The sequence below is a fragment of the Photobacterium aquimaris genome, from assembly GCF_002954455.1.
Classification (GTDB): Bacteria; Pseudomonadota; Gammaproteobacteria; order Enterobacterales; family Vibrionaceae; genus Photobacterium; species Photobacterium aquimaris.
The window spans coordinates 43573-84078 of the sequence record NZ_MSCC01000005.1; the positions used below are offsets into that span (position 1 = coordinate 43573).

The 40506-nt window shown below is 41.5% G+C and carries 36 protein-coding genes and 1 pseudogene; 8 read left to right on the top strand and 29 right to left on the bottom strand.

What is annotated here, in order from left to right; all coding sequences use genetic code 11:
• The 12 genes from BTN98_RS20550 to acs form a co-directional block, all read right to left on the bottom strand.
• Nucleotides 1-248: hypothetical protein (locus BTN98_RS20550; protein ID WP_205853521.1), on the bottom strand; the 248-nt coding region annotated here is incomplete at its 3' end.
• A 193-nt stretch (nucleotides 249-441) separates the two neighbouring features.
• Nucleotides 442-663, bottom strand: a complete 222-nt coding sequence (locus BTN98_RS18985) for a helix-turn-helix transcriptional regulator (protein ID WP_060998654.1) — start codon at nucleotides 661-663, stop codon at nucleotides 442-444.
• Nucleotides 656-883 carry a helix-turn-helix transcriptional regulator gene (locus BTN98_RS18990; protein ID WP_060998655.1) on the bottom strand — a complete coding sequence of 76 codons (228 nt, stop codon included), beginning with the start codon at nucleotides 881-883 and terminating at the stop codon, nucleotides 656-658. The genes BTN98_RS18985 and BTN98_RS18990 overlap by 8 nt, the downstream gene beginning before the upstream one ends.
• A gap of 259 nt (nucleotides 884-1142) precedes the next feature.
• Nucleotides 1143-1439, bottom strand: coding sequence for a DNA-binding transcriptional regulator Fis (fis, locus tag BTN98_RS18995; RefSeq protein WP_005372656.1), 297 nt, complete (start codon nucleotides 1437-1439; stop codon nucleotides 1143-1145).
• A 23-nt stretch (nucleotides 1440-1462) separates the two neighbouring features.
• Entirely contained in the window at nucleotides 1463-2428 is a 966-nt protein-coding gene (gene dusB, locus BTN98_RS19000; RefSeq protein ID WP_060998727.1) for a tRNA dihydrouridine synthase DusB, read from the bottom strand.
• A gap of 176 nt (nucleotides 2429-2604) precedes the next feature.
• Complete coding sequence (gene prmA / locus BTN98_RS19005; RefSeq protein WP_060998656.1) at nucleotides 2605-3489, bottom strand: 50S ribosomal protein L11 methyltransferase; 885 nt, start codon at nucleotides 3487-3489, stop codon at nucleotides 2605-2607.
• 153 nt (nucleotides 3490-3642) lie between these two features.
• Complete coding sequence (panF, locus tag BTN98_RS19010) at nucleotides 3643-5100, bottom strand: sodium/pantothenate symporter (protein ID WP_060998657.1); 1458 nt, start codon at nucleotides 5098-5100, stop codon at nucleotides 3643-3645.
• A complete protein-coding gene (locus BTN98_RS19015) occupies nucleotides 5093-5374 on the bottom strand; it encodes a YhdT family protein (protein WP_036788894.1) in 282 nt (93 codons plus the stop codon). The genes panF and BTN98_RS19015 overlap by 8 nt, the downstream gene beginning before the upstream one ends.
• 192 nt (nucleotides 5375-5566) lie before the next feature.
• Nucleotides 5567-6910: an acetyl-CoA carboxylase biotin carboxylase subunit gene (gene accC / locus BTN98_RS19020; RefSeq protein WP_060998658.1), complete on the bottom strand. Its 1344-nt coding sequence runs from the start codon at nucleotides 6908-6910 to the stop codon at nucleotides 5567-5569.
• 15 nt (nucleotides 6911-6925) lie between these two features.
• A complete protein-coding gene (gene accB / locus BTN98_RS19025) occupies nucleotides 6926-7399 on the bottom strand; it encodes an acetyl-CoA carboxylase biotin carboxyl carrier protein (protein ID WP_060998659.1) in 474 nt (157 codons plus the stop codon).
• A gap of 26 nt (nucleotides 7400-7425) precedes the next feature.
• On the bottom strand, nucleotides 7426-7878 hold the full coding sequence (gene aroQ / locus BTN98_RS19030) for a type II 3-dehydroquinate dehydratase (RefSeq protein ID WP_060998660.1): 453 nt from the start codon (nucleotides 7876-7878) through the stop codon (nucleotides 7426-7428).
• 514 nt (nucleotides 7879-8392) lie between these two features.
• Entirely contained in the window at nucleotides 8393-10342 is a 1950-nt protein-coding gene (gene acs, locus BTN98_RS19035; RefSeq protein WP_060998661.1) for an acetate--CoA ligase, read from the bottom strand.
• A gap of 362 nt (nucleotides 10343-10704) precedes the next feature.
• Here acs and BTN98_RS19040 point away from each other — a divergent pair, with 362 nt between their 5' ends.
• Together BTN98_RS19040 and BTN98_RS19045 are read left to right on the top strand one after the other, a co-directional pair.
• Entirely contained in the window at nucleotides 10705-11877 is a 1173-nt protein-coding gene (locus BTN98_RS19040) for a 3-phenylpropionate MFS transporter (RefSeq protein WP_060998662.1), read from the top strand.
• Nucleotides 11878-12108: 231 nt separating this feature from the next.
• Complete coding sequence (locus BTN98_RS19045) at nucleotides 12109-15561, top strand: hybrid sensor histidine kinase/response regulator (RefSeq protein WP_060998663.1); 3453 nt, start codon at nucleotides 12109-12111, stop codon at nucleotides 15559-15561.
• Between the two features lie 55 nt (nucleotides 15562-15616).
• On the opposite strand, the gene BTN98_RS19050 is transcribed toward BTN98_RS19045, so the two are convergent.
• The 6 genes and pseudogenes from BTN98_RS19050 to aspA form a co-directional block, all read right to left on the bottom strand.
• Complete coding sequence (locus tag BTN98_RS19050; RefSeq protein ID WP_060998664.1) at nucleotides 15617-17320, bottom strand: sodium:solute symporter family protein; 1704 nt, start codon at nucleotides 17318-17320, stop codon at nucleotides 15617-15619.
• Nucleotides 17321-17331: 11 nt separating this feature from the next.
• Nucleotides 17332-17597, bottom strand: a pseudogene (locus tag BTN98_RS19055) (DUF4212 domain-containing protein).
• Between the two features lie 213 nt (nucleotides 17598-17810).
• Nucleotides 17811-18440, bottom strand: a complete 630-nt coding sequence (locus tag BTN98_RS19060; protein ID WP_060998666.1) for a response regulator — start codon at nucleotides 18438-18440, stop codon at nucleotides 17811-17813.
• A 123-nt stretch (nucleotides 18441-18563) separates the two neighbouring features.
• Complete coding sequence (locus BTN98_RS19065) at nucleotides 18564-19013, bottom strand: thioredoxin fold domain-containing protein (protein WP_162271149.1); 450 nt, start codon at nucleotides 19011-19013, stop codon at nucleotides 18564-18566.
• Between the two features lie 192 nt (nucleotides 19014-19205).
• Nucleotides 19206-20513: an anaerobic C4-dicarboxylate transporter gene (locus BTN98_RS19070; protein WP_060998668.1), complete on the bottom strand. Its 1308-nt coding sequence runs from the start codon at nucleotides 20511-20513 to the stop codon at nucleotides 19206-19208.
• A 115-nt stretch (nucleotides 20514-20628) separates the two neighbouring features.
• A complete protein-coding gene (gene aspA / locus BTN98_RS19075; RefSeq protein WP_082732174.1) occupies nucleotides 20629-22089 on the bottom strand; it encodes an aspartate ammonia-lyase in 1461 nt (486 codons plus the stop codon).
• Nucleotides 22090-22537: 448 nt separating this feature from the next.
• On the opposite strand from aspA, the gene BTN98_RS19080 reads away from it, so the two are divergent.
• Nucleotides 22538-23032 (top strand): FxsA family protein, encoded by a 495-nt coding sequence (locus tag BTN98_RS19080; protein ID WP_060998669.1) that lies wholly within the window; start codon nucleotides 22538-22540, stop codon nucleotides 23030-23032.
• Between the two features lie 72 nt (nucleotides 23033-23104).
• Here BTN98_RS19080 and BTN98_RS19085 read toward each other — a convergent pair whose 3' ends face one another.
• The gene (locus tag BTN98_RS19085; RefSeq protein ID WP_060998670.1) at nucleotides 23105-24469 is read right to left on the bottom strand and encodes an MATE family efflux transporter; all 1365 of its coding nucleotides are present in this window, start codon (nucleotides 24467-24469) and stop codon (nucleotides 23105-23107) included.
• A gap of 207 nt (nucleotides 24470-24676) precedes the next feature.
• Here BTN98_RS19085 and BTN98_RS19090 point away from each other — a divergent pair, with 207 nt between their 5' ends.
• Nucleotides 24677-24967 carry a co-chaperone GroES gene (locus tag BTN98_RS19090; protein ID WP_036788874.1) on the top strand — a complete coding sequence of 97 codons (291 nt, stop codon included), beginning with the start codon at nucleotides 24677-24679 and terminating at the stop codon, nucleotides 24965-24967.
• Nucleotides 24968-25009: 42 nt separating this feature from the next.
• Complete coding sequence (gene groL / locus BTN98_RS19095; RefSeq protein ID WP_060998671.1) at nucleotides 25010-26653, top strand: chaperonin GroEL; 1644 nt, start codon at nucleotides 25010-25012, stop codon at nucleotides 26651-26653.
• Nucleotides 26654-27533: 880 nt separating this feature from the next.
• Here the strand turns inward: groL and BTN98_RS19100 are convergent.
• From BTN98_RS19100 to epmB, 3 genes are all read right to left on the bottom strand, one after another.
• The gene (locus BTN98_RS19100) at nucleotides 27534-27992 is read right to left on the bottom strand and encodes a hypothetical protein (RefSeq protein ID WP_060998672.1); all 459 of its coding nucleotides are present in this window, start codon (nucleotides 27990-27992) and stop codon (nucleotides 27534-27536) included.
• Between the two features lie 418 nt (nucleotides 27993-28410).
• Nucleotides 28411-29316 carry a 30S ribosomal protein S6--L-glutamate ligase gene (rimK, locus tag BTN98_RS19105; protein ID WP_060998673.1) on the bottom strand — a complete coding sequence of 302 codons (906 nt, stop codon included), beginning with the start codon at nucleotides 29314-29316 and terminating at the stop codon, nucleotides 28411-28413.
• A 447-nt stretch (nucleotides 29317-29763) separates the two neighbouring features.
• Nucleotides 29764-30786 (bottom strand): EF-P beta-lysylation protein EpmB, encoded by a 1023-nt coding sequence (gene epmB, locus BTN98_RS19110; protein ID WP_060998674.1) that lies wholly within the window; start codon nucleotides 30784-30786, stop codon nucleotides 29764-29766.
• A gap of 33 nt (nucleotides 30787-30819) precedes the next feature.
• Between epmB and efp the strand changes: the two genes are divergently transcribed.
• A complete protein-coding gene (gene efp, locus BTN98_RS19115; protein ID WP_045038111.1) occupies nucleotides 30820-31386 on the top strand; it encodes an elongation factor P in 567 nt (188 codons plus the stop codon).
• Nucleotides 31387-31531: 145 nt separating this feature from the next.
• On the opposite strand, the gene frdD is transcribed toward efp, so the two are convergent.
• Genes frdD through frdA form a run of 4 tightly spaced genes read right to left on the bottom strand, consistent with a single transcriptional unit; the run spans nucleotide 31532 to nucleotide 34839 of the window.
• A complete protein-coding gene (frdD, locus tag BTN98_RS19120; RefSeq protein ID WP_060998675.1) occupies nucleotides 31532-31894 on the bottom strand; it encodes a fumarate reductase subunit FrdD in 363 nt (120 codons plus the stop codon).
• Between the two features lie 10 nt (nucleotides 31895-31904).
• Nucleotides 31905-32288 carry a fumarate reductase subunit FrdC gene (frdC, locus tag BTN98_RS19125; RefSeq protein ID WP_060998676.1) on the bottom strand — a complete coding sequence of 128 codons (384 nt, stop codon included), beginning with the start codon at nucleotides 32286-32288 and terminating at the stop codon, nucleotides 31905-31907.
• A gap of 2 nt (nucleotides 32289-32290) precedes the next feature.
• Entirely contained in the window at nucleotides 32291-33031 is a 741-nt protein-coding gene (locus BTN98_RS19130; protein WP_060998677.1) for a succinate dehydrogenase/fumarate reductase iron-sulfur subunit, read from the bottom strand.
• Nucleotides 33031-34839, bottom strand: a complete 1809-nt coding sequence (frdA, locus tag BTN98_RS19135; protein ID WP_060998678.1) for a fumarate reductase (quinol) flavoprotein subunit — start codon at nucleotides 34837-34839, stop codon at nucleotides 33031-33033. Before frdA ends, BTN98_RS19130 begins: the two co-directional genes overlap by 1 nt.
• A 555-nt stretch (nucleotides 34840-35394) precedes the next feature.
• Between frdA and epmA the strand changes: the two genes are divergently transcribed.
• Complete coding sequence (epmA, locus tag BTN98_RS19140; RefSeq protein ID WP_060998679.1) at nucleotides 35395-36366, top strand: elongation factor P--(R)-beta-lysine ligase; 972 nt, start codon at nucleotides 35395-35397, stop codon at nucleotides 36364-36366.
• A gap of 263 nt (nucleotides 36367-36629) precedes the next feature.
• Here epmA and BTN98_RS19145 read toward each other — a convergent pair whose 3' ends face one another.
• The 3 genes from BTN98_RS19145 to rsgA form a co-directional block, all read right to left on the bottom strand.
• Complete coding sequence (locus tag BTN98_RS19145; protein WP_087821864.1) at nucleotides 36630-37355, bottom strand: carbonic anhydrase; 726 nt, start codon at nucleotides 37353-37355, stop codon at nucleotides 36630-36632.
• 264 nt (nucleotides 37356-37619) lie between these two features.
• The gene (asd, locus tag BTN98_RS19150) at nucleotides 37620-38486 is read right to left on the bottom strand and encodes an archaetidylserine decarboxylase (RefSeq protein ID WP_060998729.1); all 867 of its coding nucleotides are present in this window, start codon (nucleotides 38484-38486) and stop codon (nucleotides 37620-37622) included.
• A 226-nt stretch (nucleotides 38487-38712) separates the two neighbouring features.
• The gene (gene rsgA / locus BTN98_RS19155) at nucleotides 38713-39765 is read right to left on the bottom strand and encodes a small ribosomal subunit biogenesis GTPase RsgA (RefSeq protein ID WP_060998681.1); all 1053 of its coding nucleotides are present in this window, start codon (nucleotides 39763-39765) and stop codon (nucleotides 38713-38715) included.
• A gap of 72 nt (nucleotides 39766-39837) precedes the next feature.
• On the opposite strand from rsgA, the gene orn reads away from it, so the two are divergent.
• Entirely contained in the window at nucleotides 39838-40383 is a 546-nt protein-coding gene (orn, locus tag BTN98_RS19160) for an oligoribonuclease (protein ID WP_060998682.1), read from the top strand.
• The last annotated feature ends 123 nt before the right edge of the window (nucleotides 40384-40506 follow it).

Here is a 40506-nt window from a genome sequence, read left to right on the forward strand (position 1 = left end):
CTGAAGAAATCGCTAATAATTTGGTTATTATATGGAATCTTATGAGGAAACAATATGAATTGGCAAGTCAGTACTTCAGCATAGTAACTATGCATAACATCGAATCTATCAATAATTGTGCGCATTATTTTCTTATCATGCCCACCAGCACTGTTTAATAATCGCCATACTTTGTTCTTATAAACAAAAGGTATTGATTTAGGAATGTGTTCCAATATTGAGTCATAAGTATCTTGCTGCGCAGCCATATAATATAAATTACCTGATTTTTAATTTTATTTTCATGTGATTAACTTGTTGTAATTTCTATTTTTAATCGTCAAAAACGAATGGAAATTATTAAAGAAAAGCCACATTAAAGTTGTGGATTGTTGCAAACGGTTATCGGGATAATAAAAAAAGGGGTAGAGCATAAGCCCTACCCCTTGATTAGAATGGTAATTATTGTTGAGCCTGTAACCACGCTTCATATTGATGTCTAAACCAACCAATGGTTCTTCCATTTATAGTCCACGGTCTAGGAAACTTTCCACTGTGCCACCAGCGCCATATAGTTGAACGATCTTTACCTAGGCGTAGGCACATTTCGGCAAGCGGAATAATATCAATAGGCGCACCAGAAGCTGTTGTTATGTCTTTGCTTATATCTTGACGATTACTCATTGGTAGCTGCCTCATTTGAGGTTTTTTCCAGAGAGTTCATCCAGCAAAGAACTTCTGATAACAGCCACATTACCTTTCTTTCACCAACTCTGCGTTTCGATGGAAAATTGTTCTGCTTCTCCATTTCCCATCGAGTCGTACGGCATAAGCCAGTCATTTGTGCACATTCTTTTTCTGATATCAGTCTATCAGGGAAGTCTGTGACATTTTGTTTACTCATTTGTGCATCCTTTTTAATAGGAGCGCAGATGAGATTTAGGGTTGAAATAGATTAAAGGTTTATTGAAGTTTGAACAAGGTTGTTTGCGTTTAAATTGACTCAATAAACGGAAAGTAATTAAGCAGATATAAAAAGGCAGGAGGATAAATGTATCAAGGTATGAATTGTTATTAGTGTATCAATCTGTGTATCAAATACAAAAAAGCCTATTCCAAATCAAAAGAATAGGCTTTTAAAACATTAACTTAGACTTTTTGGTCTAGTTCATGCCGTATTTCTTTAGTTTCTTACGTAGCGTACCACGGTTGATACCCATCATGGTTGCAGCGCGAGTTTGGTTACCGCGAGTGTACTGCATGATAGTGTCTAGTAGTGGTTGTTCAACTTCTGCAAGCACAAGCTCGTACAGATCGTCGACTTCCTGACCATTTAATTGAGCAAGGTAGTTTTTAAGGGATGCCTTCACTGAATCACGTAATGGTTTCTGTGTGATTTGGTCTTGTGAAGTTACAGTTGTTACTGTTAACGCTTCGGAAGTCAGATTTTGTTCGAACATAATTCTGTAAGCTCTTCTAGTATTTATGCAACGTTTTCGAAGTAGCCTTGCAGCGCATCGATTTGCTGTTGAGCATCCTCGAGTGCGTTGAAGGTCCGGCGGAAATCACCAGCTGGTGCATGTTCTTTCAAATACCAAGACACGTGTTTACGTGCAATGCGTAATCCTAGGTAATCACCATAAAATTGGTGAAGTGCCTTAACATGTCCCAACATAATTTCACTGATTTCGTCAATTGACGGTGCAGCGAGGTGTTCACCGGTTGTTAAGTAATGGTGGATTTCTCTAAAAATCCACGGCTTTCCTTGTGCAGGTCGGCCAATCATTAGAGCGTCGGCACCGGTATAATCCAATACAAAGCGTGCTTTCTCCGGGCTATCGATATCACCGTTAGCGATAACTGGGATTGAGATGGCTTGTTTCACCGCTCTAATGTAGTCATATTCCGCTTCACCTTTGTACATGCAAGCCTTGGTACGTCCATGAAGGGCGAGGGCCTGTATGCCACATTGTTCGGCGAGTTTGGCTATGTTGACACAATTCCTGTTGTCCAGATCCCAGCCTGTACGGGTTTTAAGCGTAACAGGCACATCTACTGCGTCCACCACTGTACGAAGAATCTCTTCGATCAGATTGGGATACTGCAATAGAGCAGAACCGGCTAATCGTTTATTTACTTTCTTAGCTGGGCATCCCATGTTGATATCGATGATTTGCGCACCGTTTTCAACACTGAATTGCGCCGCTTCGGCCATCAATTTTGGATCAGCACCTGCTATCTGAACCGAACGAATCCCCGATTCACCTTCGTGAACCATGCGATTGAGCGATTTAGACGTCTTCCAGAGATCTGGATTTGACGACATCATCTCGCTAACAGCCATGCCTGCACCGTAGCGAAGGCATAATTCACGAAATGGCCGATCGGTCACACCCGCCATTGGCGCGACTATCAGTTGGTTTTTAAGTTGATATGGACCGATATGCAAAATGTCTCTACCTGACTGTGCCAGTAAGGGCGCGCATTTTACGCATTTTTTACGCTGCTGAAAAGGCCAATAATTGAGCATGATGATTTTGTTTGTCAAAACAGCATGATTTTCAATCAATTGACCCATTAAATTAATTAAAAATAATCAACAGCAGCAACCAATTACCGTAAATTTTATGCTTTATGACCCGAGATACGACACCACTCTTCGCGTGCCATTACTGGATCTAATGTGATTTCATCGCTGTAGTAAGTTGCAACATCTTCTGCTTGGCTTTCAAGTACACCAGAGATTGCTAAGTCACCACCCTTTTTCACTAGGCTCTTAATCACTGGTGATAATTCACGCAGTGGGCCGGCTAGAATGTTAGCAACAACCACGTCAGCTTGAATGCCTTGTGGCTGATCTTGGGGTAGATATAGCTCGAGATTGTCTGAAACGCCATTGCGCTCAGCATTATCACGAGAAGCTAAAATAGCCTGTGGATCGATATCAATACCAATTACTTTTGCTGCGCCTAATTTAAGTGCAGCAATGGCTAAAATACCTGAACCACATCCAAAATCGATAATCGTTTTACCAGTAAGATCTTGACCGTCTAGCCACTCAAGACACAGTGATGTGGTTGGGTGCGTACCAGTACCAAATGCCAAACCTGGGTCTAGCAATACATTAACGGCATCAGGTTCTGGTGCTTCACGCCAGCTTGGGCAGATCCATAAACGGCGACCAAAACGCATTGGGTGGAAGTTATCCATCCACTCACGTTCCCAGTCTTTATCTTCTAATTGCTCGATTTTATAAGCAAAATCATCAGCAATTAGCGGGCTGTTTTTAAGCATGTTCAGCACGAAATCCATGTCGGCTTCAGCATCATACAAACCAATAACATCAGTATCACCCCATAAACGGGTTTCACCTGGCATAGGCTCGAAAACTGGCGTGTCTTGTGCATCAAGGAAAGTGGCGGATAGAGCACCAGTCTCTTCCATTAGCATGTCGCCAATTGCTTCTGCGTTCTCTGCAGTAGCGTTCAGTTTAATTTGAATCCAAGGCATGGTTTATTCGCTTATTTTGTGACTACTTGAACATAGGGGGCGCAGTTTAGCATGAAATTTCACCAATCCCCATTAGCAGATGCTAAACAATAGATAAAAAAAGAGCGTATCGATAGACACGCTCTTGGTTGTGTTAGTGTAATTAACAATTAATTATTTGTTAGCTGCGGCGATTTTTGATTGGTTAGGACGTGCATAACTACCAATAATAAAGGCAATTAAACCAATGACTAATGTCGGTACAATCGCGTGCATACCACCCATGTCAGGTTTACCTAATGACAGTCCTAAATAGGTGGTTAGGCCAACAATCATTGAGGCAAATGCGCCTGTCGCTGAGGCTTTTTCCCAATATAACCCTAATACTAATGGCCATAGGAATACTGCTTGTAAGCTACCAAAGGCTAATAAATTAAGCCAAATAATCATATTGGGTGGGTTCATTGCCGCCACAAATACCAGTGCTGAAAAAATACCTGTTACCCATAGGGATAGCTTCGGCAATTTTGTTTCAGCTGCGTCACCTTCGGCGATTTTAGGATTAATATAATTGATATATAAATCTTTCAATAAGGTTGCAGATGCTTGAATTAATTGAGAATCAATGGTCGACATAATAGCTGCCATTGGGCCGGCTAAGAAGATTCCAGCAACAGCAGGTGGTAATACTGTCACCATTAAGGTTGGCATGATTTGGTCAGGGCTGGCGATATTCGGCACGATAGCGCGGCCTAATGCACCCGCTAAATGCATTCCAAACATCAGTAGCGCCACCATAATGGTGCTAATTACCATGCCTTTATGTAATGAACGGCTGTCTTTATATGACATACAGCGTACTGCGGCATGAGGTAAACCAATGACGCCAAAACACACCAGAATCCAAAAGCTGAGCATAAAAGGTTGGCTTAAAAAGTGGTTGGGACCATAGGGTGAAACCAAAGCCGGATCAATATCATGAAGTTTGGTTACCAGCGCACCAATACTGCCACCGGTATGTACAATCCCAACTAATAGGGCGATCGTGCCAATGATCATCATGATCCCTTGAATGGTATCAGTCATGACGACTGCACGAAAGCCACCAATAGTGGTATACAGTCCAACAGTGATCGCAAACAACATCAGCCCATGAGTATAAGACAGACCTGTGACGGTTTGCAGTAGGCGTGCACCGCCGACAAATTGCACCACCATAGTGCCAAAGAAGGCTAATAGTAGTGATAGAGAAGCAAAGATCACCACGCCTTTGTGTTGGTAGCGAGCATATAAAATATCATTGAGGGTTAATGCATTATGACGGCGAGATTCAATCGCAAACTTTTTTCCGAGCACGCCTAATGTTAACCATGCTGCGGGCAGTTGAATCATGGCGAGCAATACCCAGCCCAACCCCATCTTATAAGCAGCACCTGGGCCGCCAATAAAGGTGCTGGCACTGGCATAAGTCGCAGCAAGGGTCATGGCGAGTACAAAGCCACCCATACTACGACCACCGACAAGGTATTCAGTTAAGAAATTACCCTTACCCTGAAAACGGCGAGTATAGAGTGCGACGCCAAAAACGGCGGCTAAATAGAGCACCAAAGGAATGATAAGTTGGCTATTCATGTGGTTTATCGTCTGTTATTTCAAGAGGGAGATCGTGGTAAATAAATTTGACCATAAGGGCGCAAAGTATTGTAAAAACAATTGGGCCAATAATGCATGACAGCAAAAACCATAATGGGAAACCAAAATAGAGGGTTGGCATACTGAGGTCATTAATAGCGGGGGCAAACCCATAGGCGGAAACATACCACCAAAGAAAATAAGCTAACGCGAGTCCTATCGCCCAGCGCGCTTCTTTATGTGCTTGGCGGTAGCGGGCAGAAAGCGTTTTCATGCGGTTTCTCCAGTTGTTATTGGTCAGAGGCTTATCAGATAATTGAGAAAATCACTGATAGCGGTTAAAAAAGAGGGCTATTGTGGCAAAAGATAGACGTTTATGCCATGTCTCGTATTCAGATAAGATTTGTTGTCGCTAATAATAAAAAAGGCCACCTTTAGGCAGCCTTTTTAACGTTAGATAACGTTATTACTGTAAACCAAGCTTCTTTTCAAGGTAGTGAATATTAGCACCACCTTTTTGAAAGTTTTCATCAGCCATAATTTGTTGCTGAAGCGGAATATTGGTTTTAATACCGTCAATGATCATTTCACTTAATGCATTACGCATACGTGAGATGGCAACATCACGGTTTTCACCGTAAGCAATCAACTTACCAATCATTGAATCATAGTAAGGCGGTACAGTGTAGCCTGTGTAGATATGCGATTCCCAACGAATACCCATGCCACCTGGTGAGTGGAAACGGGTGATCGTGCCTGGACACGGAAGGAAACGCTCAGGATCTTCAGCATTAATACGACATTCAACCGCGTGGCCACGAATTTGAATATCTTTTTGGCTAAATGATAATGGTTGACCTGCAGCAATACGTAATTGCTCTTTAATTAAGTCAACGCCAGTAACCATTTCTGTTACTGGGTGCTCAACCTGAATACGGGTATTCATTTCAATGAAGTAGAATTCGCCGTTTTCATAAAGGAACTCAAAAGTACCTGCGCCACGGTAATTGATTTCTAAACATGCACGCGTACAACGCTCACCGATGTATTTACGCATTTCTTCAGTAATACCAGGTGCTGGCGCTTCTTCTACCACTTTTTGGTGGCGACGTTGCATTGAACAATCACGCTCACCTAAATGAATTGCACCACCTTGACCATCAGCAAGTACTTGTACTTCGATGTGACGTGGGTTTTCAAGGTATTTCTCCATGTAAACCATGTCATTATCAAAGCAAGATTTTGCTTCCGCACGGGTCATCGCGATCGCTTCAGTCAATTCTTTTTCTGAGCGAACAACACGCATACCACGACCACCGCCGCCACCAGAGGCTTTAATGATAACTGGGTAACCAATACGCTTAGCAAAAGATTTATTTTTTGCTTCATCGTCATCAAGTGGGCCATCAGAGCCAGGAACACAAGGAACACCAGCTTTTTTCATAGCACTGATTGCAGAAACTTTATCGCCCATTAGACGAATTGTTTCAGCTTTAGGGCCTACAAAAATAAAGCCAGAACGCTCTACTTGCTCAGCAAAATCAGCATTTTCAGATAGGAAACCGTAGCCAGGGTGAATTGCTACAGCGCCAGTGATCTCTGCTGCACTGATGATACGAGGAATATTAAGGTAACTATCGATACCGCGCGCGGGGCCAATACAAACTGATTCATCAGCCAATAATACGTGCTTAAGATCGCGGTCAGCTGTTGAGTGAACAGCTACCGTTTTAATGCCTAATTCTTTACATGCGCGAAGAATTCGAAGTGCAATTTCACCTCGGTTCGCAATTACTAATTTATCTAACATAGCCAGGAGCCTCGATTACTCGATGATTACAAGCGGTTGGTCGAATTCAATTGCGTCGCCATCAACTGCAAGAATCGCAACGATCTTACCGGCTTTGTCTGCTTGAATTTGGTTCATCATTTTCATTGCTTCAACGATACATAGAGTATCGCCAATGTTGACTGATTGACCTACTTCAGCAAAGTTCTTTGCTTCAGGGCTTGGCGCACGGTAGAAAGTACCTACCATTGGTGAAAGAACTTGATGACCAGCAGCAACAACAGGTGCTTCTGGTGCTTGGAATGATGTTGCTTCTGTTGCTGGTGCTGCTTGAACAGGTGCTGCTTGAACAGGTGCCATCATAGGAGCAGCAGCATATTGTTGTGGCATCGCTGTTGCGGGTACATTACGACTGATTCGAACTGACTCTTCACCTTCAGAAATTTCTAGCTCTGCAATACCAGATTCTTCAACCAGTTCAATTAGCTTCTTAATTTTACGAATGTCCATTATTTTTCTCTTTATATATTGTTCAGTTAGCTATCTGCATGCAGGCGATTAACCGCTGCCTGTAGGGCGAATTCATAACCGTCAGGGCCTAGACCACAAATCACTCCTACCGCTTTATCCGATAAGTAAGAGTGATGACGAAAAGGTTCACGTGCGTGAACGTTAGATAAATGTACTTCAATAAACGGAATAGCAACACCAAGCAAGGCATCGCGAATAGCAACACTCGTGTGAGTGAAGGCTGCTGGGTTTATTATAATGAAATCCACCTTAGTATGGGCTTGGTGAATTGCATCAATTAACTCATGCTCCGCATTTGATTGAATATGTTCTAATACCACCCCTAAATCGACGGCTGTAGTCGTTAATTTTTGAACCAGTTGCGTAAGTGTTTGCTGGCCATAATGATCAGGCTCACGCAAACCCAGTAAATTTAGGTTAGGTCCATTAATCAGTAAAATTCGTTTAACGGTCGGCATCTTGACGTCTCATCACTTGTTTATGAGGGTAAACTCGCACAACTTGTGGTTATCTACAAGTTGACTTCCATGTGTCCGTTTTTTTACTACCAAACATTAATTGTGAACCAATTATAGAGAATTCAACGCAAATCGCAGCAAAATACTGGTCTAATCACCACATTTTGTGCGAACAGCTGTAAGCTGTTGTAAGAATGTTAGTAGATGTGAATACGTTCATCTTACGTCAATGTAACGTAACTAAGTGCAAGAATTTAGTAATAAATATAGTTTTTTGTCGGTTATTACTAAGCAGTGATAATTGCGCTTAAAAAAGATGTTTTAAAGGCATATTTAATAATGCTATTTCAATAAATATGTTCAATATTAAACAGGTTAACGCGACATTTTAGTATTAGGTAGCTTATCCTAAGCTGAATTAGTTCTAAATTACCATTAATAATTGGATAAAAAAAGACCACATTTAGTGGTCTTTTGAGGTTCGGTTAATTAATTTTTTCGTTATGAGTGAGAGTTAAAGTAATTGCTGTTTTTCTGCAATCAGTTTCTCAACCACACTTGGATCTGCTAGCGTTGAAGTATCACCAAGAGATTCAGTATCACCGGTGGCAATTTTACGTAAAATGCGCCGCATAATTTTGCCTGAACGGGTTTTAGGTAATGCATTCGTCCAGTGCAGAAAATCTGGGGTAGCAATCGGACCTATTTCTTTACGTACCCAATCTTTGACCTGCTTATGTAACTCGGCGCTAGGGTACTCACCATCATTAAGGGTGATATAAGCATAAATAGCTTGGCCTTTAATCGCATGCGGTACACCAACAATTGCTGCTTCTGCTATTTTATCAAAAGCCACCAGTGCCGATTCAATTTCTGCTGTTCCCATACGGTGACCTGAAATATTTAACACGTCATCGACTCGACCTGTGATCCAGTAGTAACCATCTTCATCACGACGAGCACCATCACCAGTGAAGTACATACCTTTAAAGGTCGAGAAGTAGGTTTGCTCAAAACGTTCGTGATCACCCCAAAGCGTACGCATCTGACCTGGCCATGAATCTGTCATGACTAAGTTACCGTCAGTTGCACCTTCTAAAATATTACCCACATTATCAACTAGTGCCGGTTGAACACCAAAAAATGGTCGCGTTGCAGACCCCGGTTTGAGTGCAGTCGCACCTGGAAGTGGCGTAATTAAAATACCACCGGTTTCTGTTTGCCACCATGTATCGACGATTGGACAGCGACTATCACCAATAGTGCGGTGGTACCATTGCCATGCTTCTGGGTTAATTGGTTCACCGACTGAGCCCATGATCCGTAATGATGAACGGTTAGTACCAGCAATGGCTTCTTCGCCTTTGGCCATTAAAGCACGAATAGCGGTTGGCGCAGTATAAAGGATATTAACCTGGTGCTTATCAACCACTTCACTCATGCGGCTGGTTGATGGATAGTTAGGTACACCTTCAAAGAGTACTGTGGTCGCGCCATTAGCTAACGGTCCGTAGACTAAATAGCTGTGACCTGTGATCCAGCCGACATCAGCAGTACACCAATAGACATCACCCGCTTGATAATCAAATACATATTTAAAAGTCATCGCGGCATAAACAAGATAACCGCCGGTGGTATGTAAGACGCCCTTAGGCTTACCTGTAGAGCCAGATGTGTAGAGAATAAACAGTGGATCTTCTGCATTCATTGGCTCTGGTGCGCAATGGTTAGAAGCGACTGCGGTTAATTGATGCCACCACACATCACGTTCACTATGCCATTCAACATTGCCACCTGTACGCTGAAATACCACCACTTTTTCAACACTAGTCACCTGCGGATTAGCTAACGCATCATCAACGTTTTGTTTTAAAGGAACGGTACGGCCACCACGAACACCTTCATCTGCTGTGATCACGACTTTAGCGTTAGAATCAATAATTCGTCCAGCAAGGGCTTCAGGGGAGAAACCACCAAACACAATTGTATGTACAGCGCCGATGCGAGTACATGCCAGCATTGCTATTGCAGCCTCCGCGACCATTGGCATGTAAAGACATACCACATCTCCTTTACGTACCCCTTGGCTTTTAAGTGCATTAGCAAATTGACACACTTGTTGATAAAGATCGTTATAGGTTAAGGTTGCATCATCATTGGGATCATCTCCCTCCCAAATGATTGCTGCTTGATCGCCACGATCCGCAAGGTGGCGGTCAATACAATTTGCTGAGACATTGAGCTCACCGTCTTCAAACCACTTAATACTGACATGTCCGCTATCAAATGAGGTGTTTTTAACCTTGGTATAAGGGGTGATCCAATCAAGAATTTGCCCATGTTGACGCCAGAAACCTTGAGGATTTATGGTTGATTGTTGGTACATTTCACGATACTGGTCATCATTAATATGGGCATTACTGGCAATGGTACTATCGACCGGATAAATATGAACCTCACTCATCCCTGTTCTCCTTGAGTTGTTCCCTTGGTGGGTGCTGATGTTTGTAATATTTTACAAACAATGGCTTAGGCAGCATTAGTCATTAAAGTGAACGATTATATGGCTGGCGACAATTAGACTTTAGGATGAGATTAAGGCGCAGAGTGGTGAATTGTTAATGTTGCATCAATGTTACATTTTGTTTTGTGCACTGTCTTAATTATACCGCGCACTTACTCTCTAAAATGAAGTGTGACAATGGTCGCAATTAGACTGCAAAGGTAGAGTCTTTGCGAGTAAAGATGACCTAACTATTACGATAGGGTGGTTGATTTACGGCATAATAGCTTAGTTTTTCATCTACCACATTTTTGAGATCTATTATGTTTAAAAGTAAGCCTTATGGCTGGACATCCCAATATCTATTGGGATTTTTCTTTTCTTACGGGGTGTATTTACCCTTTTGGGCGATTTGGTTTAAACATATAGGGGTTGATGACTCTGATATCGGCTTGTTATTAGGGTTAGGTTTTGCAGTGCGTTGTATTGCCAATTTGGTGATCACGCCTCGAATCCATAAAGTTGAACATCTCATTCCAGCGCTGCGTGGTTTTACTTTATTGGGGCTGGTGGCATGTATTATTTATATTGTCTGTGGCGGTAATCTCTGGGCTCTAGCAGCAGTCACAGTGTTATTTAACTTATCTGCTGGGCCGATTGTGCCAATTTCAGATGCGATAACTAACCATTATGCCAAAGAGGGTCACTTAGATTATGGTCGCACTCGTTTATGGGGTTCGATTGCTTTTATTGCAGGTTCTACCGTAGTGGGTTTATGTGCCCAGCGTTACGGGGCAGATATTATTCCATGGGTTGCGCTAGCGGGTTTAGGCTTTGCACAAATAATGGCGGCACGTAACCCTGCTGTTATGCCTGTTGATGTTAATAGTCATCAACAGACTCGTCCTGCGTTAATGCATATTTTGCGTGATAGCTCAGTGGTTAAATTGATGTTGATTACTGCGTTGTTGCAGGGCAGTCATGCGGCTTATTATGGTTTCAGTTCGATTTATTGGCAAAAAATTGGCTTTGATGAATCAGTGATTGGTTATCTATGGAGTTTCAGTGTTGCTGCTGAAGTAGGGATGTTCCTTATAAGTAAGCGCTTATTTGCCAATTGGTCGATTAACAATATGTTCCGATTAGCAGCCGTTGGGGTATTGGTACGCTGGGGGTTAACTGCCACAATTACCGATCAGTGGGCAATGTTTGCGGTACAGTCATTGCATAGTGTGACTTTTGCTGCGGCCCATTTAGCCGCTATTCGTTATATTGAGCGTTCACCTTCAAATCACATGGTTGCATTGCAGTCGTTATATAATGCGATTCCATTAGGGGCGGTGATGGCAATTTTGACCTCTATTAGTGGTTGGATTTACGGTGATTGGAGTGCAAATGTATTTTGGGTGATGGCTGCAATGGCGATTCCGGTTTTCTTTATTCGACTTCCTTTACCACATAAGCAACCTCAGGCATTAACGCCACAGGTAAATTGAGGCTGAAATAAACCCCAATCGTAATCATGAGAAGCGCTTCCATTGTCGAGTAATCGATTGATGGTGGCGCTTTTTTTGATCGCTATGCAAGCCTGTAGAGCAACTGTATCAATAACAGCAGTATTAATAACGACAACATTAACATTACCCTGATATTTGTGATCAGTATCGATTGAGCCAAAGTGAATAACTCCGTTACAGTGAGGTAGGGCTTTATCACAAGGATGGTTGATGACACAGGGCTGGCTAGTAATCACTGCATTAGTGGTTTATATCGGAGTTTTAGTGGCGATTGCATGGTATGGCGATAAAAAACCACAATGGTTAGCGTCAAAAAGATCATGGATTTATAGCTTATCAATTGCCGTTTATTGTAGTTCGTGGACATTTTACGGCACCGTCGGTCAGGCCAGTGCCAATGTTTGGTCGTTTTTGCCAATCTATTTAGCTCCGATAATCATGTTCACTTTTGGATGGCGAATATGGGCTCGATTAATTGTGATTGCCAAACGTGAACACATTACTTCAATTGCCGATTTTATTGCTGCTCGTTATGGTAAATCACCTGGGTTAGCGGTGTGTGTCACCTTAATCGCAGTCGTTGGTGTGCTGCCTTATATTGCATTGCAACTTCGCGGAATAACCATTGGGGTGGAGTATATTGCTCCTGAATTACATCATCAGTTTGGGCTTAGCTCGATCAATATTGCCTTGATGGTAGCATGTGGATTAGCCATTTTTACGATCTTTTGTGGTACGCGTCATATTGATTCAACCGAGCATCACCGCGGTATGATGATGGCGATTGCTTTTGAATCAGTGGTTAAGCTGGTGGCTTTTTTAGTGATTGGTTTTTTTGCGTTAATGTTACTAAAAGAACAGCCACAGCAGGCAGCTTCAGGTTTGCAAGCACTTGCATCTAAGCCGTTCAATGGCGGTAGCTTTAGTATCCACCTGCTCCTGACAATGGCCGCTATCTTATGTTTGCCTCGTCAATTTCATACTATTGTGGTTGAGAATAATCACCCCAGTGACTTACATCGAGCGCGATGGGTATTTCCGTTATATTTATTGTTAATGGCTTGCCTAGTGGTGCCGTTAGCTGTTGCGGGTCAGCAATGGCTCGAGGGATTTCCTGCTGAAAGTTATGTGATTAATTTACCATTACAACAAGGTATCGCTCCATTAGCACTCTTGGCTTTTATTGGTGGAACATCGGCAGCAATGGCAATGGTTATTGTGTCAACAGTAGCACTGGCCAGTATGATTTCTAACGATGTGGTATTACCATTATTGCTGCGACGTTTAAAAGTGGCTAATCGACATTTTGATGCCTTCTCTGGGCTGTTACTGACAATTCGGCGGGTGTTAATTGGCGGGTTGTTGGTCGCAGCTTGGGGGGTTTATATTGTTGTTGCTAATGTCGAATCGCTATCTGGGATTGGGCTCTTATCTTTTGCTGCCATCGCGCAGTTTTCTCCTGCTTTATTAGGTGGGTTATATTGGCACAGTGGTAATAAAAAAGGTGTTTATTGCGGCTTGTTTGGTGGCATCACGGTGTGGTTGTTGGTGATGTTTAACCAAGCTGATATTTTAACTGGCAGTGTAATAAGCAAGGTGATCTTTGAAATATTAACTCCACCACAATACGCATTTTTAGAACAATTAAACCGTGCTGACTGGGGAATGTTACTAAGTTTATTGGTTAACTTAAGCTTATATATCGGCGTGTCACTCGCAACCCGCTCTTCGTTGACCGAACGTATGCAAGCCGCCACTTTTGTTGGCACTCCTTTGGTTACAGCAGAAAATGAACAGTTATATCAAACGCGGGTAACGGTAGTTGAATTAGAAATGTTAGCAGCAAAATTTGTCGGTCAGCAGCGAGTGCGACAGGCTTTTTTACAGTTTTCGATTCAACATCAATGTCAGTTAATACCGCATCAGCAAGCGTCTCCCGCGATGATTTTACATACTGAACGAGTATTAGCGGGTGTATTTGGTAGCTCTTCAGCAAGGTTAGTACTCACTTCCGCATTGCAAGGTCGACACATGCAATTAGAAGATGTCGCGACTATTGTTGATGAAGCGTCAGAGATGTTTGATTTTAGTCGCGGCTTATTACAAGGAGCGATTGAACATATTAGCCAAGGGATTGCGGTGGTTGATAAACAATTGCGGCTGGTGGCGTGGAATCAACGTTATTTAGAATTATTTACCTTTCCTGCTGGATTAATTCAAGTCGGACGCCCTATTGCTGAAGTTATTCGTTATAACGCTCAGCAAGGATTATGCGGTGAGGGCGATCCTGAGCAGCATGTGGCTAGACGGATACAACATCTACAGCAAAGAACCCCCCATACTTCATCGCGAGTGCGTGCTGATGGTCAGGTGATTGAGGTTCAAGGTAACCCAATGCCTGGCGGTGGATTTGTGATGAGTTTTAGTAATATTACTGTTTTTCGCCAAGCTGAAGCGGCTCTAAAAGAGTCCAATGAAAACCTAGAAGCACGAGTTAAAAAACGGACTCAACAGTTAGAGCAACTTAATCAGCAATTGGTCGTCGCAACGCAACAAGCTGAGTCACAAGCGCGTTCTAAAAGTAGATTTTTAGCAGCAGTGAGTCATGATTTAATGCAACCGCTTAATGCTGCAAGATTATTCTCATCATCATTAGTGGAAGTTAGTGAGGGCCAGCAAAGTGCGCGTTTAGCGTCTCATATAACCAGTGCATTAAGTGCTGCCGAGGATCTTATTGGTGATTTACTTGATGTGTCACGTTTAGAAGCCGGAAAGTTGGCAGCACATATTGTGCCGTTACGAGTAAGTGATGTTTTAAGCGTTTTGCAAGCTGAATTTGGGGTGTTGGCTGTGCAGCAGCAAATTGATTTTAAAGTGGTAATGAGTGATGTGGTGATCCTTTCAGACAGTAAGTTATTGCGACGGGCATTGCAGAACTTTTTAACTAATGCTTTTCGCTATAACCCCAAAGGACGGGTGTTATTAGGTGTGCGCCGTCGTGGTGATCGACTATTTATCGAGGTTTGGGATAATGGCCCTGGCATCCCTATTGAGAAACAAGCGGATATTTTTGATGAATTTACGCGTATGGATCAAACCGGAGCCGATCATGGATTAGGCTTAGGGTTGGCAATTGCACGAGGGATCTCACGGGTTTTAGATCATCCGTTAGGATTGCGATCATGGCCTCAAAATGGCACCGTATTTTCATTAGCGGTTGGACGTTGTTCGCCTTCGATGTTGGCGTTAAAAACCTCGCCATTACCGAATACGAGTGGGGGGTCATTAGCGGGATTAAAAGTGCTTTGTATTGATAATGAAGCACATATTTTAGTAGCAATGACGACTTTATTAGAGCAATGGCATTGTGAGGTGCGGATTGCAGAGAATAAATCACAAGTCTTACAACAATTGTCTGATGGCTGGCAGCCAGATGCGATATTAAGTGACTATCATCTTGCTAAACAACAAACGGGGTTGGACATTTTATTATGGTGTCGAAACCAATTAGGGACGCATTTTAAAGGGGTGGTGATCAGTGCGGATCGGTTAACTGAACATCAAGCGCTGATGCGCCAACATGGGTTTAGCTTTTTAGGAAAGCCGGTTAAACCACTTAAATTGCGCGCAATATTAAATCACTGTTTAATTAAAATAAAGTAATGGAAGTATGACGCTCTGATTGAGCGTCATCGGTGGTTACTATGCTAATTTTGGTTTAATGCTGATGTGCTTCTCCTGCCCCTTGTGGGTAGCGAATCGACTCCACCATATCTTGTACATCTTGTGGAACAGCTGCGGTAAATTTATTAACGACTAATGACACCACAAAATTTAAGCACATACCTAGCGTACCAATGCCTTCTGGGCTGATACCAAATAACCAGTTGTCACTAATATTGGCCGCGGGGTTAATAAATTTAAAGTAAATAATATAGCTGGCGGTAAAGGTGATACCTGCGATCATGCCCGATATTGCACCTGCTTTATTCATACCACGATAGAAAATACCTAAAATAATCGCAGGAAAAAATGAGCTTGCTGCTAAACCAAACGAAAAAGCGACCACTTCAGCTACAAACCCCGGAGGATTAATACCAAGATATCCGGCACCAATGATTGCAACTGCTGCGCCAGCTCTCGCGGCCAATAGCTCTTGCTTTTCTGTCATGTTCGGCCGAAAACCTTTTTTCAATAAGTCATGCGAGATCGAAGTCGAGATTACTAATAATAACCCTGCAGCCGTTGATAGCGCCGCTGCTAATCCTCCTGCGGCAAGTAATGCTACAACCCAATTGGGCAGTTTGGCTAACTCAGGACTAGCCAGCACGATAATATCGCGGTTGATGGTCATTTCATTGCGCTCATCGCCAGAGTAAAACATTTTGCCATCGTTATTTTTATCTTCCCAAGCAACTAAACCTGTCTTTTGCCAATTAGTGATCCAACTTGGTGCTTGTTCAGCATCGACACCTTTAAGATCGGGGCCATTAATGGTGTCGATTAAATTAATGCGCGCAAAGGCAGCAACAGCGGGGGCGGTGGTGTATAAAATGGCGATAAAAAGTAATGCCCACCCAGCAGATATACGGGCATCTTTTACTTTTGGCACGGTGAAAAAGCGAATAATAACGTGGGGTAATCCTGCGGTCCCCACCATTAAAGCGGCACAAATGAAGAACACATCAATCATGCTTTTTGAACCGTCAGTGTAGGGCGTAAAGCCAAGCTCAGTGGTGAGTCCATCTAGTTTTTCAAGTAAGTAAGTTTCAGAGCCGTTTAAGGTTGAACCAAAACCCAGCTGTGGAATTGGTGAACCAGTCATCATGATGGAGGTAAAAATAGCCGGTACCATAAAGGCAAAAATCAATACGCAATATTGGGCTACTTGAGTGTAAGTGATGCCCTTCATTCCGCCTAATACGGCATAAAAGAATACAATTCCCATGCCGATAATAATGCCCATATTAATATCAACTTCTAAAAAGCGAGCAAACACTACGCCTACACCACGCATTTGTCCTGCAACGTAGGTAAATGACACAAAGATAGCGCAAAATACCGCCACCATACGGGCTGTTTTAGAGTAGTAACGATCGCCAATAAAATCGGGAACGGTAAATTTCCCAAATTTTCTTAGGTAAGGGGCTAAACACAGCGCAAGTAACACATAGCCACCAGTCCACCCCATGAGGTAAACCCCCCCATCGTAGCCGATAAATGAAATAATACCGGCCATTGAAATAAATGAGGCTGCCGACATCCAATCAGCAGCTGTTGCCATGCCATTAGCGACGGGGTGAACCCCACCTCCTGCTACATAAAATTCACTGGTGGAACCAGCACGAGCCCAAATTGCAATACCGATATAAAGTGTAAATGTCATCCCGACTAACAGAAAAGTCCAGCTTTGAATTTCCATGGTCTCTCCCTTTAGTCTTCTTGAACATTGAATTTACGATCAAGCGCATTCATGCGTACGACATACACAAAAATCAGTGCAACAAAGGTAAAGATTGATCCTTGTTGCGAGAACCAAAAGCCTAATTTGAAGCTACCAAACTGAATGGTATTGAGCGCATCAACAAATAAAATGCCTGCGCCATATGAGACTAAAAACCAGATAGCGAGTAATGATCCCATGATACTAAGGTTTTTTTCCAGTAGGCTTGAGCCTGTTCCTTTGATTCAAATGCCATTGTTATCTCCTATTGAATACGATACAACGTTAAGTTGTTAGTAAAATGTTATGAATAAACGATAGCAATAATGGCATTATTCAGCCGTGCAACTTTAGTCGAGCGCAGTAACGCAAAAACGCCTACTAATGAGGCGTTTTTGAGATCTATATCGAGTTATATCTGCTATGGCGTAGGCAAGGGGTAGGCTAAGGTCTAAGGGAGTGTTGTGGATTAATTAATTTCTAACTGTTGTAATAATATTACTGCTTGAGTACGGTTTTTAACTTCTAATTTTCGAAAAATAGCGGTCATATGTGCTTTGATTGTTGCTTCAGAAACATTGAGTTCATAAGCGATTTGTTTATTGAGTAAGCCTTCGGTCAACATGGTTAACACTTTATATTGTTGCGGTGTTAATGCTGCGATTTTGGTGGCTAATTGTTGATTATGTGGATTGTGATTGATGGTGGTAGGAAAATAAGGTTCACCATTAAGGATTTGTTTTAATGCGCTTAATAAGACGTGCATATCACTGGATTTGGGAATGAATCCAAATGCGCCATGGCTATAAACTTGTTGAACTACAGTGTCTTCTTCGCTGGCTGAAATGACGACAATAGCTAACTCTGGATACTGCTGCCGTAATTGAATCAGCCCTGACATACCATTGGAGCCTGGCATTTTGAGATCAAGGAGTAATAAATCGATATCACCACTTTTATCAAGCAAAGCAAATAATGAATCTTGCGAATCTGCTTCAAGGAGATTTGCGCCGCTGATAGCCATATGAATTGATTGAAACAGAGCATTGCGAAACAGCGGATGATCATCGGCGATAACAATGGTGTAGTGAACGTCCATGGTGATGCCTATTGTCGTGATTGATTTTTTGACGTTAACATTTCACTAACTAAGGTGCAATTTAGTCACTGCAGAGATTGGATCTTGATCGCGGTTGTCATTGTGGTTATGTAATTGTATGCGTTATTTGGCGTTAGTTTGTGAGATTGACGGTGATGCAATAGAGAATATCGGTTGTTGTAAATGGGCACTAAAATTATCGGCATTGATAAAACCACTTATTCTTGCTTGTGGCAAAGGGTGGCCTTGAGGATCCCAAAATAATAAGCTTGGAAAACCGATAACGTTAAGGTGCTGCATTAATGCAATATCAGCAGTAGAGTTGGCCGTTACATCTGCTTTTAAGCGGGTAAAGTTATTGAGTTGGAGAATAACTTTACCCGCAGGAAAGGTCTGTTGCGAGAGGGCAGCACAGGGGGAACACCAGGCTGCATAAACATCAAGTATCACTGGACGTTGCTGTTTAGCGGCGATACTAAGGGCATATTGTAATTCTGAAATTGAATTAACAAGGGTAAATTTAAGCGCTGCTGGCGTTTTTTTAGTAAATAAAAAGTAACCACTTACTATCATTATAAGCACTATAAATATGCTGATAAATGATGTTTTTTTGTTGATAGTGATCATGACTTGCCATCCTTGCCGTCGTTAAGTGTGCTGAGAGCGGATTTAGAAATAAGACTATATTTAGCTTAGCAATGATTTATCACAACCAAAAAAAAGCTGCTCGAAAGCAGCTTTTGAACACTTAGGGGGAAGTGTTAATTATAGAATGAAGCTACCGAATAAGAAGCCTAATGCGACTGAAGTAGTAATGGTAACTACACCAGGAATAAAGAATGGATGGTTAAAGACCCAGTTACCAATTCGCGTTGAACCAGTGTCATCCATTTCTACCGCAGCTAATAGCGTTGGGTAGGTTGGTAACACGAACAATGCACTAACAGCAGCAAAAGAAGCCACCATGGTTAGCGGTGCAACACCAATAGCTAATGCTGCTGGCATTAATGCTGTCGTCGTCGCGCCTTGAGAGTAAAGTAGCATTGAAGCAAAGAATAAAATCAGTGCTAGCATCCAAGGGTGGCCACTTAATAATGAACCTGCAATTTCTTTAATGCCATCAACGTGAGCGTTAACGAAAGTCGCACCTAACCAAGCAACACCAAGTACACAAATACAAGCAGTCATACCAGAGCGGAACGTTGGTGCTGATGGAATTTCAGCAGCATCAATCTTAGTGATCCATACCGTTACTGCCGCAGAGGTAAGCATCACTGCAATGATTGCTTCGTTACGACCTAGTGTTGGATCGGTAATTAAGCCAATAGAATGAGAAATCGCAGCGGCATAACAAACAACCAGTACAATCGCAGTAATGAAAATGTAAGTTGCTTTACGCGCTGTTGGTTTAATATCGCGCTTACCCGTTTGTTCAATATTGACTAAACCTTTGGCTAAACGATCTTGGTAAACTGGATCATCTTTAAGTTCACAACCCATAAAGTTAGCCACAAAAGCACCAACCATACAGGCAATAAATGTGGTTGGAATACAAATAGCAAGCAGCGTAATGTAGCTAACCCCAACAGGTTCAAGAATACCAGAGAAGAACACTACAGCGGCTGAAATAGGTGAGGCTGTTATAGCGATTTGTGATGCAATAACGGCAATGGAAAGTGGGCGAGAAGGGCGAATGCCTTGACCTTTAGCCACTTCAGCAATAACGGGTAAGGTTGAAAACGCAGTATGTCCTGTACCTGCTAATACTGTCATTAAATAGGTTACGATAGGCGCATAAAAGGTAATACGCTTAGGGTGTTTACGAAGGAAGTTTTCTGCAAGCTCTACCAGCCAGTCCATACCACCGGCAACTTGCATCGCGGCAATGGCTGTGATCACTGACATAATAATTAAAATAACATCAATAGGGATCAGAGACTCACTAGTGGGAACACCAAAGATCAATGATAATACTAATACACCTGCACCACCGGCGAAGCCGATACCAATACCGCCAATCCGTGAGCCTAAATAAATAAAGCCCAGAACGACCAAGAGTTCAATTCCAGTCATAGAATTTTTCCTGTCTAAAAGTTTAATGATAAAAATAAAAAATAGGATTTGTTCACAAAAAAAAGCGGATAATCAAATGACAATCCGCTGGTATTCTCCTCAGACGCTAACGTTTTTAGTTATAACGTTTAGCTTTATATTGAGGATGCATTAAGTTTTCGATGGAGAAGATATCATCTAATTGCTCCTCAGTCAGTAATCCTCGCTCAAGTACCACTTCACGGACACTCTTACCGGTTTCTGCACAAATCTTACCAACAATATCACCTTCATGATGGCCAATGAATGGGTTTAGATAAGTCACGATACCAATTGAATTAAAGACGTAGCTTTCACACACTTCTTTGTTAACCGTAATACCTTCGATGCATTTCTCACGTAGGTTAATACATGCATTTTTAAGCAGGCCGATTGATTCAAAAATCGCTTGGCCAATCACTGGTTCCATTACGTTTAGCTGTAATTGACCCGCTTCTGCTGCAAAAGTGATGGTCGTGTCGTTACCAATGACTTTAAAGCAAACTTGGTTAACCACTTCAGGGATAACCGGGTTTACTTTCGCTGGCATAATAGAAGAGCCAGCTTGCATTTCAGGTAGGTTAATTTCGTTTAGACCCGTACGCGGACCTGAAGAAAGTAAACGTAAGTCATTACAAATCTTAGATAACTTAACAGCAGTACGTTTTAGTGCGCCGTGAACCATTACGTAAGCGCCACAATCTGATGTCGCTTCGATTAAATCTTCTGCAGCTACAACAGGTAAACCTGTGATTTCAGCAAGACGTTGAACAGATAACTGTTGGTAGCCTGTTGCAGCGTTCAGACCAGTACCGATCGCAGTTGCACCAAGGTTAACTTCAAGTAGCAGTTGTGCTGTGTATTGAAGGTTTTTAATTTCTTCTTTTAGCAGTACACCATATGCATGGAATTCTTGACCGACAGTCATCGGTACTGCGTCTTGAAGCTGAGTACGACCCATTTTCAGAATGTTTGCAAATTCAGTTGCTTTAACATCAAATGCTGTTTTTAAGTAATCCAATGCTTCCAACATGCTAATGATGCTGTTGTATACCGCTACACGGAAACCTGTTGGGTAAGCACAGTTAGTTGATTGTGATTTGTTTACATGGTCATTTGGGTTAACGATGTCGTAGCGACCTTTTTCTTCACCCATGATTTCAAGTGCAAGGTTAGCAATAACTTCGTTAGTGTTCATATTAACAGATGTGCCAGCACCACCTTGGAAAACGTCAGATGGGAATTGATCCATGCAACGGCCACTTTCAAGAATAAGATCACACGCTTGAACAATGTAATTACCGATGTCAGAAGGAATAGCACCAAGCTCTTTGTTAGCCATAGCTGCTGCTTTTTTGGTAAAGACCATACCACGTACAAATTCAGGAACATCAGAAATTGTTGTATTTGAAATATTGAAGTTTTCAATTGCACGTAGAGTGTGAATGCCCCAATAAGCATCCGCTGGAACATGACGTTCACCTAGTAGATCTTCTTCGATACGTGTTGCAACATTCAGTGTTGCATTATTTTTTTCAAGATCAATCATCTGAGACATAATATAGCCCTTTGCAAATCTTTATAATTAGAATCAATAAGTAAGCCAACATTTATAGCGATAATCCATTGTCGCAAAGTTGTGGCTAGATGATCGTACCTGACACCTTAATTGCAGCCGATAATACTCCCCTCAACCGCTAAAAACATAACCAAGATCACTTTTTACGAGAGCTTGTTAATCTTTGCACGGAAACGCGATCTCTTTCACATTTTCTGTTAACAGTAGTACGTTATTTCGCATGTAAAATGAAGAAAAATGACAAGATGTGAATAAATTGTGGTGTGTCAATGATAGTTTTGCGAGCAAATTCAAATTACACTCTTGTCTTATTTGTTAACACTTTTCAGAGAGCTAATAAAATTTGTACTGAGTAATTGGCGTTATAATCAGGTAATGTTTACTACTGTGCATCAGCATGAAACTATTTAATTAAAAGGGGTTGTTTGTGTTTCCACTGTTAATGTTATTGTTTATTGTGGTGCCGATAGTTGAAATTGGCTTATTCATTCAGGTGGGGGGGTTATTAGGTTTGTGGCCAACGATTGCGATTGTGTTATTGACTGCAGTTATTGGGGCATCATTAGTGAGAAGTCAAGGTATTGCAACCTTAATCTCGGTACAAAATAAGCTCCAACAAGGCGAAATGCCAACTCAAGAAATTGTTGAAGGAATGCTACTTGCCGTTGCCGGAGTATTATTATTAACTCCAGGATTTATGACCGACGCATTAGGGCTCGTATTATTATTGCCATCATCACGGGCGAAAGTAGCACAATTATTAATGCAAAAAGTGACGCTAAAAAGTAATTTTAGTCATTTCGGTGGTGGTTTTTCACAGCATCGGCATTCAGAACATGGTGCCAATGGTGATGTGTTTGATGGTGAATATGAGCGTACAGATGAGCATAAAAATAACAATTCTAATCATCGATTACCGTAATTGTAACATTTAGCCTGTTTATTGGTGATGAATAAAAAAGCAGCGATGGCTGCTTTTTTTTATTCATGCTATTCATATTCTATTGAGTGTAAATAGCTGCTCTTTACGTAGTTTTCGCGCGTAATAATAGGCCCCAATACCACTAATAATATTGGCAACTGCAATGCCAATAAATAGTCCTTCAGTGCCATGAATATAACTGCCGATCCATGCCGCGGGTAGTAATAACACAAATAGCCGCAGTAGATTCCAGCACAGTGCATTAATGGTTTTGTGCAGTGCATTAAGAGCGCTAATTAACAGCATACAAATCGCTTGTAGCCCATAGCTTGCAGGTACTACTAATAAGTAATGCCACAATTGATTTTGAACTATGCTGTCTTTAGAAAATAAAGCCGCTAATGGCATACTTAATGGCACCATCGCAATAAAAACCAGCAACTGAAACCCAATCGCAAAATGCATGGCAGTAAAAAGTGCGCTAAACGCCCGCTGTGGTTTTTGTGCGCCTAAATTTTGTGCCATAAATGGCATTAATGCTGATCCAAGTGCCATCATCACAATCACTAATAATGACTCGACCCGCATTGCTGCACCATAAGCCGCCACTGAGGCCGTGCTTTGACTTGCCAATAGTGCCATTAATAACGCTCCCGATAATGGGTTGAGTGCCGTCGATAAACCAGCAGGAACACCAATATGCAAAATTTGTTGCCAATCTTTTTTTAGTAATTTCCATTGCGGTAGAATCAATAATTTTTCTTTTTTCTTAAGTAGATACACAGAAGCTGTGAGTGCAAATACCCAACTGATACCACTGGCAATAGCTGCGCCTTGAACACCTAAAGCAGGAAAAGGGCCATAGCCAAAAATTAATAAAGGATCTAAAAGGCCGTTGATAACGCCAGCGATGACCATGATTTTGGCGGGGCTTTTAGCGTCACCAGTTGCTCGAATAGCACTATTACCCGCCATTGGGATCACCAGTAATGGAATCGCGATATACCACACTGTCATATATTGCTCGATGATCGGTAATAATTCCGCAGATGCACCCATTAAGGTAAATAAAGGTTTAATGGTGAGCAATCCAATGATCGATCCAATAATCATTAATAGCAGGCTTAGTAATAATCCATGGGTAGTAATACGGGCCGCGCTGTGGCTATCACCTTGACCTAGCATGCGTCCAATACTAGTTGAGATACCGACGTTCATACCCATAGTGATACAGTTCAAGCCAAAGGTAACAGGAAAGGTAAAACTGACCGCTGCCAGTGCGTTAGTGCCCAAGCGTGAAATAAAGAAAGTATCGACTAAATTAAACATTAAAATCGCGATCATACCAAACACCATTGGCACGGTTAAACGACGTAAGGCATCTGGTATCGGGGCCGATAATAATCGATGTTTATCTGACTTGAGTAGTGTTGCCATAGTGGTCTCAAAAAAAGGATGCTTGCATACCCTAATGCAAAGTGTGTGATCGGGCAAAATTTCTCAAATAAATAACAAAAAAAAGCCGCCTAAACCTTGGGATTTAGAAATTCGACCCAACATCTTAGTGATATAGAAAGTCACACAAGCACAAGCTTGTCGGCTTAAAATCATGGACATTACCTTAATTATCAGGAGAGACGACCAATGAACATTCGTCCTTTACACGACCGAGTTATCGTTGAACGCCAAGAAGTTGAATCTAAGTCTGCCGGTGGCATCGTGTTAACTGGTTCAGCTGCTGAAAAATCTACTCGCGGTAAAATCCTTGCTGTAGGTAAAGGTCGCATTCTAGAAAATGGCACCGTACAACCACTTGATGTACAAGTAGGCGACGTGGTTATTTTTGCTGAAGGTTACGGCACTAAAACTGAAAAAATTGACGGTAAAGAAGTTCTTATCATGTCTGAAAATGACATTATGGCAATCGTTGAATAATCCGATCACATTAAATTAAGAATTAAGAAAGGAAATCCTAAGATGGCTGCTAAAGACGTTAAGTTTGGTAACGACGCACGAATTAAAATGCTAGAAGGCGTAAATATTCTGGCTGATGCGGTAAAAGTAACATTAGGTCCTAAAGGCCGTAATGTTGTACTTGATAAATCATTTGGTGCACCAACTATCACTAAAGATGGTGTTTCTGTAGCGCGTGAAATTGAACTTGAAGATAAGTTCCAAAACATGGGCGCACAAATGGTTAAAGAAGTGGCTTCACAAGCGAATGACGCTGCGGGCGACGGTACAACAACAGCAACAGTACTTGCACAAGCAATTATTGCTGAAGGTCTAAAAGCCGTTGCTGCTGGTATGAACCCAATGGATCTTAAGCGCGGTATCGACAAAGCTGTTGTTGCTGCGGTAGCAGAGCTAAAAGCATTATCTGTTCCTTGTGCAGATACAAAAGCTATCGCACAGGTAGGTACTATCTCTGCAAACTCTGACACAACTGTTGGTAATCTTATTGCAGAAGCAATGGAAAAAGTAGGCCGTGATGGTGTTATTACGGTTGAAGAAGGTCAAGCACTTCAAGACGAATTAGACGTTGTTGAAGGTATGCAGTTTGATCGTGGTTACCTATCTCCATATTTCATTAACAACCAAGAAGCGGGCTCTGTGGATCTAGAAAGTCCATTTATCCTATTGGTTGATAAGAAAGTTTCAAATATCCGTGAACTTCTTCCTGCATTAGAGGGCGTAGCAAAAGCATCTCGTCCATTACTTATTGTTGCTGAAGATGTTGAAGGTGAAGCACTAGCAACATTAGTTGTGAACAACATGCGTGGTATCGTTAAAGTTGCTGCTGTTAAAGCACCTGGCTTTGGTGATCGTCGTAAAGCAATGCTACAAGATATCGCGGTACTAACATCAGGTACTGTTATCTCTGAAGAGATTGGTCTAGAGCTTGAGAAAGTTCAACTAGAAGATCTTGGTCAAGCTAAGCGTGTAACTATCACCAAAGAAACCACCACTATCATTGATGGTGCTGGTGAAGAAACAATGATTCAAGGTCGTGTTGCACAAATTCGTCAACAAATCGAAGATGCAACCTCTGACTACGATAAAGAAAAACTTCAAGAGCGTGTAGCTAAACTTGCTGGCGGCGTAGCTGTTATCAAGGTTGGTGCGGCAACTGAAGTTGAAATGAAAGAGAAGAAAGATCGCGTAGAAGATGCATTACATGCAACTCGTGCAGCGGTTGAGGAAGGTGTTGTAGCGGGTGGTGGTGTAGCACTTATTCGTGCAGCGTCTAAAGTTGTTAACCTTGTTGGTGATAACGAAGAGCAAAATGTGGGTATCCGTGTAGCACTTCGTGCAATGGAAGCACCACTACGTCAAATCGTTAAGAACGCAGGTGATGAAGAATCTGTTGTTGCTAATAACGTTCGTGCTGGCGACGCTAACTACGGTTACAACGCAGCGACTGGCGAATATGGCGATATGATTGAGATGGGTATTCTTGATCCAACCAAAGTAACCCGTTCTGCACTTCAGTTTGCTGCCTCTGTAGCAGGTCTTATGATCACTACTGAAGCGATGATCACTGATAAAGCATCTGATGCTCCTTCAATGCCTGATATGGGTGGCATGGGCGGTATGGGTGGCATGGGCGGTATGATGTAAGCCCATTTATAACCTTAGAGATTAAGTTCTCTGTGTTATAAAACTTATCGTTATAAAAAGTCGAGCATAGCTCGACTTTTTTATTGCCTCAAGATAATTGCGCTATGTCGTCAACGGTACAAATTTTTATCACGAACAATGTGCACAGTTCACATGGATTATTCCTCGAAAAGCTGTACGTAAATAAATAACAATAAAAACAATAAGTTAAATGTTAATATCAGTAATTATATAATGATGGGTAATTTGTACACGTTTTTTATGAACATTTAATGAAAAGCTGATCAAAATGAGTTGCCGATTTCAGTGTAGAATAAATAGTTAACGAAACCGTAATGGCGGCCATTATTATGAAAAATCAGCAAATAACAAACTATCCATATAATGGCAGCTAAATATATATTTTAATGGCAAACAATTCTTTTGATTTTTTTATTAATTTTATCTAAAAAATGCAATTTATTGTTTTTATACTTTTAGTTGTTAGTACAGCTATTTTGTATTGATAGTGAGTTTTTAAGAACATTAACAATAAACCCTAGAGCATTAAATTATTGCTTCATGACGTGGTTGAAGAATTGATTTGATAGGCGCATAGATAATTAGTAAAAACCAATCAGTATATATTATGTAAAGAGTCGTTTTACGAGGACATCAAAAAGTTCATTGTGAACTTTAGTTTGTGGGATAAAAAGCTCGAAAAGCTGCACGGTGTTAATATCGTTATTTATCAGTTGGTTAGCTTGGTTTTTTTAAGGGTGTTTTTTGATTTTTAGTTTGTACACCAAAAAGGTTTAATTTGCGTCATTAGCTGCACTGGTTGTGGGAAGGGAATGAAGCCCTGATGTTATGACATTAAGGGCTTTGAATTGGGGGGTTATTAGTTATTCGTTGGCAGATGTTGTTGGTTGAGTTCTACCCATGCAGCCATAAAACAAATGATAAACGATTGAATATAGCCACGTAAATCAACCTCACCTTGCACAAGTACATCATCAGCATTTGATTCCATATTGAACGAAACCTTACTTTCTTTGATGCTAAAGAATACCCGTCCAATCAAGACAAAGTTATCGCCATTATCATCTGGGTTATATACCATGCCTGCGCCAATTTGATCATGCTCAGTAATTTGTAATGCACTGAATGCTAATTTTTCTGCGCCTTCAAAACCAAATCCAGCATAACGTTTACCTTGCTCCGGTTGTTGCAGTAGCTGTGAAATTAACTGGGTGTAGGTTGTTAATGCTTCACTAGGGATCTCGTTAGTATTTACCTGACCCATACTAAATGGCTTATCGTCTTCTATCATTTCAACGGCATAGCTAAAATCAGTCATTGCTAATCCTTGTTAAGTTTTGTCATCATTATAATGTTTATACGTTAGCGTAATTTGCTGCTCGTCGGTAATATTAATCGATGTCTTAACGGCTGAGTGTTTTAAAGCTCACATTTATTATCAATAACCATCTCTTTTGAGAGAAGGGTAGGCATATTTTTAAACAAAATGGCGAATCGTGAGTATTGGTAATGCTATAAGCTTAAAGCTTTAGTTCGTCATGGAAAAAGCTCAAAAGGCTGTACAATTATTTATTATTAAATATCAATTGGTTACGGTTAGTTTTTTACATTATCGATAGCGGTGGTGGTTCGCACACCTTTTTGCTGTTTTTTTTTACAAAAAGGTGTGCGTCATTGGTCGAATAATAAAAAAGCAGCCTTATGTGGCTGCTTGTTAACAATAGCATCACGCTAATTTATTGGTTTTTTAGATGGCGATGGCTTTTTTTGCCAGCATTTTTTTCAATATAATCAATGATCATGCCTGCGATATCTTTGCCTGTTGCTGCTTCTATACCTTCTAGACCGGGAGAGGAGTTTACTTCCATGATCAGTGGTCCGCGTTTAGAACGTAATAAATCAACCCCTGCAACACTGAGTCCCATTGCCTTGGCTGCAGCAATCGCTGTTTTACGCTCTTCTGGTGTAATACGAATTAATGAAGCACTACCACCGCGGTGTAAGTTAGAGCGGAATTCCCCTTCTGCTGCTTGGCGTTTCATTGAGGCGATAACTTTATCACCAATCACAAAACAACGTATATCAGCTCCGCCAGCTTCCTCTATATATTCTTGCACCATGATATGAGCTTTAAGCCCCATAAATGCTTCAATAACACTTTCTGCTGCTTTTTGAGTTTCAGCAAGTACAACGCCAATACCTTGCGTGCCTTCTAACAGCTTTATTACCAATGGCGCACCGCCGACCATTTTAATCAGATCTAACACATCATCAGGTTTACTGGCAAAGCCAGTTATTGGCATACCAACCCCTTCGCGGCTCAGTAACTGTAATGAGCGTAGTTTGTCGCGAGAGCGTGAGATCGCAATAGATTGATTCACAGAGAACACGTTCATCATTTCAAATTGGCGTAATACGGCACAACCATAAAAAGTAATGTCTGATCCTATACGTGGAATGATGGCATCAAAGCCAATAAGATCAGTACCTTCAAAATGAATAGAAGGTTGTACTGAGTTTATATTCATGTAACAGCGAAGGGCATTGATAATAACCGCTTCATGACCACGTTGATGACAAGCCTCAAGCAGGCGACGGGTTGAATATAAGTTTGCGTCCTGTGACAAAATGCCAATTTTCATTACGGTACTCATGTTAGGGAGCTAGTTGGCAGCAGTAGTGACGGTTGGCGAACGCCTATACGAAAAAGGACTGCTGTATGAGGCGCGACTATGCACGTAAATGTTAGAAAAATCGAGATCTGCCACGATGATTTTTTTTAATGGTGAGCAACAACAATACTGCTATAAATTTAAAGTAACATCATGTGCTATTAGTTCGTTAGTTATATTGCATTAAAAGCTGTACGAGCTGTGCACTTGTTTTAAAACAATGGCTTAGTGGCGATAATTGATTGGCCTATTGTAGGTCTGAAAGTAAGTGTATGTTTTAGGTGTTTTTGGGGTGGAAAGCTGTACGTGGTGTTTTTTGTTTCTATAACAGAGTCTTACTGACTCGTGATGACGAGTCAGTATGGCTGTTGTGGTGTAGCGGCAAGAGATGAGATCGCTGAAATAAAGCAATAACCGTTATTCAAGGTGCATATCAAGCGGTGTTTTGCTACTTCTACCACCTATTTCACGGGCTAATGTTGGCACAAGGTAGCCTGAAACATTATTAATGACACCAGCCATTAATGCGCGCGCTTGTTGATCATCAACAAAGAAATGTGCCGCCCCTTGAACGTGATCAAGCACGTGTAAGTAATAAGGTAAGATCCCCGCATCAAAGAGTGCCTCACTGAGGTCTGTAAGCGCTGTGACGGAGTCATTAACCCCTTTAAGGAGAACGCTTTGGTTTAATATTGTGACTTTAGCTAGCTTAAGTTGAGTCATCGCTGTGGTTAACGCGGCATTGATTTCATTAGCATGGTTAATATGGGTTACCATGATAATTTGTAAGCGACTATTGGCAAATAATTCACATAGCGTTGGTGTAATACGATTTGGAATCACAACCGGTAAGCGGCTATGGATTCGTAATCGTTTAATGTGAGGGATCGTAGCAATATGTTCCAGTAGCCATACCAGCTCGTGATCTTTGGCCATTAAAGGATCACCACCGGATAAAATAACCTCGCTAATCTGTGGTTGGGTCGCAATGTAATCAAGGCTTTGTTGCCATACTGCTTTATTGCCTTTGTTATTTTGATAAGGGAAATGGCGTCGAAAACAATAACGGCAATTGACTGCACAACCGCCTTTAACGATCATTAAGACGCGGTTGTGGTATTTGTGTAACAGCCCAGGAATAGGGTTATCTTGTTCATCAAGGGGATCGGTTGAATAGCCTTGATGAACCTCGAATTCTTGTTCTAGCGGCAGGACTTGACGCAACAATGGATCGTATGGGTTGCCAACTTCCATTCTTTCGACAAAACTTACAGGAACACGAAGCGCAAATAATTTTTTAGCGGTGAGGCCTTTTTGCCAAGGTGTTGGATCAATTTTAAGCATATTGAGTAGCTTTAACGGATCAGATATCGCATTAGCTAGATCATTCAGCCAGTTTTGCTCAACAGATGGCACGTTTCGGGGTATGATATGCGACATTAAATACAACTCGAAGATGTTAAGAGGATTAGAATGGCGTCTTTCAGCACCAATGAATTCCGCAGCGGAATGAAAATTATGCTTGATAATGAACCATGTGTCATTATCGAAAACGAATTTGTTAAACCTGGTAAAGGTCAAGCGTTCAACCGTGTTCGTATCCGTAAACTTATTTCAGGTAAAGTTCTTGAAAAAACGTTTAAATCAGGCGAATCAGTTGAAGCTGCGGACGTAATCGATACTGAACTTGATTACCTATACAACGACGGTGAATTCTACCATTTCATGAATAATGAAACCTTTGAGCAAATCGCAGCAGACGTTAAAGCTGTTGGTGATAATGCTAAATGGTTAGTAGAAAACGATGCGTGTACGCTAACACTTTGGAACGGCAACCCTATCGTTGTTACACCTCAAAACTTTGTTGAGCTTGAAGTAACAGAGACTGATCCTGGTCTTAAGGGCGATACACAAGGCACTGGTGGTAAGCCTGCAACACTAACTACAGGCGCTGTAGTACGTGTTCCTTTATTCATCGCAATTGGCGAAGTTATCAAAGTTGATACTCGTTCTGGTGAATACGTAAGCCGTGTGAAGTAATTTCATATTGAGCTTTAAAAAAGGTCGCTTAGGCGGCCTTTTTTGTTGACTGAAATTTGTCATGAGTGATTGTAAATTAAAATGACAGCCATAAAAAAAGCACCGCAAGAGAGCGGTGCTTGTTTAGATTGTGATTACATGAAAATTAAATCATGAACACAAAGATAATTGATAATGCAGTCACCAAGAACGCTGCAGCGTAACAAGCAATTTTGCCAGCAACACCGGTGTGGAACTTAAGATCATGCATGCCGTGATGTAAACGGTGCATACCATGCCACATTGGGAGTGATAACGTTGCAATCACAAATAAGGCACCAATAAAGCTAGTCGCAAAATCTGCTGCACGCTCATAGCTAACGGCGTCTGGGCTGATAATCCCCAGCGGTACCATGATCCCTAATACTAAAATAGTAACAGGAGAGATCATTGCAAACCATGTACCGCCGGCACCAAATAAACTCCACCATACTGGCTCATCGGAACGTTTTGGATGTAAATTAATCACGAGCAGCTCCTTAAACTAGCGCTAAAACAATGGCAGTGATAACAGCAACAACTGCCCACTGTGCAAGAACGATAATCTTCTTATCTAATTTCTTGCCCTTGATGCGAATTGGCACCACTTGCGGCATCATGCTAAAGAAAGTTTGTGCATGAAATAAACTACCCGCTAACGCAATAATATTTAGAATAATAACAATTGGATTAGCCATAAAGTCTAACCAACCTTGCCATGCTTCAGGGCCTTTTACTAAACAGCCTAAGCCAAAAGTTAAGCAGATAGTAAAGAAAATTAGCGGTAATACAGTAGCTTCACGCAGCATGTAAAAACGATAGAAAGAACTGTCTTTCCACCATGTACGCGTCATTTCACGAACGTAAGGTTTACGGTTGCTCATCCTTATGCCTCCTGAGGCTTCAACATTGCAATAACGAAATCTTTAGATGATTCCACTTTGCCTTGGTTTACAGCTGCGGCTGGATCAACGCTCTTTGGACATACTTCTGAGCAGTAACCCACAAATGTACAGCCCCATGCACCATTTTCACTGTTGATTAATGCCATACGCTCATGTTGACCATGATCGCGGCTATCAAGGTTGTAACGGTGTGCCAGTGTTAGTGCTGCAGGACCGATAAATTCAGGGTTTAAACCGAATTGCGGACACGCTGCGTAGCAAAGACCACAGTTAATACAGCCAGCAAATTGCTTGTATTTTGCCATTTGCTCTGGTGTTTGTAGGTTAGTACCATCTTCAGGCTTACGATCGTTACCGATAATGTATGGCTTGATTGCTTCAAGACGCTCAATGAACGGTGTCATATCGACAATTAAGTCTTTTTCAATCGCAAAGTTAGCTAGTGGCTCAATTTTAACGCCATTTGGGTAATCGCGAAGGAAGCTCTTACAAGCTAACTTAGGCACACCATTGACCATCATGCCGCATGAACCACAGATTGCCATACGGCAAGACCAACGGTAGCTTAAGTGCTTATCAAGGTGATCTTTGATGTAACCTAATGCATCAAGTACTGACATGGTTTCATTGAACGGTACTTCAAATGTTTGTAAATACGGTTCTGCATCTGTCGCTGGGTCATAACGCAGAATTTCAACTTTTTGAATGCGATTGTCTGACATTATGCCTTTTCCTCTTGTTTTACTTCAGCAGCTTCCGCGGCAGCGGCTTCTTCAGCTGCAGCACCGTATAAACGTGCTTTTGGCTGTGATTTAGTAATAGTTACATCGCTATAATCGATGCGTGGTGCAGCACCGTCGTTGTAGAATGCCAAACTGTGCTTAAGGAAGTTAACATCATCACGTTCAGTACAGTTATCATCTAGGCGTTGGTGTGCACCACGAGATTCTGTACGTAAAATTGCAGAGTGTGCCATTGCTTCAGCAACATCTAAACCGTAACCAACTTCAATCGCATACAGTAGATCAGTGTTAAAGACTTTGCCTTTATCTTGAATACTAATATGTTTGAAACGTTGCTTTAGTTCTGCAAGCTTATCAATTGTCGCTTGCATCAAATCTTGCTGGCGATAGATACCACAACCGGCTTCCATGGTATGACCCATTTCGGTACGGATTTGGGCCCAATTCTCGTCGCCTTCTTGTGCCATTAGCGCGTCAATTCGTGCTTGTACTGCATCAATTTGAGTCTTGATCGATGCGTCGTTCCAGCCTTGGAATGCTTCTGCACGTTTTACTGCGTGTTCACCCGCAACACGACCAAATACCACAAACTCAGCCAGTGAGTTTGAACCTAAACGGTTTGCACCGTGTAGGCCAACAGAAGCACATTCACCAACAGCAAATAGACCCTTAATACGCGTCTCACATTGACCGTTAGTTTCAATACCACCCATGGTGTAGTGTACTGTTGGGCGAATTGGAATTGGCTCTTTAGCTGGATCAACGTTTACATATGCTTTTGCTAACTCACAGATGAACGGTAGACGCTCATGTAAGTACTCTTCACCAAGGTGACGCAAATCAAGCATTACTACATCACCTAGTGGGTGTTGAATAGTGTTGCCTTTTTGCTGCTCATGCCAAAACGCTTGTGAAACTTTGTCACGAGGGCCCAGTTCCATGTATTTATTTTTTGGCTCGCCTACTGGTGTCTCAGGGCCCATGCCATAATCTTGTAGGTAACGGTAACCGTTTTTATTGACGATAATACCGCCTTCACCACGACAACCTTCGGTCATCAAAATACCAGTACCTGGTAAACCAGTAGGGTGGTATTGAACAAATTCCATGTCACGTAATGGGATACCATGACGGAATGCCATTGCCATACCATCGCCAGTTACAATGCCGCCGTTAGTATTACAGTGGTAAACGCGACCCGCGCCACCTGTTGCTAGAATCACTGATTTTGCTTTAATACAAATCAGTTCACCTTCAGCCATGTGAATAGCAATCAGACCTTGTACTTCGCCATTCTCAACTAAAAGATCAACCACGAAATATTCATCGTAACGTTTGATTTGTGGGTATTTGATAGATGTCTGGAATAGGGTGTGTAGCATATGGAAGCCAGTCTTATCTGCCGCAAACCATGTGCGTTCAACTTTCATACCACCAAAACGACGTACGTTCACTTCGCCGTTTTCTTTACGGCTCCATGGACAACCCCATTGTTCCATTTGGATCATTTCACGGGTTGAGTTCTCAACGAAATATTCAACCACATCTTGTTCACATAGCCAGTCACCACCACCAACAGTATCGTTGAAGTGATTATCAAAGCTATCTTCGTCTTTGATTACGGCAGCTGATCCACCTTCTGCTGCAACGGTGTGCGAACGCATTGGGTAGACTTTTGAAATAAGTGCAATTTCTAGTTCTGGGTTTGCTTCTGCAGCAGCGATGGCAGAACGTAGGCCTGCACCACCCGCGCCAATTACAGCGATATCTGTGGTAATAGTCTTCACAGCTATCCTCCGAAAGTAAGACGGTAAAAAAATGAAAAGATGCGTCGTGCGCATCTATCCTTGAAATCCTGCGCGTATTTTATGAAACCTCATTAAGATAAAATATGATGTAGACGCGTCTTTTTAACGAAATAATCAAAAAATGTAATCTGATTACAGAAGTTGTGATTATTGTCACAATTTGTCATGTTTTGCTGGTGTTAATTAGTTGTTTTGTTTGTGATGTGTTGTTTGTGGCTTATTGATTTTGTGTTACAAGGGTGAGATGTAACACATTGTTGTTAAAGATTTAATAAGCCATTTGATGCATTTTCATGATGATGTATGTGATCTTTTTTGAGTGGTTTGTTTTAATATTGTTGCGTGTTGTGGTTTTGTTTGTTGTTAATGTTAATATTGAACGCTGAGGTGGTAATGTTTGTTTTGTTAATATCATTCATTTTTGTTCATAATTATTATTGGTAAACCATAAATATAATCTGCTCAATATTTGGTTAGAGGCATGGCTTTGTTAGAATGATGACTTAATTTCCTTTCATGTAAGAAGAAACTGTTATGTCTCAGCCTTGGCAGCCTACTGCTGATATTACTCAACTCAAACAGCGTGCTGTTTTACTTGCAACAATTCGTCAGTTTTTTGCTGATCGTGATGTTATTGAAGTGGATACGCCAGCCATGAGCCAGGCAACAGTGACGGATGTGCATTTACATGCGTTCAAAACCCAATTTGTCGGCCCTGGCTATGCTAATGGACAAACATTATATTTAATGACCAGTCCTGAATTTCATATGAAGCGTTTATTAGCTGCAGGTAGTGGTGCTATTTATCAGATCTGTAAATCATTTAGAAATGAAGAATCAGGACGTTACCATAATCCTGAGTTTACGATGTTGGAATGGTATCGACCAGGGTTTGATCATCATCAACTAATGGCAGAAATGGATGCGTTATTACAGCAAGTATTAGGTTGTGGTGCCGCTGAAAAAATGACGTATCAACAAGCTTTTATTGATGTGTTAGCGGTGTGCCCACTAGAAAGTTCGATGACCGACTTAAAAGCGGTTGCTGCTCGGTTAGGATTGGCTGATATTGCCGAGCCAGAGCAAGATCGCGACACCTTATTACAATTGCTGTTTAGTGTCGGCGTTGAAGCCAAAATTGGTCAAACAGTTCCTGCGTTTGTGTATGATTTTCCTGCGTCACAAGCAGCACTGGCTCAAATAAACCCAACCGATCCACGTGTTGCTGAGCGATTTGAAGTGTATTTTCAAGGGATTGAACTTGCGAATGGTTTTCATGAACTCGCTAACGGTGACGAGCAATTACAACGTTTTGAGGATGATAACCACAAGCGAATCAGTATGGGGTTACAACCACAACCTATCGACATGCATCTTGTTGAAGCACTACGGGCAGGATTTCCAGATTGTGCTGGGGTTGCATTAGGAATTGATCGCGTGATTATGCTGGCATTAGAGCGCGATCATATTGATCAGGTAACCGCTTTTCCAATTGAAATAGCGTAAGATTTTTCGCGGTATTATGATGTAAAAAAGCACGGTTATAATGACCGTGCTTTTTTATTATCAGCTAGTGGTTATGCACCCGTTGTTGTTAGTGATGATATATCAGTAACCGCATACGGAGGGAACGTGCGATAACATAAATGATAGTGGCTGTACGTCATGATTAAGTTAAACGGCAAGTAGGATTTCAAGGCGTTTAAACCGTGAAAAAAGTGTAGCCTGACTCACTCGCTAATGCAACTAATTATCATTTGTAATTATGGTTAATCAATCACAATTCGTGCATTTAACGGTTGTAATGGACGATTGTTATCACCCATCATTTGGTTTAATTGCTCTATTTGAGCCGCTGAACTAGTAAGATGGCTTTGCATGACATACCAGCGTACACCTTCTGTACATGGCGGTGTGGTTAATGAGCCATTGTAACGGAAATATTGACGTTCACGTGGCAGGAGCGCGTTTGGGGTTAAATCGTCATTAAAATCAATTGTTTCACCTTTCGTTGGAATCTTTTTTAATAAGGTGGTTAATTCATTATTCGCCCGCGGACCATTTTCAAACATCACCGCAATCACAGCAATATGGCCACTTGCATCAACGTTAACGAAATGTGCTTCTAATGGGTATTGCTTGCCATCAATATAGTTCTCTGACGGAGTATGGAAATGGAATTGCTTAAGAGTATAAGTATCACCATCGATAATGACTTTATTATCACCACTAACATTGACTGAAATAGTATGACCGTTATTAGTGAGGCTGGTGATTTTACCATCATAATCTATTTGTAATGGTTGGGTTTGCGCTTGAATAGGAGACACGATATCAATCGGGCTCTGATTTTCGCCGCCACAAGCAGGGTAACTATCAACCCAATGCTCAGTACCTTGTTGATCGCCGTATCCCCATGCCGCATTGGCGTGTGCAGAAAGAGAAAAGCAACTTGCTAAAGCGAGCACTAATACTGATATTGTATTTTTTTTCATTATGATTACCTATGAGTGATAATTATCCCGCTCTAATCATAGCACTTGATACGCGAGATAAAATACTAACGTTAGCATAGTAATCGTTTGATTTGTGATTGGAAAATACGATTAAGGCATAACAAAGATTGGTTGCTGCAATACCTAATGGGATAAGGGATAGTAATTAATACCAGCAGGGAGTTGATAAAAGACGATATGTTTATAAATCGGCGTTAGCAACACGGAGCAATTGCTGCCCCGTGTAAGTATTATTAAACGATTTTATTTAATTACACTTTCAGCATAAGGTTGTCCCATGCGTGTCACTTGACGTGGTTGCATGTTTTCAACAAAGCGAATGCTATTTTTAGGGAATAAGTTAATTACCGTAGAGCCGAGCTTGAAACGGCCCATCTCTTGCCCTTTCTTTAGGCTGATAGCATCTTCACCAGTAGTCGAGTAATTCCAGCGACGGATCTCTGGACCTGTAGGTGGTGTTACTGTTCCTGCCCATACTGTTTCAATGCTACCGACAATGGTGGCACCAACCAATACTTGAGCTAATGGCCCAAATTCTGTTTCAAAGATACATACAACACGTTCATTACGCGCAAATAAGTTGGGTACATTTTCTGCGGTGAGAGGGTTAACAGAGAAAAGATCACCAGGAATATAAATCATTTGGCGTAGTACACCATCACATGGCATGTGAACACGGTGGTAGTCACTTGGCGATAGGTATAATGTCGCAAAGTCCCCGCCCATAAATTCATCTGCTAAATCGCTATCGCCACCTAATAACTCACAGGCATTAAAATAATGACCTTTAGCTTGGAATAGACGTCCTGCTTTAATTGGACCAAATTGGCTAACACAAGCATCAGCTGGATGACTAATGATATGTTGATCATTATTGATAGGGCGAGCGCCTTCTACTAGTTCACGTACAAAAAAAGCATTAAAAGTAGGATAGGCTGCAGGATCCGGATTCCGTGCTTCTGCCATATTGACGTTATATTGTTTAATGAACCAACGAATAATAGTAGTAGTTAGTTTTCCACCTTCATGAGCCGCCAGTTTACCTACTAAACGGGTTAACGCATGCTTTGGCATACAATATTGAAGGCCAATCTTAATCTTATCTAGCACAATCATTCTTCCAGTAAATATTAATTAATCAATAAGTTAGTTATTCTTTTCTTATTTGGAAGAATAACGTCAACCCGTAATAATACCGAACTATTTTAATAATGTCAGTTATTGTGGCGTTATAGCGGCAGTAGATAAGTGAAGTTTGTCGGTATTTATTTAAATCGTTGCAGATAAAAAATAAGCCCAAGAAAATAGTAAAATTCGCTTAGGCTTGTATTTATTATCAGTTTGGCTTGTTACGTGAAAATTGACGATTTGCCACATTTTCCGACATGCTTTCAATGATTTTATGGTAGCTATTATAACGTTCACGACTAATATCACCACGTTCTACGGCTTCGCGAATGATACAACCAGGATCGTTACCGTGTTTACAGTCACGGAACTTACAGCCACCTAAATATTGACGAAATTCAACAAAAGCTTCGGTAATTTGCTCTGGTTCTAAATGCCACAGACCAAATTCACGCACTCCTGGTGAGTCGATTAAATCACCTCCGTCTGCAAAGTGATATAACCTTGCAGCTGTCGTCGTATGTTGACCTAAACCTGAGTTAGTTGAAACGTCACCAATATCAGCTTCAACATCAGGCATTAGTGCATTAACCATACTTGATTTACCTACACCTGATTGACCAGCAAAGATACTAACGTGATCTTTTAAATCAATTTTTAGATCATCAAGACCTTCACCTGTATCGGTACTGACTAAGCGAACGCTATAACCAATATTCTGGTATTGCGTTAACTTACGTTCAACATCAACCCGCTGTTCTGGTGTTAGTAAGTCAACTTTATTAACCACAATTAATGGTTTAATGCCGATGGTTTCAGCAGCAATAATGTAACGGTCAATAATGTTAAGCGATAGCTCGGGTAGAATTGATGACACGATCACAATTCGATCAACGTTAGCTGCTACAGCTTTTACACCGTCGTAGTAATCTGGACGGGTTAACATTGATTTGCGTTCATGCACGGCTTCTACAACACCGGCAATGCCTTGTAAGGCCTCAACGCCAGGACGCCAAACGACACGATCTCCAGAAACAAGGCTCTGAATACTGCGACGTAGGTTACAGCGATGAATAATACCCGTTTGCGGATCTTCAACATCAGCGTGTTGACCGAAGCGAGTAATAACCAGCCCTTCGCGAGCATTTTCCAATAAGGCTTCATCCCATTGGACTTCATTTTTTGCGCGATCTAGGCGCTTATTTTGGTTAGAGCGGACACGTCGGCTCTGACCTTGAGTTAATTTTTTCTTTTTTGCCACAAGAATATCGTTCTGTTTGGTTGGCTTTCGGTATTATCATACATGGTTTAGTCACAAAAGAGGCAATATCGAATGACAATCAGCGATCAGAACCTTATTTGGATTGATCTGGAAATGACCGGATTAGACCCAGAAACTCATAAAATCATTGAAATCGCCACAGTTGTAACCGATCCTCAGCTTAATGTGTTGGCAGAAGGTCCTGTTCTAGCTATTTATCAGCCAGAAGCTGAATTAGCAAAAATGGATGATTGGTGTACAACTACACACACTAATAGTGGTTTAGTTGAACGTATTCGTCAAAGTACGATCACTGAAGCGCAAGCTGTCGCTCAGACCGTTGCTTTTTTAGAGCAGTGGGTACCAAAAGGTGTATCACCGATCTGTGGTAACAGTATTGGGCAAGATCGTCGATTCTTATATAAGCACATGCCTGTACTTGAACAGTATTTCCATTACCGTTATCTTGATGTGAGCACACTTAAAGAATTGACGCGTCGTTGGAAGCCAGAGCTACTTGATGGCTTTTCTAAGCAAGGTAGTCATTTAGCATTGGATGATATTCACGACTCAATTGCTGAGTTGCGCTATTATCGTGAGCATATTTTCAATATTTGATGCTTAAATAAGCAGTTGGAAAATAATCTGCGTTTTTTGGTTTAAGAACTATTGCATCCGGCAATTTTAGTCGTATAATGCGCAGCCTCGAAAGGAGATAACGAGTTTGTTTTCTTTCGTTGT

Excerpts from the sequence above, each read along its gene's own strand:
- BTN98_RS18990 (WP_060998655.1), bottom strand. The coding sequence starts at position 883 with ATGAGTAAACAAAATGTCACAGACTTCCCTGATAGACTGATATCAGAA.
- aroQ (WP_060998660.1), bottom strand. The coding sequence starts at position 7,878 with ATGCCGACCGTTAAACGAATTTTACTGATTAATGGACCTAACCTAAAT.
- acs (WP_060998661.1), bottom strand. The coding sequence starts at position 10,342 with ATGAGTGAGGTTCATATTTATCCGGTCGATAGTACCATTGCCAGTAAT.
- BTN98_RS19070 (WP_060998668.1), bottom strand. The coding sequence starts at position 20,513 with ATGACTGGAATTGAACTCTTGGTCGTTCTGGGCTTTATTTATTTAGGC.
- BTN98_RS19040 (WP_060998662.1), top strand. The coding sequence starts at position 10,705 with ATGTTTAAAAGTAAGCCTTATGGCTGGACATCCCAATATCTATTGGGA.
- rimK (WP_060998673.1), bottom strand. The coding sequence starts at position 29,316 with ATGAAAATTGGCATTTTGTCACAGGACGCAAACTTATATTCAACCCGT.
- epmB (WP_060998674.1), bottom strand. The coding sequence starts at position 30,786 with ATGTCGCATATCATACCCCGAAACGTGCCATCTGTTGAGCAAAACTGG.
- epmA (WP_060998679.1), top strand. The coding sequence starts at position 35,395 with ATGTCTCAGCCTTGGCAGCCTACTGCTGATATTACTCAACTCAAACAG.
- BTN98_RS19085 (WP_060998670.1), bottom strand. The coding sequence starts at position 24,469 with ATGGCAACACTACTCAAGTCAGATAAACATCGATTATTATCGGCCCCG.
- panF (WP_060998657.1), bottom strand. The coding sequence starts at position 5,100 with ATGAATAGCCAACTTATCATTCCTTTGGTGCTCTATTTAGCCGCCGTT.
- efp (WP_045038111.1), top strand. The coding sequence starts at position 30,820 with ATGGCGTCTTTCAGCACCAATGAATTCCGCAGCGGAATGAAAATTATG.
- BTN98_RS19145 (WP_087821864.1), bottom strand. The coding sequence starts at position 37,355 with ATGAAAAAAAATACAATATCAGTATTAGTGCTCGCTTTAGCAAGTTGC.
- BTN98_RS19130 (WP_060998677.1), bottom strand. The coding sequence starts at position 33,031 with ATGTCAGACAATCGCATTCAAAAAGTTGAAATTCTGCGTTATGACCCA.
- fis (WP_005372656.1), bottom strand. The coding sequence starts at position 1,439 with ATGTTCGAACAAAATCTGACTTCCGAAGCGTTAACAGTAACAACTGTA.
- BTN98_RS19015 (WP_036788894.1), bottom strand. The coding sequence starts at position 5,374 with ATGAAAACGCTTTCTGCCCGCTACCGCCAAGCACATAAAGAAGCGCGC.
- prmA (WP_060998656.1), bottom strand. The coding sequence starts at position 3,489 with ATGCCTTGGATTCAAATTAAACTGAACGCTACTGCAGAGAACGCAGAA.
- BTN98_RS19045 (WP_060998663.1), top strand. The coding sequence starts at position 12,109 with ATGACACAGGGCTGGCTAGTAATCACTGCATTAGTGGTTTATATCGGA.
- BTN98_RS19065 (WP_162271149.1), bottom strand. The coding sequence starts at position 19,013 with ATGATAGTAAGTGGTTACTTTTTATTTACTAAAAAAACGCCAGCAGCG.
- BTN98_RS18985 (WP_060998654.1), bottom strand. The coding sequence starts at position 663 with ATGAGTAATCGTCAAGATATAAGCAAAGACATAACAACAGCTTCTGGT.
- frdC (WP_060998676.1), bottom strand. The coding sequence starts at position 32,288 with ATGAGCAACCGTAAACCTTACGTTCGTGAAATGACGCGTACATGGTGG.
- BTN98_RS19090 (WP_036788874.1), top strand. The coding sequence starts at position 24,677 with ATGAACATTCGTCCTTTACACGACCGAGTTATCGTTGAACGCCAAGAA.
- accC (WP_060998658.1), bottom strand. The coding sequence starts at position 6,910 with ATGTTAGATAAATTAGTAATTGCGAACCGAGGTGAAATTGCACTTCGA.
- BTN98_RS19050 (WP_060998664.1), bottom strand. The coding sequence starts at position 17,320 with ATGGAAATTCAAAGCTGGACTTTTCTGTTAGTCGGGATGACATTTACA.
- BTN98_RS19060 (WP_060998666.1), bottom strand. The coding sequence starts at position 18,440 with ATGGACGTTCACTACACCATTGTTATCGCCGATGATCATCCGCTGTTT.
- orn (WP_060998682.1), top strand. The coding sequence starts at position 39,838 with ATGACAATCAGCGATCAGAACCTTATTTGGATTGATCTGGAAATGACC.
- BTN98_RS19100 (WP_060998672.1), bottom strand. The coding sequence starts at position 27,992 with ATGACTGATTTTAGCTATGCCGTTGAAATGATAGAAGACGATAAGCCA.
- groL (WP_060998671.1), top strand. The coding sequence starts at position 25,010 with ATGGCTGCTAAAGACGTTAAGTTTGGTAACGACGCACGAATTAAAATG.
- aspA (WP_082732174.1), bottom strand. The coding sequence starts at position 22,089 with ATGTCTCAGATGATTGATCTTGAAAAAAATAATGCAACACTGAATGTT.
- accB (WP_060998659.1), bottom strand. The coding sequence starts at position 7,399 with ATGGACATTCGTAAAATTAAGAAGCTAATTGAACTGGTTGAAGAATCT.